The 45733-nt window shown below is 41.4% G+C and carries 29 protein-coding genes and 3 pseudogenes (1 of these 32 running past the window's edge); 16 read left to right on the forward strand and 16 right to left on the reverse strand.

The features are described 5' to 3' along the window. From V7K31_RS03295 to V7K31_RS03325, 7 genes are all read right to left on the reverse strand, one after another. Positions 1–425 carry the 5' end (the start) of a glycosyltransferase family 2 protein gene (locus V7K31_RS03295; protein WP_335092592.1) on the reverse strand. It extends 556 nt beyond the left edge of the window, so only the first 425 of its 981 coding nucleotides appear in the window; it begins with the start codon at positions 423–425; its stop codon lies beyond the left edge, outside the window. A gap of 186 nt (positions 426–611) precedes the next feature. Further along, entirely contained in the window at positions 612–1562 is a 951-nt protein-coding gene (locus tag V7K31_RS03300) for a glycosyltransferase (protein ID WP_335092593.1), read from the reverse strand. A 79-nt stretch (positions 1563–1641) separates the two neighbouring features. Next, entirely contained in the window at positions 1642–2577 is a 936-nt protein-coding gene (locus tag V7K31_RS03305) for a glycosyltransferase (RefSeq protein ID WP_335092594.1), read from the reverse strand. Further along, positions 2574–3485, reverse strand: coding sequence for a glycosyltransferase family 2 protein (locus V7K31_RS03310; protein ID WP_335092596.1), 912 nt, complete (start codon positions 3483–3485; stop codon positions 2574–2576). Before V7K31_RS03310 ends, V7K31_RS03305 begins: the two co-directional genes overlap by 4 nt. A gap of 2 nt (positions 3486–3487) precedes the next feature. Next, the gene (locus V7K31_RS03315) at positions 3488–4042 is read right to left on the reverse strand and encodes an acyltransferase (protein WP_335092597.1); all 555 of its coding nucleotides are present in this window, start codon (positions 4040–4042) and stop codon (positions 3488–3490) included. A 17-nt stretch (positions 4043–4059) separates the two neighbouring features. Then, positions 4060–4917, reverse strand: coding sequence for a glycosyltransferase family 2 protein (locus tag V7K31_RS03320; protein WP_335092599.1), 858 nt, complete (start codon positions 4915–4917; stop codon positions 4060–4062). A gap of 34 nt (positions 4918–4951) precedes the next feature. Then, positions 4952–6070: an exostosin domain-containing protein gene (locus V7K31_RS03325; RefSeq protein WP_335092601.1), complete on the reverse strand. Its 1119-nt coding sequence runs from the start codon at positions 6068–6070 to the stop codon at positions 4952–4954. Between the two features lie 788 nt (positions 6071–6858). Here V7K31_RS03325 and V7K31_RS03330 point away from each other — a divergent pair. The 4 genes and pseudogenes from V7K31_RS03330 to V7K31_RS03345 form a co-directional block, all read left to right on the forward strand. Then, positions 6859–7749: pseudogene (locus V7K31_RS03330) on the forward strand (IS4 family transposase); the annotation flags it as partial. Positions 7750–8403: 654 nt separating this feature from the next. Beyond that, positions 8404–10236, forward strand: a complete 1833-nt coding sequence (locus tag V7K31_RS03335; protein WP_335092603.1) for a vWA domain-containing protein — start codon at positions 8404–8406, stop codon at positions 10234–10236. Positions 10237–10256: 20 nt separating this feature from the next. Next, the gene (locus tag V7K31_RS03340; protein ID WP_335092604.1) at positions 10257–13004 is read left to right on the forward strand and encodes a tubulin-like doman-containing protein; all 2748 of its coding nucleotides are present in this window, start codon (positions 10257–10259) and stop codon (positions 13002–13004) included. Between the two features lie 30 nt (positions 13005–13034). Next, entirely contained in the window at positions 13035–16091 is a 3057-nt protein-coding gene (locus V7K31_RS03345; protein WP_335092605.1) for a hypothetical protein, read from the forward strand. Positions 16092–16408: 317 nt separating this feature from the next. Here V7K31_RS03345 and V7K31_RS03350 read toward each other — a convergent pair whose 3' ends face one another. The 3 genes from V7K31_RS03350 to V7K31_RS03360 form a co-directional block, all read right to left on the reverse strand. Further along, the gene (locus V7K31_RS03350; protein ID WP_335092606.1) at positions 16409–17887 is read right to left on the reverse strand and encodes a nickel/cobalt transporter; all 1479 of its coding nucleotides are present in this window, start codon (positions 17885–17887) and stop codon (positions 16409–16411) included. Positions 17888–18022: 135 nt separating this feature from the next. Further along, complete coding sequence (locus V7K31_RS03355; RefSeq protein ID WP_335092608.1) at positions 18023–19393, reverse strand: tetratricopeptide repeat protein; 1371 nt, start codon at positions 19391–19393, stop codon at positions 18023–18025. Between the two features lie 5 nt (positions 19394–19398). Then, positions 19399–20598 (reverse strand): DUF4331 domain-containing protein, encoded by a 1200-nt coding sequence (locus V7K31_RS03360; protein WP_335092609.1) that lies wholly within the window; start codon positions 20596–20598, stop codon positions 19399–19401. A 667-nt stretch (positions 20599–21265) separates the two neighbouring features. On the opposite strand from V7K31_RS03360, the gene V7K31_RS03365 reads away from it, so the two are divergent. Together V7K31_RS03365 and V7K31_RS03370 are read left to right on the forward strand one after the other, a co-directional pair. Beyond that, on the forward strand, positions 21266–21460 hold the full coding sequence (locus V7K31_RS03365; protein WP_335092610.1) for a DUF2256 domain-containing protein: 195 nt from the start codon (positions 21266–21268) through the stop codon (positions 21458–21460). Beyond that, on the forward strand, positions 21460–22413 hold the full coding sequence (locus V7K31_RS03370) for an isoaspartyl peptidase/L-asparaginase (RefSeq protein ID WP_335092611.1): 954 nt from the start codon (positions 21460–21462) through the stop codon (positions 22411–22413). The genes V7K31_RS03365 and V7K31_RS03370 overlap by 1 nt, the downstream gene beginning before the upstream one ends. A 110-nt stretch (positions 22414–22523) precedes the next feature. On the opposite strand, the gene V7K31_RS03375 is transcribed toward V7K31_RS03370, so the two are convergent. Then, entirely contained in the window at positions 22524–22901 is a 378-nt protein-coding gene (locus tag V7K31_RS03375; RefSeq protein ID WP_335092612.1) for a DUF4258 domain-containing protein, read from the reverse strand. Positions 22902–22980: 79 nt separating this feature from the next. Between V7K31_RS03375 and V7K31_RS03380 the strand changes: the two genes are divergently transcribed. Next, a complete protein-coding gene (locus V7K31_RS03380) occupies positions 22981–24312 on the forward strand; it encodes an NACHT domain-containing protein (RefSeq protein WP_335092613.1) in 1332 nt (443 codons plus the stop codon). After that, positions 24260–26227, forward strand: a complete 1968-nt coding sequence (locus tag V7K31_RS03385; RefSeq protein WP_335092614.1) for a hypothetical protein — start codon at positions 24260–24262, stop codon at positions 26225–26227. The genes V7K31_RS03380 and V7K31_RS03385 overlap by 53 nt, the downstream gene beginning before the upstream one ends. A 241-nt stretch (positions 26228–26468) precedes the next feature. Here V7K31_RS03385 and glmU read toward each other — a convergent pair whose 3' ends face one another. Continuing rightward, entirely contained in the window at positions 26469–27821 is a 1353-nt protein-coding gene (gene glmU, locus V7K31_RS03390) for a bifunctional UDP-N-acetylglucosamine diphosphorylase/glucosamine-1-phosphate N-acetyltransferase GlmU (protein WP_335092615.1), read from the reverse strand. Positions 27822–27887: 66 nt separating this feature from the next. Beyond that, positions 27888–28883, reverse strand: a pseudogene (locus tag V7K31_RS03395) (HD domain-containing phosphohydrolase); the annotation flags it as partial. 987 nt (positions 28884–29870) lie between these two features. Between V7K31_RS03395 and V7K31_RS03400 the strand changes: the two are divergent. Further along, positions 29871–30692, forward strand: coding sequence for a sulfurtransferase (locus V7K31_RS03400; protein ID WP_335092616.1), 822 nt, complete (start codon positions 29871–29873; stop codon positions 30690–30692). A gap of 160 nt (positions 30693–30852) precedes the next feature. Here the strand turns inward: V7K31_RS03400 and V7K31_RS03405 are convergent, their stop codons facing one another. Next, positions 30853–32154, reverse strand: a complete 1302-nt coding sequence (locus V7K31_RS03405) for a hypothetical protein (RefSeq protein ID WP_335092617.1) — start codon at positions 32152–32154, stop codon at positions 30853–30855. Between the two features lie 564 nt (positions 32155–32718). Between V7K31_RS03405 and V7K31_RS03410 the strand changes: the two genes are divergently transcribed. From V7K31_RS03410 to V7K31_RS03425, 4 genes are all read left to right on the forward strand, one after another. Beyond that, complete coding sequence (locus V7K31_RS03410; RefSeq protein ID WP_335092619.1) at positions 32719–34083, forward strand: FecR domain-containing protein; 1365 nt, start codon at positions 32719–32721, stop codon at positions 34081–34083. Between the two features lie 458 nt (positions 34084–34541). After that, the gene (gene gor / locus V7K31_RS03415) at positions 34542–35918 is read left to right on the forward strand and encodes a glutathione-disulfide reductase (protein WP_335092620.1); all 1377 of its coding nucleotides are present in this window, start codon (positions 34542–34544) and stop codon (positions 35916–35918) included. Between the two features lie 123 nt (positions 35919–36041). Then, positions 36042–36698 carry a YqiA/YcfP family alpha/beta fold hydrolase gene (locus V7K31_RS03420; protein ID WP_335092621.1) on the forward strand — a complete coding sequence of 219 codons (657 nt, stop codon included), beginning with the start codon at positions 36042–36044 and terminating at the stop codon, positions 36696–36698. Positions 36699–36980: 282 nt separating this feature from the next. Beyond that, positions 36981–38126, forward strand: a complete 1146-nt coding sequence (locus tag V7K31_RS03425; RefSeq protein WP_335092622.1) for a histidinol-phosphate transaminase — start codon at positions 36981–36983, stop codon at positions 38124–38126. A gap of 8 nt (positions 38127–38134) precedes the next feature. On the opposite strand, the gene V7K31_RS03430 is transcribed toward V7K31_RS03425, so the two are convergent. Then, positions 38135–38689, reverse strand: coding sequence for a hypothetical protein (locus V7K31_RS03430; RefSeq protein WP_335092623.1), 555 nt, complete (start codon positions 38687–38689; stop codon positions 38135–38137). A gap of 640 nt (positions 38690–39329) precedes the next feature. Then, positions 39330–39962, reverse strand: a complete 633-nt coding sequence (locus V7K31_RS03435) for a GNAT family N-acetyltransferase (protein ID WP_335092624.1) — start codon at positions 39960–39962, stop codon at positions 39330–39332. Between the two features lie 1038 nt (positions 39963–41000). Here V7K31_RS03435 and V7K31_RS03440 point away from each other — a divergent pair. The 3 genes and pseudogenes from V7K31_RS03440 to V7K31_RS03450 form a co-directional block, all read left to right on the forward strand. Continuing rightward, a complete protein-coding gene (locus V7K31_RS03440) occupies positions 41001–41147 on the forward strand; it encodes a hypothetical protein (protein WP_335092625.1) in 147 nt (48 codons plus the stop codon). After that, entirely contained in the window at positions 41144–44755 is a 3612-nt protein-coding gene (locus tag V7K31_RS03445) for a response regulator (protein WP_335092626.1), read from the forward strand. Before V7K31_RS03440 ends, V7K31_RS03445 begins: the two co-directional genes overlap by 4 nt. A gap of 191 nt (positions 44756–44946) precedes the next feature. Beyond that, positions 44947–45733 (forward strand): annotated as a pseudogene (locus tag V7K31_RS03450) (hypothetical protein); the annotation flags it as partial.

Below are 45733 nucleotides of genomic sequence, written 5' to 3' on the forward strand. Positions count from 1 at the left end.
TTACCTTCATCATAATAAATTTTGGGTTGGGAGAGAATGTTATCTTGCTCATCAACTAAAAAAACCCAAGTATCCACTAACCCGAGTTCAGGATTATCCATAAAAGCAGATATTTGTTTTTCGAGTTTAGTTGGTTCCCATAAATCGTCGGCATCTAGAAAGGCGATGTACTCGCCCTGACTCAATCGAATTCCAGTATTGCGTGCGGCTGACTGTCCTTGATTAGTCTGAGAAATCAGCTTAATGTTTGGATGTGTGCTTTCAGCAGCCCAAGTTGCAATATTGTCTGAACTTCCGTCATCAATGATGATAACTTCAAAATCTTGAAAAGTTTGATTGAGAACACTCTCTAATGCCTGGGGCAGAAAACTCATCGCATTGTAAGCCGGAATGATAACTGAAACTTTGGGTGTAGGTTCTATCATCGATAATTAGGGCAATCTCAAGTTGCTAAATCATATTTTATTAAGAAAGACTTTCCATTTGAAATTGAAATATGGAACTTTTGTAATGGGTATATTCTTTTTTGGCAGCTTGATTTTTCAGGTTTAATTTATTAAGGTAGATGCAGTTTAGCTATGCCTGAAAACTAGCAGTTTAATTTTTACGTGTTAATAAACTGGTAAAGCCACAGTTGAATCATCTGGATCGACCTGCATTTTTTGAATTTGCTTTGCAGCAAGCTGTTGAGCTTGTTTGGTCGCTTTCAAAAATCGGCGATCGCGTGGACTCATCAGCAAAGACGAGAGAAAATAGCGGACTTTCGTCCGCCAAGAAAGTTGATTTTGCGGTCTGTTTCTTAAGAAATCCATGATCGCTCTAGAGTAAACGATTCCTTTGACCAACTTGAGCAAATAGCCCTCGCTCAGACGCTCGATCGGCATAATATGGACGAGTTTTAAGCGTGAAAATCGACCTAATCCTAGCTCCACATCTAAGGCAGCCAAAGCAATATCAAAATCTTCGCAGGACAACAACAACTCACCACATCGCCCTAAGCTCAAACGACGCGGATCTGACTGCACTAAATCAATGTACTTTTGAGCTACTTGTCTGCGAATACACATACCCGCACCTACTGGCATGGTTTCGGCTAAATCTAGGTTTGACCAAACATCTTTCTCGCACTGTGCGATCGCTAACAAAGGCCACATCGGACGAGTCCATTCTTGTGGTATTCCACCTTGAAATTCAGCAGTTGATTGGCCGCCCCAAGTACCTAAATGCGGATGATTCTCGGAAATTTTGAGTGCATGGTACAAATAATCTGGGTTTAAAACATTGTCATCATCCACAAAGATGGAAGTAGCTCCTTGACTTTCCTTTAAACCCCGGAAGCGAGCAAATACGACTCCTAGTTGGGGTTCAAGAATGTGTCTAGCATGAGGATGCCAACTCAGGTCGATGGAATCTGCCAACGGCTGCTGGCTGGCGTTATCAACCAACAGTAGCTCCCATTGTGTTCGAGGCAGTGTCTGGGATTTCAGTGCTTCTAGAACTCGGTCGAGATAAGCAGGCTGGGGATTATGACTGCAAATCACGACACTGATAGCAATATTCATACAATACTTATTCCCTGATTTCTATAACAGGCAATTTTTCAGAATCTCGGATATCCGCTGGCAATATCAACATAATGAATTAGCGAAGTAAACGCGGAGGTTGTCGTCCTTGATAAGCAAGCTTTGCTGTCCAAGTGCCGACAAAGTGATGCCACAACACAGCTAGCTTTAGCAAATCTTGCGGTAATTCCCATCTGGGCGATCGCTTAATCGGAGCGACAATCACGCGAGCGATCGTTGTCCAAGGATAAACGGCTAAACCAATTAAAAACTTGATGAAGTACTTTAGTGGTTGTGGGACTGGAGCCATTTGGGGATGATTTGCAGTTAGAAAAAACCAGCCATAGGCATCTCGTTCTAAAACGTAAGTAAAATCTTTCAGTTGTGTGCGGTAGGAGTGCTGCACGACTGCCTGACCTTCTTCGCAAATCTTTAGCGTATAGTGCCCTGATTGCACTACCCGCCAACTCATCTCAACATCTGGCCCAGAAAAATTTTCTTGATCAAAGAGTCCGAGTTCATCGAAAACCGCTTTGCGATACATAACATTAGCAGTCACAACATAGGGCTGAATCCGAGCCGTTCCTCGGCTATGGTTGGGACTTTTGAAAACGCATCCTTCAAAGTAATTGACGTAGTTGGTAATCGTACGTGGTACTAAAGTACCCCCGACAGCACCAACCTGGGGGTTATCAAATGCTTGCCAAAGTTCTAGTAACCAATTAGGACTGACAATGCAATCGGCATCGGTAAGGGCGATAAACTCTCCTTTAGCTTGGCGAATTGCTGTGTTGCGGGCTGCATAGGGACCAGGTACTGGCTCTTGCAGCACTGTAATTGGATAAGTGTGTAGAATACTCAAACTTCGATCGGTTGAATTGTTATCAACAGCCAAAATCTCTAAGCGATCAGGCGGCCAGTTGAGCGCTATCAGCGAATCCAGCAAGTTGGTAAGTTCCTGTTCCTCGTTATAAATCGGGACAACAACAGAAATTAGAGGCAGATCAGTATTCATAGCGCTTTGGCAGAAATCTCAGAAGTGCGGGGACGATGTAACCATTTGCGCGTCAGACGTTCAGCAATAAATTGCGGAATTGCTCGGTAGCCTTGTTTGAGCGATTCCCAAGCCAGTTGCTTTTTACCTGAGCGGAAGTAAGCCCAAGCCACATCTACTTGGCGACGAGCGATCGCTAAATCGATTGCCGCCTTAGCGCTGGGATTGTCACTTTGAACGCCTTGTTTCATGACCAAGAGTTCATCGAGGGCAATCTGGAGATAATCGACGGTGAGACTACTCGGACGCTTGCGGTAAATGGTGAGAGCATCAGCAATAAAACTGACTTCCCATCCATCTTGAGCAATTTCTAACCAGAGTTGATAATCTTCACCTGTGCGAAACCGAGCATCAAAACCCCGTCTACCTTTGAGACAATCGGCACGAATTACAACTGTGCTGCTGGTTCCTGTCCAGTTACGGATGAGAAAATCTTGCCATTGCAGAGTAGATTTAGTAGGTGGTGCAAACCAAGGCATCAAGCGATCGCCTTTTGGACGATCATAGAAAACTTCAAACCAGTTGAAACTCAAGCCAATTTTGCCAGAAGTCTGCATTCGCTCAAAATGAGCTTCAAGTTTGCGAGGATGCCATAAATCATCTGCATCTAAAAAGGCAATCAACTCTCCTTTTGCTAGTTGTAAGCCTGTATTGCGAGCCGCAGCCGGTCCCGCATTGGTTTGATAGACATAACGCAGCGACTGATGATGGGAGAACTTGTGCACTCGATCAACCGTATCGTCGGTTGAACCATCATCAACAACAATTACTTCAAAATCACGATAGCTTTGAGCAAAAACTGAAGCCAAAGACTGCTCAATATAAGCGCTGGCATTGTAAACCGGGATGATAATACTGAAATTAGGCATGACTACAAAGACAAAGGCTGATAGGCTGGCTTTTGTAAAGGGCGAATCAAACGAGCAGGCACTCCACCTACCAAGGTGTAGGGCGCGACATCGCAAGTTACCACTGCACCTGCTGCAACTACGGCTCCGCGTCCAATTGTGACACCTTTAAGCACGATCGCTCTTGTCGCAATCCACACATCGTCCTCAATCCGAATTGGTTCCGCCGGGGAAGGAGAATGCCTGTCTTCTAATCCGTGGAAGTCGTTGTCTAGAATCGACACTCCATTGCCAATTTGGACGCGATCGCCAATTATGACCTCAACTTTGGCTGAAATCGTGGTGCCGGTGTTGATAAAAACGTGATTGCCAATTTGCAACACACCATTAGCACCAACCTCCAGTTGACTACGACTCAAATGTGACCAGATACTGAAGTCATCACCAATGATCATCTGTCCAGCATTTTGGATTAGGGGAATGCCCCAAGATTTTGGCGCAGTACCAACCGAACTACAATCTCGTAATGCCCATCGAGTTATAAGCGTATTTTTTTGCTGACGAAGCCAAGTAAACATAGAATCTTGTTGTTGCCTCAACCTGCTAGAAAATCAAAGCGAAAAAAGTCGCGGGCGCCAAATCTTTCTTTGAAAATGGCAATTCGCTCATCAAGGCGAATCTGGAAGATACGATCGTTGTTGTAGTAGTTCAACTCCTTACTAGGAGCGATGTAGCGCTCCCACTTCATATCCGTATCAAGTGATAAATAGTGGATGAAATTATCAGGGTTAACATCCCTAGCAGCTCGCCGTGTCTTCAACCGCAATTGTATCTGCTCCGGATCGCGATATTGATAGTGGCAATTAGGAATTTTATAAGAACACTTTTTAAGTTTTTTCTGTCCTTTCGGAGCCATATAGCCGTGGGGATTTCCTGGATCGCTCTGTTCAGACCACGTTAAATCTGCGTCGATCCGAAACAAGCGTTGCTCAATATTGGTAAAGCGGTAGTATCGGCGTCGCTGGGTAATTGGTGTTTCCCGCGACTCTAATCCTTTTTGATATCTTTGCCAATCTACGTCAGTAAAGTGGAAGTTGTATTGAATCGTATTAATTTGCTGGGCACCTTCTTGTTCGGCAATGCGAATTGCTTGACGTGGGTCTTTTGCCAGAAACTCATCAGCATCAAGAATATATAACCAGTCGCCGATTGTAAAGCGATCGCGCACTGCATTAAAAACTTGAGCGCGTAGACCATCAGAAAAGGGGACACTTTCTTGTCGGAATGGAACAACTACGTTATTAGCAGCTTTTTGAACTTGCTGCCAGGTATCATCTATGCTTCCCGTATCAAAAACGTAGATTTTATGGCAGAAGTTGCTAGCAAACTGTAAAGTCTCAGCGATCACGTCGCCTTCGTTTTTAGCTAAACATATAGCATGGATGCGTTTCATAATAAATGTTCTGTAACAACCGTTCAATTATGTTCTAAAAGTAACGATGGAAATTAGCGAAAAAGCCTTCGGGGGAAAGCCACTCTAACCAGAGTTTCCGACATTCAATTTGAAGGTCTTGAAATTGTTGTGGTGTTAGTCGAGCATGAAACTCGCGGATGCGATCGCCTAGATAAGGCAAATCTGCTTCTTCAACCCAGACGCAATAGCGCTTCCAATCAATCCATTGCTCAAATGGCAGTTCGCAGTCAGTATTGATGAAGACTGGAATTCGACCACAACTAAGAGTCTCGTAAAAGCGATAGGAAAAATTGCCGCCTCCTCTAGTACAAAGAATATAATCACTGTTAAGCATGTTATCGACGAATTGCTCACGTTGAGGCAGAGTCAGTGTTTCAGTGTGATGCAGCACATCGTGAATCTTAAAGTTGCATTGCAACTCTCGACTCTTAGAAAGAATGAACAATGCTTGCGATCTAATCCGCGAACCATATAGCCAGGGTAAGTCGTGTTTTATAAGTTCAATTCCAAATTTCGATGCCATATCAGCTGCTTTAGGAGTTGCGCCAAGTCGCAAACGCAGCTGATTTGTGATCTGATTACTCGGCTGCACAAGCGAGCCATAACCGCAATAGCCAACAATCGGCTGACTAGACTTGCTCCGCAATGGTATTTTTCCCTGACAGTAGTTTTCTACAAAATCTTCACTCCAAGCGGGAATTACGAACTCGTTATGTTGACGAGTTGAACGATTGATAGATGTGCGAAAGACTAAAGCATTGTCGAGTTCAACAGATGTGGTAGCATCGTCCAAGTAAAAAACAACGAGCGGAATACCTCGGCTCATTGTTTCTTGAGACATTTGTTGAACAATCTTTAGAGATTCAGGATGAGTGGTAAATTTTGACCAATCAAAAGGCAACAGTGCTATTTGAGCGTTTTCTAGCTGAGTCAGCTTGAATAAATGAGAAGCAACATCAATGTAGGTGTTGTAGCGACGACTCATGGGATTCAATGAGACTTCATCGCTTTTGCCCCAAAAGGGATACAACATAGCAATATGTTGTATCCCCTCAGGCAAATAACATCGATCCGAGTAAATGTGCAATTGCTTTGCTACTACTTCTTCTCGTTTTTCATATGTATTTATCATGTCCAAATTTGTTTAAAGTTTTTCAATTGCCTACTGCTGGAAACAGCAAAATACTTGTTTAGATAAGTTGAAATAACCAATGATTTTTGTTACACGAATCCTGTCATTCGGCCTCCTTTTTTCAGCAAAAACGCAAAAATTGAAGGTTACGTTGGAGAAACTGAGATCAAAAAGACCATCAAAGCTCACTCCGAAGCATCAAGATATGCTTAATTTATAATAAATTTTTCAACCAATGAGGCTTTGTGAATCCAATTTCAACAAAGCTTGGTTTTCTCTCTCACCCTGTTAGTTCCTAATATCTCTGCTAAACTAACTTTTTTCTTTTACTATTTGTGCAATCAAATTGAAATGATCTGCCATTTTTCAAATATTCAGCCGTCTACGTTTAATCTGATTATTTCTGCGACACATCAACAGATATAACCTTTGATTAGGGTTTTTTCTTACTCACGAGTGCGAAACAACCTTAAACGAGCATCTATATTGTACGCAGCTTCAGTAATTAGAATCTAAGTATTCCTCGGTAGATATAATCTATACTGTTTATCTAGCTTTACATAATTTGGTGTTTTACCCTGATTTAACTTATGAGCCTTGCTTTCATATAAATGTAACATCTCTGGTTAGCCGATACATATACTTTGCAGTATCTTTACTTAAGTTGTTAAAGGTATTTATATTTCATCGGGTTAGCGGCACTTCATGCGTGAGAGGTTAAGGTAATTGCACTAGGGTAATCCAAGAAATAAATGCTCCAAAATGCTGGGATACTGGAGAAATAATCAGTGTATGAAAGATTTACAGCCATCTGGATAGCCGATGGTTCAACTCTAGAAGCGCTAAGAAGGAAACTAAAAGCACTCAAAGACACAGATAAAACTGTGGCAGGAAAAATCATGATGGTGGTGGCAGCATCTACCCATAACCCTGTCACAGTCTGGTACACGCTAAACAGCAAAGCTAATGATAAAACTTGGTGTGACCAACTACTCGAACGTTTGCCAGTGGGTGGATTACTGATTTTTAATTTGGGATTTTTTAAATTTCCTTGGTTTGATGGATTCACTGCAACCAATAAGTTTTTTGTCACACGACTGCGAGAAAAAACTGCCTACACTGTGGTTCGTTGTTTGAGTAGTAGTCAATTCTATCGAGATGAAATAATCGCTATGGGCGAATACCGTTCTAATCCCTGTAAGCATCCAGTCCGCTTAGTTTCTGTGTTATGGGGTGCAACTTGGTATTACTATCTCACCAATGTCGTTGACCCCCAAATGTTATCTGCACAACAAGTGTGTGAATTATATCGAAAGCGTTGGCGAGTTGAAGACGCATTTCTACTGACAAAACGTCTTTTGGGGCTGGCCTATATCTGGGTGGGCGATAGTAATGGTGTCCAAATCCAAATTTTGGCAACTTGAATTTTTATGCAGTTTTAAATCAGTTGTGTACCCAGGTAGCCGTGGCTTTGAATCAGCCTTGGAACGTATTTCTACAGAAATGGTTTTTCACGGTTTATACCATTTTTCTCGTGCTGTCCTACGTGACGAAGCCAATGATGTTGTTACCTACCTCGCCCGTGCGTTATAAGCTACTGGGATTGATTAAACAAAGGCGTAAGCGTCAATCTCAAGGGTGACGCTTATACCCAGAAAATATGGGCTTTATCCTCTTAAGTTGAAACCAATGAACATTGTTGTGCCCTTACAATAATCTGTACAGAGGCGCTTGTTGCAATCTGCTGTATTTACTGACTCATAAAGAGCTAAGTAAATAGGCAAGAATAAATTAAATTATGTTACGTAATGTAAAGTTATGAAATAGGCTATTAGTAAGGGCTGAAACCCTTGCTAATAGCCTTTAATTATTCACATCTACTTACTTAAACCTTGAGTTTTTAATGACTTTAATATATCTAAAAAAACGTGACATTTTTGAAAAAAGTAGTTAGGATATAACTTGATAAAACACTGATCAACAGCATTCATTTTTTTATCAGCAAAATATTTCGGATTTCGGATGAATAATTAAACCAAAATTATTCTTTTAAAATTGCATATTTTATTTAATAATTTACATAGGTAATTAAATTTTTAGATTCGGTTTTGGGATGGAAATAGCAGCTTAAACCTACATTTATTAGGTAATAAGATGGAATCCTTGCATCAAATCATAACTGTCAGATTGTCGATTCTTAGTTTACTGCAAAGAAAAGTAGATGGATGGTACAAAAATCTATGGTCAGGCATTAAGTGGATTAAATCTAAACTCTTAAGTTACCGTTTTGAGAAAGACCAATATAAAATTTATATGCCTAGAGGAATCTATCAATGAGTTTTAGATACTTCAAGCATTTGTTGAGATTTAATTCAATCCAAAGCATTATTGTTTTGGCTCTAATATCAATTCATAACTTGTCTGCTGCATCTGCTCAGACTACTCCTAAAGGCGGAATTGACTGGATTTTAGTAGTAGATACTTCTGCTTCAATGCGTGGTGTAGGTGGAACGAAAAATATTTTTGAACCAGTAAAGAATTCTGTTACTGAATTTGTTAACACGGCCAGATTAGGCGATACAGTTACTATTTATAGTTTTGATCAAGATGTCACCGTAAATGCTAATGATGTCAGTATTACCAGTAATGCAGATAGGGGTAAACTCAAGGAAATAATTAGCTCACTTCAAGCTCAGGGTATGCGTACTTATACAGGTAAGGCTGTGCAAAAGGCTTTGCAACATTCTGCTCTGTTAAACAAACGTGCTGATGCTCTTGGTCGTACTGTCACGATAGTATTTTTGACAGACGGAGTAGAAGATGTGCGTGGTATTCCTAATCCTATTTCTATTCCTAGCAATACTCAACTTTTACCTGATCAACAATGCAAGCCCTATATATTTTTTGTGTCTTTAGGATTAAAAGAACACGAAAAGCAGCTGAATGACTTTGCTAGCAATCCAGCCCTTTGTGGGAAGGGACAGGTATTGCGAGATCCTGGAGGAGTTGAACTCAACAAGCTAGCTGAAAATATCCGACCAGTCTTGATTACACCTAAGCTTGATGTCAGTTTACCCACTGCCAATTTGCAGCCAGTATTACCTGGAACAACTACTGAACCGCTCAATATTAATGGCATCAGTAATGTCAATGGTAAGGTAAGTTTGCAATTGGAAGACCCTCAGCAAAGTGGTATTCGCTTAATTCCACCCGATCGCACCATCGACTTAGCTGCTAATCAAGCAACAGTCATTCCCGTGCGTTTGCAGATACCAGCAGAAGCAAAGGGGGGCGCTAGTAGCTTGCGTTTGGTGTTGACGATCGCAGATCAAGCGATAGCACCGATTACAATTGACCTACCTATAACCATTAAGTCAAAACTACAAATAGAACCGACAAAGATAGATTTTGGCTCAACAGAAGTAGGTAAAAACACTGGAATTCAAACTTTGGTAGTTAACACCAATATATCTGGAACAGCTAGCTTACAACTGCAAGGCAATTCCAAAGACGTTTTTATAGCAGAACCTTCAGCAGCTATATCTTTACAACCAGGAGAAACTAAAATTCCCGTGCAGTTGCAGGTTAATGATAGCAATTTTGAAAGCGATCGCACTTTTACCTTAGTCCTAACCCCAGATAATCCGATTGTTAGTCCTGTCAGTGCGGGAGTTCATCTACATATTTTGATGCCACTGGGACGAAAAATAATCATTTGGTTGCTCTTAGGGTTGTTGGTGTTGTTAATTGCCCTAATAGTAGTTTGTCTGATTCAACGTAAAACCCCCTTGGAATTAGTTGAATATTTCCGCAACCGTAAGTACTTAGAAGGAGCGCTGGTAGTGCTGGAACCACGGCCACAATCATCGGAACAGGAAGAGATTAGTCTCACTCACCAGCACAAGACCAAAGTATGCTTGAGCGAATTGATACCAGTAATAGGTGCGACAAATTCTGATGCCGAGTTAGTCACAGTTTGGCGAGCAGGCAAAAAGAATATAGATTTGCACTGTTTGAAAGGTGTAATTTTTGTGAACACTAAAAATATAAATACAGATGAACTCTACGACGAGGACATCATCGAGGTTGGCAACGTTAGGCTGCAATTTAACTGGATTGAACACCAAAGACCCTCTGAGTTAAGCAGTGGGCAGACAAACTCTTGAATAATATCACAGGAAAATGAATGTTAAGTCCCACGGTTGTGCGTCCCACGGTTGTTTTTCGTCCTACCGTTGTTATCGGGTTAGGAGGAACGGGTTATGAAGTTGTACTCAAACTCAAAAAGCGATTTATAGATGTTTACGGCTCAGTACCAGAAGTTATTCGTTTTATTTCGATTGATACTACCGAAAACATCCAAGAACGAGAAAAATCACCTGATGGCACCAAGGTGATCTTAGAACCTAATGAACTTTATGCCATCTCTGTAGCAAATCCCCTACCGCTAACACGTAACGATCACATCGCCGAATGGTGGCCTAGGGACATTTCAGCAGCCAGCCTGATCAGTGGTGCCGGACAGATTCGGGCACGGGGACGGCTGGCTTTATTTGCTAAAGTAGCCGATATTAACGCTTTAATTGCTCAAGCAATCAATGCTGTCCGCGAAATTCGCACTAGCAAACAAGCTTTTTCAGATAACTTTCAAGTTTCCAGTCGGGATGGTGTGGAAGTTTTTATTGTTGGCAGTTTGGCTGGTGGGACGGGCAGTGGCACATTCTTAGATGTGGCATTTTTAACACGAGAACATCTGAATAATTTTTCTAATATTACGGGGGTATTTGTTTTACCGAGAGTGTTTGCCAATATTCCCCAAACTCACTTGGTAAAGTCTAATGCTTATGGCGCTCTCAAGGAAATCGAACACTTTTGGGGATTGTCACCGTCTAATAGCATTGAGATTGATTATGGTATCAGAAAAGTCAAAGCCGATCGCCCTCCCTTTGATGCGGTATTTTTAATTGATGGAGTTAATAAAAATGGCACTGTAGTCGGTCGTCCAGACGATTTGCAAAATTTAGTTGCAGATGGTTTGTATATCCAGATTGGTTCTCAAATCGGTCTAGATGCTGCTAACGTTGCTGATAACATTCGGGCTTATTTGGCAACTGGTGAAAAAATTCGAGGACGCAATATAAATTACTGTAGTTTTGGCTTTGCTACTCTGACTTTACCAGTACAACAATATGAGCGAATGAAGTTAGAGGACGCTCAAAACTTGTTAAAGAATGAGTTAATGGCATCTACTCCAATAATCGATTTAGAAAACGAAATCACCCGATTTTTAGAAGATTGCAACTTAGCAGAAGCAACTACTGTCCTCAATGCATTAACTGAAAGCGATCGCGGCGGACAAATGAAACCCGAATTCCGAATTGGCGAAATGCATTATGACGGTACAGCTTTACCGACAATCAAAAAACTCTACACACAGCAGTTAGATCAATTTGAACAACGGACGGCTCAAGAATTGGGATTGAGTTTTTATCGCTTACAGCAGACTACAACTGCTGCGATCGCAACTTTCTGGGAGCGGAGTCTTAACCGTCCCAATGGACTAGCTTATGTGTTGCAATTCTTAACCAGACTTTCCCAAAAACTGGATGAATTGCAACAGAGTGTGCAACGCAAATCGCAAGAGGCACAATCGAACTTCAATGCTTTGAAATTAGAAGCCCATGAACAAAAGCTTAAAGAAGCTTCAGAAACTTTCTTTAAAAATAAAAATACTATTCAAGCAGCTTGCCAGAAATACAAAGAACGGGCTGACCAAAAGTGGAAGATTTATTTACATTGGAAGCGGTGTGATAAAGCGGCTGAACTCTATGGTGTGCTGCGGGTTAAGGTAGAAGAAATCCAGGAAAAGTGCCAGCATCTACACAGCAACTTAGATAAAGTTTATCGAGATTTAGAACAGAGTTATCACGAGGTCAGCCGTCAAGGAAATAACGATAATCCTTTTATTCACACTATTCAGCGCATTAATCTGCAATCGAAACGCCCCAAAGTTACTGGCGAAGATTTTATCCGTTGGTATCGAGAACAGTCTGAAAGTTTAACAAATTGGTCTGAGAAAAAAGCTGAAGATGTCAAGAACGAAATTCTGAAATTTGTCGATGAAGCTTACTATCCTCTCACTAGTATGACTGTTGAGCAAGTTTTAGCAGATAGTAATCCAGAAGATGCCGGACAAGATTTGCAACAACTTGGTAAACTTGCAGTTCCTCTCTGGCAGTATGAACTATCGGAAATTCCCATTCAACAGCAGCATTTAATCACAGAATTTTATTACTACGGAGTAGAGAGTAACAATACAATTTTTAGCAATCCGCCTCTTTCTAGTCGCTTGCCTAAAGGAAATAATAATCCTTCTTTCGTACCGACAGGCGAACCCCATAAAGTGATGCTGTTTCGAGTGGAAGTAGGTGTCCCCTTATTTGCTTTCAACGGAATGAGGGATATGGAGTCAGCTTATCTAGATCCGAACAAAGTTTTCAAGCACTTACATCGCAATTGGACAAACTTACCCAATTTAATCCCACAGGAAGATGATGGTGGGGCATTGCGTTGGTTTGCTTTAGCGTTGGCACCCGATCCATATAAATTAATTATCAATCAGAGACGGCAATATTCTGTTTATACAGACCAAGCGAAAAAATTAGAAGATCAAGTTTTGCCATTGGGAGGCGATCGCAAGTCAGCATTTCAAGCTTTCAAACGTAACTTGCGCCTAATTAAAGAAATTACTGAAAAAATTGAGCGTATTACCCATGAAGACCAAGAAAAAGCGAAATTTACTTTGAAGAACTATACCAATCACCTCAATCAGGTTTTAAAGGGAGGTAAGGTTGATGCCCAGATTAAAGAACAGGTGGAAATGGAAATCCAGGAAATTGAAGCTTACCTGGAAGATTTAGATGTGATTATTTAGCCCTATACTCTACGCTCTAAGAGTGTTTTTATGCCAAAACCAACTATTTTACTTGCACTCGATCCTCACAGTGCCGCTTTTTGTGCAGCCATTAAACGGCAACTGCAAGAATTTCCAGCCGACCAAAGGTGTTTAATTCAAACTTATACTTTAACTTGGGATGGTCAAACTTTTGGCTTTAGTGCTGAGTTAGATCAGTTTGCTGACACGAGTTTTGATCTCGCTCAAACTCATAGTAAACAAGCTTATGTCTCCAAAATTCGGACTCAGTTCACCGAAGCGACTGGCGAACTGCAAACTGCACTGATCGAATTATTGAAAACGGCTGATCAATCAAAAGAAGCGATCGCTGCTAAACGCCGAGGAGTGAAAATCAGCAGCAGCCATCGAATATATCTCATGCTGTCAGTTAGTAATCAATTTACTAGGGCAGTCGTTTTTGAAATAGTACGCTTGATTCGTTGGCTATTTTCTAAATTCTTTATAGATATTCCTTACACCTTAGAAGCTTTATTGCTACTACCAGGGTTATTTAGCAAAGCCACAAATGCTGATTATGGTGCTGCTTACGCGCTTCTGAAAGACTTAGATTACAAAATGACCACTGGAGTTGCGATTACAGGTACTCAAAAAGCACCACCTTTTGATAACTGCTGGCTGATGGATGAGCAAATTGGCGGACTGAGGGATAATTTACCTAGTTATGCTGATGCTTTGGCAGGTTTTCTCACCGTGGAACCGGAAACCAACGGCTTATTGATTGGCACACAAAAAGTCCGGGGAAAAATACCCGCCTATAGTGCATTTGGCTATGGAGAGCTATTTTTTTCAGGAGAAACAACTATTAATCGTTTGAGTGCTGCCTTAGCTGCCGATATTGTGATGGAGCAGTTTTTACCGAAGCCAGAATTCACTCCAGAGGCAATTCGTAAATGCCTGTTAGATGCCAAAGGGTTTGTACTCAGCGAAGATTTCAGCAATGCTTTTCTCGGATTAGAACGAGACAATGGCAAACCAGTTTGGCAAGATTTTAATCCGCGCATTGAGATGCATACAGGCCAGGCTCAGGAATATGGGATGGAATTGCAGCGTGCTTATCGGCAATTTGAAAATAAAGAGCTACTTTCCTATAAGCGATCGCTGGAAACTTGTTGTAAACAATTACAGGTAACACTAACTGCCTTTTTAGACAGTACCATTAATCGCTATGCTGATGCTACACCTAGAGGTTTGCATGAAGTAGCTAGGCTATTAAACATATTGACCTTTTTGTATTTGGAACTGCAAACGGATGCCATTGGCGATCAATCTCAGAATCTGGTTACACAACTGCGTGTGGCGGAAGCATTTCTTGATTCCAGATTGCAGGTAACAATTAACCAAGAAATCACCCAAAAGCTGCTCAACCAAATTTTGTCTTTAAAATCGCGGCAGCAACAATTACAAGATATTTTAGCTGAAAGAAATTCTGAAGAACAACTGCAAGAGCTTCAAACAACTCAGAAACAGCTAGATACGGCAATTGCTGACTATCGCCAAGGGTTAAATGCAGAAATTGAACAAACTCGACAAATTCGTTTTATAGCGATCGCAGGCGCTCGTGAACAAGCCGCAGCTGCGATCGTTGTAGCTCAAAATCACCTAACTGCCATTGAAACTCAACTTGAAACAGCCACAGATCAACTAAATGAACTGTTAACAGAAGAAAACCAATTTCGATCTCAATATCTGGTCATTTATCCTATTTTTGTCGCTACTGCTTTATTCGGCTTGCTGATTCTGATCGGAATTTTCAATCAATCAACACTATTGCTATTATTGCAAAAGTTTTGGGCTAACTTAGTTAGTTACCTGCTTTGGAGCGCGGTAACAATTCTAGCTTATTTAGGTATCCTTTGGCTCAAGTATAGTACTAACATTCGCGGTCGAATTCAAAAGGTTCAGAAACAAATTAAACGACTAGAAAGCACTGTTAAAGCAACCATCGTAGAATTACGTCGCAGCTATAATGAACAATTAAAATTGGAGTATGATTTATACGCCCAAAATCTCCGCGTTGAGGCATTGAATTATCTGATTAAAACGGTTAAACAAAGGGCTGAGACTTTACGACAAACTCTTAGCAACTTGTCTGAGATATACAATGATTTGGTTGTTCAACGCGATCAAGCTACGACAAAGTTCTCAGAAGTTAGACTCACGGTTCTCACCGATGCCGATATTGATGCTTATTACCAAAGTTTCCTAACCACACTAACAACTGAGACATTCACCAAAGAACGAATTAGCCGGTCTCAGTCGTGGAAAATTTCTGCTGAAGAATTTCAGAAGCAACTTATCCCCTTTGCTCGCCAGCAGTTTGAGCAATTGAGCAATTTGTCTATTGGGGAAGTATTAAAACAACCAGATTTAATTACCGCAAATACTGCAAATTTGCGCTTGAATCAACTTTATAATAGCGCTAACTTGTTGCTGCGAATTCAGGATATTGACACTAATTTAAACCCAACTTGTCAACCGGAAATTACTCTCTGGGTGGGAGCAAAAGATAAAGAACAAATTTTTGCGCTTTACAGTCGATTTAGTCGCACTTTAACCGCCTTAGTAGCTGAAGATGAACAGAGGTTGTGTGTTTTGACCCGTTCGTTGGGCTTTCCGGCTTATTTTCTCAGTCAAATTGAGTTTTATCAAGACTGCTATGAACGGACTCAGAGTGAACAAATCGACGAAGATGAAAACATTCCCGATTTAATCCCAGAGGAAATTGGCTCTGGTAGGGAATTAAAGCTAGCTTATCAAAGTTTGCTTTTAGCGATCGCTCTTGGGTTACTATCCCAGCATTCTCAAGGTGATTATCAATTCAACGGTCGGTCAATTGGTAAAGACCGAGAACAAATTGCCTTAGCTTTAGCAACTGAGTTCACCTTTGAGGAACTCTATGGAGACTTAAAAGAACGTATCGAAACATTTGAACGTGATTTAATTTACCATAAATTACAGGAGTTAGGAACATCTGCTTCAGATTTAAATCATTATGAAGGTAAGCTTTTAGATCATCTACTCTCAGAGTATAATCCTCTGAATTAGGCGTTAAGGAATAAGAATTAAGTAACATACAATTTATGTCCCTGGCTTACCTCACCCTCAATCCCTCTCCTTATAAAGGAGAGGGAAGCTAGAGACAGAATGAAGTTTTGCGTGAGGATTTCAAAGACTCAAATTGAGCCAAAAAAGTTTTTCAGCCTGTGATAAGCTAATTTCAAAGTAGCCGATTATGCACAAAGCAGTTATTAAAGAGATGAAGATAAATCGTTTCATATTTTCCTCGGAATAAGATTTTCTGACATCTAGTTGTTCAGGGTTGTTTTTACAAAACTGAGTGGTTTTGTCTTCTGCACTTTCATCTAGTTCCAGGGATGAGCGAGTAAAGCCTGTGAAGTAATGCCTAAGCCAATTAGGGTAATACAGAAGGCGCTTGCCACTGGTAACATTTTTATCCTGGGTATCTGGAATGGTAAATGCTCAAATCGATCCTTGGCGTAGACTAGCATTAATCCGATTCCAGTTAGTACTGCTGCTAGACCTAAGCTAAAGGCAGATACCAACGCTAATCCAAAGCCAATTCGTCCCAGCGCGATCGCACTCAGCAACACTACTAAGGCTGAAGGACAAGGTAACAAGCCGCCCGATATTCCCAGCGCTAGTAAGCTAGACCAGTTCATGGAACTTAGATCACCGTCAGGCGGTAGATGTGAATGCTCATGGTTGTGGTGATGATGCGAGTCATGGCTGTGTTGATGACTATGTACATGGTCATGTGAATGAGAAACCTGAGTCCCTTGCAATCGACTGATAAACAAATTCAGACCAATTACAGTTACCAGTACCCCAGAGAGTACGCTTAACCAAGGGTACAATTGCTCTGTCAAAATAAACTGGGATGTGCCAAGAGTGACTAGCCCTAGAGCAAATATGCCAGCAGTATGGGTAATCGTTATAACCAGCCCCAAAAATAAAGCTTGTTGGGCATTACTACGGGAACCCACCAAATAAGCACCGACTATCGTTTTCCCATGACCAGGGGAAAGAGCGTGTAAACCACCCCATAAAAAGGCGATCGCTAGAGCTATTAGGATAGTCCAGAAATTATGATTTTCCTGGGTAATTAGGTTAGTAAAGACATCGTTGCTTCTTCCTGTCAAAGCATTATCTAAGCGACTGGATGATTTAACAGACGGTAGAGGCGGTTGTTGATTCAATGTCACAGACGGATTGAGTTTAAAGTCAATCCGACGCTGGTTGAGAGGACTGCTGAGTAACTCAGTAGGGTAATCTCTCAAGCGGTTGCTAATACTCAAAGAGGTGAAATCACCTTGAATAGGAACGCCATTTGCAGCCACAGTAATTTCACGCCAGCCTAAACGTTGGGGATAAAACTGATCTTCAAATATTAACTCATTCGCGCCTACTAACTCCGTTGGTGCTTGAAAGTTACAACTCAGCCGCAGTGTAGATAATCCTCCTACACCTGGAGGAAATTCGACTGTTGATTTGATCAAAGACAGTGCTAAAGGATGTTTATTGATCAACAGTTCCAGGTGTGAGTTGACTTCCTGGCATTTTTGGTTAGGGTATTGAACCGTCTCTATAGGTTCAGCTTTGCGATCGCGATTAGTATCTAAGTGATTAATCTCCTGAAAAGCCGGAATCTCTGCCATATCTAGAACATAATCGATCCCCACGCCATCCGGTGCTACCTGCACTCCTGCGTAGTGATTGATGGTGAAATTGCCTAAAGGATGGGCATCTGCCCTCGGCATCCAAAATAAACATATTGCGATGATTGCAGTACTCCAAGCCAAGCAATGTAACAGCTTTTTCATAAAGAACTCCCTATAGCGTTAGGAGTGGGAAAAGGGACAGAGGATACTAAGTTAGCTAAGACTTGAGCAAACTTTCCGCAAAATATAAAATTAAATGACTTGCCCCTGACTTAATTGCTCTTTTCAATCTAAAATCTAAAATCCAAAATCCAAAATTGTCTGACGAGCTTGATCAGCATACTTGTGATGAAATTGAGGATTGAGGCTAACAGCTTGAGTTAGTCGCTTTATTGCTTCTTCACGATTACCTAAGTGAAGTGCAATCATGCCAGCATGAAATTGCAGCAAGGCATCCTCTGTTCCAAAGCGAGTTGCCCTTTGTGCTGCCCGTTGTGCTTCTTGCCATTGCCCATTAGCCGCAGCTGCCCAAGCCAAAGTATCCTCTGCATATACATCGTCTCGCACTGCTACTTCACTACGGGCAATCTGTAGAGCCTCTGTTAAATGAATTCCGTGTTCGGTGTAGTAGACTGCTAAAGCGCGATCGTAGATTCCTTTAACCTTGCTCAGGTAAGCTACTACCCCGATCAAATCTTCGGTTTCAGCTGCGCCTTCCTCGTCTCCCAAAGCTAGTTGAGCATCAGCCTTATACGAGAGCGTTTCTACCTGTGGCATCAGTTCTATACCCTGGTTTGCGATATTCAGAACATCCTGCCAGCGATGCTGTGCCGCATAGAGGCGGGCTAATCCTGTAAACGCAGCTATATGCCGGGGGAAAAGGTCAAGGCTCTCCCGATATCGCTGCTCAGATAGGGCAAAGTCCCCGGCTGCAAAAGCCAGATCCCCAGTCCGCACATGAAACCAAGCACGAGTTTCGGCGCTCATCGTGTAGAAAGAGTCCATCTCCTGCATAGTTTCATTTAGTAGTTGTCGCGCTGAGGCGAGATTGCCAGTTAACTCTAAGTAACGGGCGACAACTGCCTTATGACCAGAGTTCGATTCTTCCTGTGCAAGGTTCTGCAATAGTTGATGAGTTGCTTCATAATCACCCAATTCCATCTGAATCGATGCCCTCAGTGAGACAATATTGGGATTATCAACAGATGAATTATTTAACACATCTAAAGCTGCTCGAAACTGATGTTGAGATAGTAAAGCTGATGCTAGGAGCATGGAAGAAACCTGATTATGGCGCGGCTGTAGTGCCAGGGATCTACGTGCCGCTTGTTCTGCTCGTAACACATCTTCCACATCTGCCATTTCTCGAAAGCGCCTCAAATATTGATCAGCCAACAGACGTAAAAATATTGATGAATTGGGAGATTGGGCAACTTTCTCCTCATAGACGCTGATAATATGCGATCGCTCTAAATAATCGGGGAAGACTAAATCTGACTGCTGAACTGGTAATATCTGCCTGGAATTAACAGTCAGCAGTTGCACGGTAGAGGAATATATACCTGACTTACCATTGGTGTAGCCTAAACTTAGCGCTTCTGTATTAGAGGGTCTTAGTAAAACCAGTAGGCTAGTTAGCGCTAACACCCATAGTATTCGTAGATGCATAAACCTTACAAAGGATTACCTAAATAAGGGAAGTCAGAAAGAAAGTTTGCATCATTAGGCCCAACATTATCGGTAGTCAGCGCCGGAATTTGACCTGTAGTAATCCCTGTAACTGCACTACCAAAGACAACAGATGCAGTCACATCAATTACGTCATCTTTTGGTCTTCTACCACCAAAGTTGTTGCCTAACTGAGTACCAAAATAACTCCCGCTAGGTTTGGAAAGGTCAGCTTGGATAACATCAGGAATCGCCACTGAGATCACTGCATTGGCTATGCCTTGAGGTCTACCGATCGCGTTGACAAAGGCTTGAATGAATTGGGATTGATTGCTAGCGTCTTGGGTTGGTGTCTGAAGATTACTATTATTATGAGCTTTAAAGTCCATAAAAAGTTCATTCAGGGCTGGAACTGCTAACCGCTCAATCTGAGCCAAATTCCGATTTCTGAGTCTAGGAGTATTAACACTAGTTGTCATCCAAACACCAATCTTGCCACTACCAAGCATTTTCCTGGGTAGCTCGACAATAATTGAGTGGACATTGAATGGGGCTAGGGTGTCTTGTGCTTGTCCAGGTGGTCTAAAGGAAAGAACTTGGAAGGGAGGACTGGGATTAGGCTGAACGCTATAGTTCCGATCCGGGATGATTTTGAAGAACTGTTCTAGATCGAAAAAGAACGGGTCTTTGCGTGTGCCAACAAAGAACTTCATGCCGTTAGATGCGGAGAATGTTTGGTTGAGTGGCCCTGTCGAACTTACTGGAAGCAAAGCTGAGTCAGTTCCTCGGATGATTGGACGACTTGGGCCGCGGACTGTAACAGTTTGTTGTAAGCGTGTGCGATTTATATTGAATTGGAGTACGACATCTTCAATACTGTCGCCAGTGTTATCAATCTTGAACTGATAAAGAACATTTGGATCGAATGGTCTTTGTTCACCAGAAACGATCAGGGGGTCGAAATCCATTATCAGGACAGCATTGTTGGAGTTTGTCGGACTCTCAAATACATACAAATCTGTGAGATCCGCAGCAGTGAGCTTAGTCGCAAGAAAAGTTGTGTCCTGGTGGTCTGAAGCCAAAGCTTTAGGGGTTGCATAAATTAGGACTACGAGCAAAATAGCGACAAATGCCACTAGAGTACGAAAAAAACGACTAGCTCTAGTCCAATATAGCGATCGCTTGAGCGGAAAAAATGCCGTCATATTTTGCACTAGTTTATTTATAAGTACCCAACCTTCAGTTGGTATAAAAGAGGTGAAACTCCGAGCATTTATTCTCATAGTTGCCCTTTTTGAGGTATTTTGTCTCTACTATTGTATGTGCGTACGTGGAAATAGCAAGTTTATTTATATTTCAAAAAAGACTGCGGTTATTACTGAACTGCCTCACAGTTTATTGGCTCCTACAAATCACTTACCAGACCAAAACTTGCTCACTTTTCTAGTTTAAGATTTTAAAACTTATATAATACATAGATGCTACATATAATTTGGGTATTTCAGCCATGTTGCTCCACCAATCGCTATTTAGTAGTCCGCATAGTATTTTTCTATTACTTATAAGTATGTAGTTGGAAGGGAAACGTATTACTACTGAGAATTAAGCTACGCCTAGCATCTAGTTGAGTTGCGATCGCAATGATTTTGGCAAGTTTACATAGTTAGGTTTATTCGTACCTACCTACTTGCAATCTCACTTCTGAACAATCTGCCCCTAGTTTTATATTCCCAGACAACTAGCTAATAAATAAGTCTAAAGATAGATTGACATTACATTTATTCGCCCAAAGTATCCTCCCTTAGTGGCAAACTGGTTATAATTGTCTTCCATCTCTCTCACAAATGAAATTCTTATCTACACAGTATTTCTATGGGACGTATGCGTTCTAAATCTGACTTACCGACAAAAATCTGTCCGGTATGTCAACGTCCTTTTACATGGCGTAAAAAGTGGCAAGATTGCTGGGACGATGTGAAATACTGCTCAGAACGTTGTCGTCGTCGCCGTTCTGAAGCTCAAAATGAAACTAACCGCGACACAGACGCAAATAGCGCAAGGGATTAATGGAGTCACAGGTGCAACCTAAATTAATTATTCATGGCGGGGCTGGTAGTTCTCTCCACGGTAAAGGAGGATTGGAAGCAGTGCGCCGATCGCTCTATATAGTAGTAGAAGAGGTCTATTCTCTCCTCTTGTCAGGAGCAACTGCTTCTGAGGCGGTGGTGCTGGGTTGCCAAATACTCGAAGATAACCCCCGCTTTAATGCTGGTACTGGTTCAGTACTGCAATCTGATGGGCAAATCCGCATGAGTGCTTCTTTGATGGATGGCGCATCAGGGCGGTTTAGTGGTGTGATTAATATCTCGCGGGTGAAAAATCCCATTGAGTTAGCGCAATTTTTACAAAACTCGCCAGATCGAGTGCTATCGGATTTAGGATCGGCTGAGTTGGCGCGGGAAATGCAAATTCCCAGCTATAACGCTTTAACTGATTTGCGCTTACAAGAGTGGATACAAGAGCGCCAAGATAATTTTAAAAGTACAATGGCTGGCGTGGTAGCAGAACCCGAACTGGTAGAAACTAGCAATGCTGGGCGCGGTACCATCGGCGTGGTAGCTTTAGATTCTTACGGTAGCCTAGCTGCTGGCACTTCTACTGGTGGAAAGGGATTTGAGCGGATTGGAAGGGTGAGTGATTCGGCAATGCCAGCAGGTAATTATGCTACTAGTAATGCTGGTGTTAGCTGTACTGGGATTGGGGAAGATATCATTGATGAGTGTTTAGCTCCACGGATTGTAGTGCGTGTTACTGATGGGATGTCCCTGAAGGAGGCGATGCAACGCTCCTTTGGGGAAGCGCACCAGAACAAACGGGATTTGGGAGCGATCGCTTTAGATGTGAGTGGAGCGATCGCTTGGGGGAAAACTAGCGAGATTTTACTAGCCGCCTACCACGACGGCGAAAAAATTGGCGATACTTTGGAGTGGAATGATAGTCAATTGATTGGCTATTGTTGATAGGACTTACGCATCAAGTACGAAATGTAGGGGCAATTCATGAATTGCCCCTACGGTAAATCAAGGCTTTCACTGGCTTTTTACATAAGTCCTGACGTTGATTCATTATCCTAAATATTCAAAAATTGATGTGCTGATCTGCGAACTTTTCGTTTTGTTTTGTTGTGCCAGTAAACAGTAATAATTTCTGGGGTAGGAAGTCCTATTTTACATATAACTCGTAAGCCCCGAAGTTCATCTATAAATGGGGCATAAACAGTATTACGCAAATTTTTATCGAGTAGGGTAAACCTAATATCTCGACAATGAAAGTCTTTTTCACCATATAAGAGAGCGATGTTCATCATCGTTTCATTAATTGCCCGTTGTTGTTGACGTCTCTCTGTATGGTTATGGTCTTTAGGATTGATTTTGACTTTGAGTGTGCCAAGTTTATTTTTATTTTCATCAGTCTGGAATATCTGATTTAGTTTTTTGTGAGTATTCATAATGCTTTGTCTTTAGGTTGATGATTCGAGAATATCTAGATTGCAACTAATAATCCAGAGCAGAACAGTTCAGATTGAAGTGAACTATTCTGAACTGTTCATTTTATTTTTAATTGACTATGATGCTGTTAGTTGTCCTAAATATCACCTGTTACCCATGACTACAGCATATACATCGGGTAGTATTCGAGTCACGCCTGAAGGATTACAGAAAGTCATCAACAGAATGGCTGAACTAGAAAAGGACAGAGATCCATACATAAAAGGTTGGACACAAGAAGACCTAGTAAAGAAGTCTGGCTCAAGTCTCAGTACAGTCAAACGGTTCCTGAAAGGAGAATCAATTAGTAGACATCATGTGATTTGGATTACTGGTGCTTTGAATTTAGACCCATTAGAAGTTATTTCACCCAAAGAATGGAATCAGGATACTGGCAATTTAGGAATTGACTGGTGGGAAGTTTGCCACACGATGCTAGACAACCAGCAAGAACAGCAACGCATCAGACGCAAAGCCTCAGAAATGGGATTTGAAGTAAATGTTCATGTACCACTGGGTTTAGTGGAACGCAAACAGCAACAACGACGCGATGAGAATGTTGAGAGAGGACAGGTTTACCAGCTAGAAAAAGAAGTCATTACCAAAACCTACGAACATAATGATTTTCTGCAAGAGGTAATAACTCAAAGTTCTGCTCGAAAAAACAAGCACGTTGCTATAGTTGGGGAACCGGGAGCAGGGAAGACTACTTTACTAAGTGCGATCGCTTCACACATTAAAGACAATACACAACACCTACCCATCTTTATATCTCTCGGTAGCTTGCAAGGGATGACCTTAGAGGATTATTTACTCAAAAAATGGCTTCCAGATGCAATGAGATTGGTTAATCCTCAATTTATTCCTAGTCCAGAAATAGAAAATCAGTTAATCACACGCTTTTATCAAAGTGGTGTTTGGTTACTATTGGATGGTGTAGATGAAATGGGGGAATCTTCACCTGTACAAGCATTAAATAAAATTTCTAGAGAATTGACAGACTGGTTAGGACAGGCACGGGTAGTTTTGACTTGTCGGTTAAATGTTTGGGATGCCAGTCTAAATAATAATATATTGCCTAGTTTTGATACCTATAAAACCCAGGAATTTCAACCAGAACAAGTTAATGAATTTATTGATAAATGGTTTAAATGCGCTGAGAGTATACAGCGAGGTGAACAACTAAAAGTAAAATTAACACAAACTGGAAAAGAGCGGATTCCTGAATTAGTTACCAATCCTTTGAGATTATCTTTATTATGTCAAATTTTTTATCAAAATGAAGAAGGAGAATTACCAGAAACTAAAGTTGAATTTTATGAAATATTCACTCGTTATTGTTTCTCATGTAGTCGATGCTCTTTTAAATGAACTACAAATATTGCAATATGCTAAAGAATATATGGATAAAAACATATTTTCAGAATTATCTTCTGACATTTTTTGGACTTTAAATAAAGTTGATCATAACAATGATTTTGTAATTAATCAGATCATACACTGGATCAAAGAAGCTGAATATTGGTCTAATGATGATTATGACAATCCTAAAACATTGCCCTATGATGAAATTATGACAAGCAACCCAGATATAATTAATGTACTATCAAAAATGCTTATCAAAAGTTATAATGCTATTGTTGATAAACGTAAAAAACAACAGCTTAAAAACCAAATCAAGAAAAATGAAGTTAATAAACATAATACTCATTATCTTAAGATAAATTTTGATAGTCCTTTTACACCTACACCTGATGAAGCAAATACCCTGCGGGAAATATCAAATGCACATTTGGCAGAAGAAAAAACGTTAAATCAGTTGGTGGAATTAGATGAAAATACGCTCAAGCTAGCAGGAAGATTTGACATATTAACAAAAACTTTGACAAGACTTGCTCCTAATAATCAGAATATAATCAATTTGTTAATCAATATATTCAAACAAGAATGGGATGATGTTAATTTTGATCATTATTTTTGTTTGAAATTAGTCACAATTATAGATAAAATTGAAGCTAATAAACAAGAATTAATGGATTTTCTGAATAAAAAATTGCTTGATAATAATTTTGTTGATGATTATCGTTCCTGCTGTATCGCAGAATATTTACTAAAAATTGAATCAGAGAATCATATTGCTATCAATATCTTAAATGAATCGCTACCAAAGATAAAGGATGATAAGATTAGCTTGCGAATAGCCTCAGTATTAGTTGAAACTAACACTGATAATCGTAAAGTTATGAATACTCTTGTACGGTTACTTTACGATAGGAAAATAAACGAGCCTCAACAAAATATTCGCCTAGGCGCTGAATCAATTTCCAACTTCCTTCGTAAAGTTACTTATGAAAAAGTAATAAGCTGCTTGGCTAAAATGGCGTATCAATCTAATGATGCACGTATTGTTTTAGATGATATTTTTCAAAAGAGTCAATATGTTATTTTACGTGAAAATGTAGCTTGGCGTATTTTAGAACTTGAACCTAATAATCAAGAAGCACTTGTTTTTTTACTTGGCAGGTATAAAAACCAAGATAATTCAGCGCAATATTTTACAGAAGAGGCATTCATTGATTTTCTGAGAGAATACCCAGAAAGCATTAATAATTTTATTAATCTATTACGTAACTGCCAAGATGTTAATACAAGTAAACTTATAATTCGACTATTACGAGAAGTAAGCAATGAAAACTATCAATTAGAAATAGTTAAAATATTGAAGGAGATATTAAACACTACTAAGAATGAAGGCATTATCTATGAAGCTATATCTGATTGTATCGCTTATTTGGCCGTTAAAGAACTAGGAACAATTGCTAATCAAAATTTAAATCCTATTAATACCTTAATTAATATCATCAGTCATACTAATGATAATGAGATAAAGATTGTAGGTATTAAGAGTTTGAGCAAAATCGGTGTTGGAAATTTAGATGTTGTAAACATTTTAATTAATCTGATGAATAATCCTAGCGAAAGCAAGAATTATTCGTTAATTCGTAAGAGTTTACTAAAAGTTATGCAAGGCAGGCTATTTGCAGTAGCAGTAGCAGGACTAAAAGACAACTTTATCGGCGAAGATGAAGATAATGATGATTTGTCATATATTCTTTGGCACTGCGCCGAAAATATGAGTTATCCTGAATTTTATCGCGCTTGGCATGGTGAATCATCCCCACTGCAAAACTTAGAAACCCAATTTACTCATATTCATTCTATCCTTACTCAACTCCAACCAACAGCAGCGCCTCATGGATTTTGCCTTGTTCTAGAAGTTGCCTAATTTCTAGCAGTTCTTCCATAATGAATTTTGTTTGTCTTGCTCTGATGTCAAGGCTATTTCGTTCTAGACATAAACCGCCCGGAACTGAAGTTCCTATCTTATAACTTGGCTAGCAATATCTAATTCTGGACAAAGCGACATATAGCCCTTTTGCTCACGCTCAATAATCGCGGTAAGTTGTTTTCTTTCCTCATGTTTTACCTCTAGTTAAATCAGCTAATCTGATAATTTAATTATCGCTTTATTGACTCTTCCTCCGCCAACCTAATTTCACTACCTGACGACTACGCGCGATCGCTAGAGAATCATTAGGAACATCTTCTGTGATCGTCGAACCAGCTGCGATGTAGACATCATCTCCCAAGCTGAGTGGAGCCACTAAAACGCTATTGGAACCTGTTTTTGTCCGATCGCCTATTTTTGTACGATGTTTCTTTACGCCGTCATAATTGGCAGTAATTGTACCGGCACCAATATTCACCTGATTGCCGACAACGGCATCACCTATATATGACAAATGTGCTGCATTGGTGCGATCGCCTAATTGCGTATTTTTCAATTCCACAAAATTCCCCACACGGCAACCAGCACCCACCTGTACCTGACCGCGCAAATGGGAATATGGCCCAATGCGGCTTCCCGCTTGGACAGTACTATTTATTACTACCGAATATTGCACCGTGACATTTTCACTCAACTGGCTATTTTCAATTAAACTCCCCGGACCAATATGACTTCCGGTTTGAATCACAGTATTTCCCCGCAAGTGAGTTTGGGGTTCAATAATTACATCCGACTGTAATTCTACTGTTTCATCAATGGTGATGCTTGTAGGATCGATCAGGGTGACACCTGCCAGCATCCATTTTTCCTTGACTCGTTTTTGCAAAATTTCAGATGCTGTTGCCAGTTGCAGGCGATCGTTGATGCCGAGAATTTCTTGGTAATCTTCTACATCCACTGCCATCACTTGTCCCACCTGAGTCACGGCATCAGTGAGATAGTATTCTTTTTGGGCATTGTTTGTCTGTAGATGGGGTAGCACCTTTGCCAAATCTTGCCAGCAGAAGCAGTAAACTCCAGCGTTAATCCGCTGATTTTGTCTTTGGGCAACAGTACAATCCTTATGTTCGACCATTTGCTGCACAATATTTTCATCGTTACAAAAAACTCGCCCGTAGCCTGTGGGGTCAGATAGGTGCGAGGTGAGGATAGTGGCGGCGTTTTGATTTTGGGCGTGAGTTTGTAACATCTGCTTAAGGGTTTCGCTGCGTATTAACGGTAAGTCGCCGTTAAGTACCACTAAATCACCAGTGTAATCTTCCAAGTAGGGAAGTAATTGCTGGATAGCATGACCTGTTCCCAATTGCACAGTCTGTTCGACAAACTCCAAACTGGGAATTGAATGCATAGCGGCTTTCACTTCCTCAGACTGATATCCCACAATCACGATTCGCCGTGAGGGCGAAAGTGGTTCTACACTGTCGAGAACTCTCTCTACTAGCGATCGCCCACCCAAAGAATGTAAAACCTTGGGTAAGCGTGATTTCATCCGTGTGCCGCGTCCCGCCGCTAGAATTGCTACAACTACCATAAGCTGAAATTATAATCATACCAATTAGCGTTCATTACAGCAGCTACAAATCGTTTTCCCTACTCCCTAGTCTCTCTCTTTTTCCTGACAGGAGTGAATAAACTCTACAAACTGCTGCATTAGTTTGGGATTACGCCAACCGAAATCAGTTTCTTTTTGCATTGTTGAAAGTGCTTCTGCTGAAGTAAAAGCTCTTTTGTAAGGTCGTTCGCTGATTAGGGCATCGTAAATATCAATTAACTGAAATACTTGCGCCAGGTAGGGAATATCATCCCCCTTGAGTCCATCAGGGTAGCCTGAGCCATCCCAGCGTTCGTGGTGATGGCGAATAATTGGAATTACACCCCGCATACTGCGTAGTGGCTGGCAGATTTTTTCTCCAATCAAAACGTGCAGCCGCATGATCTGCCACTCTTCGGGGGTGAGTTTGCCTTTTTTCAGCAGCACTGCATCGGGAATACCCACCTTGCCGATATCGTGGAGATAACCACCCCAGATCAAATCTCGAATTTGGTGGCGTGAGAGATTGAGATATTCACCAAAAACTTGTCCCCATCTTACCAGGCGTTCACAATGGTCGCCTGTGTTGGAATCGCGACTTTCAATAGACATGGCAATGGAAAATAGTACTTGTTCGGCATGGTCTAAATCTTCGTTCAGACGCTTCTGCCGCACCAAGGACTTTACACGCGCCGCCAGTTCCACCCGATCAAAGGGTTTGATGATAAAATCATCTCCGCCAACTTCAATTCCGCGAATGCGCGATCGCCGATCATTTAACGCCGTAATAAAAATCACTGGGATTAGCCTAGTCTGCTCATCCTGTTTGAGCAATTGGCACACTTCAAATCCATCCATTCCTGGCATCATCACATCCAGCAAAATCAAATCTGGTTGTTTTTGAGTTACCAATTCCATAACAATAGAACCACTGTCCGCCTGAATCACTTCGTATCCTTCTATCCCCAAGAGGGAAACAGCAGTCATGCGACTGGCAGCATGATCGTCAACTACTAAAACCTTCGGCGGATCTAAATCACATGCATTCACTTTAGAACCTTTGGCTTATAGTGTTCTAGATACCAATGAATCATTACCCCAATTAACATTAGCTTTTATTTAAGAAGACACTGTTTGCCTATATTCAAGCATAAGCTCTTTTTGAGATCAGCCTAAAGAATAACGTCCGTCTTTTGCGATCCTACGGCATGATTTGAACTTTGCATAAGTTAACAGTGTCAGATTTCAAAAAAATTTAATATTCCACTGTATCTAAGCCGGAGTTTCCATAGCGATTATGCATGATGTTAAGCTCCCTATCGAGTTTTTCGCAGCATATATTTTTATGTTACGAACAAGGTGTATCTTGTTGTCAAACTTTTTGCTTCTAATTCCAGTATGATGAATTGGTACAAATGTTCAATCAGGTTTTTTACGGATATTTTTTAACCTAGCGCCCCCCAGAAAGCCTTATCATCGCTTGCTTTCTACCGATATATTGGGTTTTGAGTTTCAAATCTTTATAGTACTAATTATGTATAAGTGTTTTTATTTACGTATAAGAATATTTAATTATTGTTAAAGTATTGTGTAAAATTTAATACTACCATAAAACTAAACTATTTGACTCGTAAAAACTTGTTGCCTGATTATCTAGAAAAGAAATCAGAATTTTTGGCAAAAAAAATGTCTAACTTTTCTGGAATTAAGGACTGAAGATGAGACTTGATAGTTGCTCCAGCTACGCCCGTCGTAGACATCGCAATCTAACTACAAACATAAGGTAGCCGTAGGTACATTTAGCAGTGCTGGGTTTCGTTCCTCAACCTAACTTACGAGCGATCGCATTTCTAAATTACGTATACTCAAGGTTGCCATAGTTACTTAGTATTCGTTCCTTAATCCAACCTACGAGCGATCGCTAGGCTTCGATACAAAAGATGATAAAGTCATCATTGGTAACGTCATCCTACTCGACAAAGACCTGATTAGCGCGATCGCAACTGATAACCCAGTTGCGTAAGTCCTCTAAATAATGCCTAATTCCCAATGCCCAATACCCAATTTGTTGTTTCGCCAACTTGGCTGTTTGAACATCTAGAAGATCCACAAGTCGTTATTGTGGATTGTCGCTTTTCTCTAGCCGATCCACAACTAGGACAACAACAATACCAAACAAGCCATATTAAAGGATCGTATTACCTAGATTTAAATCAGGATCTTTCCAGTCCAGTGAGTAAGCATGGCGGGAGACATCCTTTACCTAAGCCTAATGATATCGCTAACAAATTTGCAGCCATTGGGGTAAATTACCAAAAAACTTTAGTTGTAGCTTATGATGATTCGCGCTTTGCCTTTGCATCTCGTTTGTGGTGGCTGTTGCGCTATCTCGGACATCAGCAAGTAGCAGTACTAGATGGAGGCTTTGCTGGATGGCAAAAAGCTGATTATCCGATTACCGATGTCGTTCCTCAACCCCGGATGGGTACGTTTGTAGCTCAAGTACAAACAGAAAAGGTGGTAGATATTACGGCGGTGAAAAGCCGGAAAGATAGCGACGAGGTAGTATTGGTAGATTCGAGAGAAAGCGATCGCTACCGAGGTGAACGAGAGCCAATTGATAAAATTGCTGGTCATATTCCCGGTGCAGTCAACTATCCGTGGCAAGAAGTTACAGACTCATCCGGCTATCTACTTTCTGAAGATGAACAACGCCGTCGGTGGGAGAAACTAGAAACAGCCGAAGAAATCTTGGTATATTGTGGTTCTGGCGTTACTGCTTGTGTGAATTTACTTTCTTTAGAATTAGCTGGTATTAGCAAGGCTAAACTTTATGCTGGCAGCTGGAGTGATTGGATTTCTTATTTATAGTCATTTGTCATTTGTTATTTGTTATATCATGTCCGCTTGATTACTTATTAAACCCGAAGAACCCCACCCCGCCGGCGGGGTGGGGTTCTTTTATTATGTGTAATTTGGCGGACATGATATTATTGGTTTTTTAGAAAGGACAAATGACAAAGAACAAATTTCAAAACTGACCTAATTGTAAATTGTAATTAATACTGAAGAACCAGCCATCAAAATCAATATTTTCGTCGGTTGAACTACCTAAACTCACTCCAGCCTGCACATTCATATTAGTGGTATCGGATATTTGATAATTTAAGTGCCCGAATAGCCGATGAAATTGGTCTTCTCGATCGCGCTGTGTAAAATCAGAGAAGTTCGCCTGGTAGTCAATACCAACTTGGAGAGGCTTTTGCAAGTAGTAGTTTAGAGACACCCAAAAGGAATTGATTATCCGATTACGACTTAGGGGGTCAGCAAAATTTAAACTCAATTCGTAGAAGCTATCTAGGGTTAATTTTGGAGTTAAGATATCTCGCCGTCCCAAAGACAGTTCGAGGGAATTCTCGTTTAAAAAGCGATCGCCTGCTTTAAAGCTATCCAGGCGATCGCTGTTGTTGGCATAAAATAACTGTTGATTGCTCCAACTGATTTCTCCGTACATTCGCTGGGATAGCTGCTGGTAAAGACTGAGATTAAATCTTACCTGGTTATAATCATATTGTGACTGACTTAAATAACGAATCAGATTGCCATCAATTGAGCCGTTTAAATAAGTCTTAGATCCCAAAGGGAAATATGCAGAGGCTAACGTCAGTCCAGAAATAATTAAACCATCTTCTATTGGACTATCATTTGAGGAAAAAATGTTACTTGTCTGGAAGTAGCCTACACGTCCCTGTAGAGAGCCTATGGGTTGAAACTTAACTACCGCTTGTTCTGTTGGTGGGGGTGGCTGCTGTTCTAAGGGTAGTAACCGCACACGCAACCCCAATTCGCGATCGCTATCAGACTCAGGTGGTAGTTTTGGCGATCGCACCAGATGTATTAGCCTCTCTAACCTTTGAGAATAATTTATCTCAGGTGCATTTAATAGTTGCTCTTTTGAGTCTGGAGGAGATGTTGGCAAATTACTTGGCTGCGATTCTAGCTCTGGTGAGTCATTTTGCTTTTGAGTATCTTCAGATTTTTGGGTTGTGTCAGGGGCTGGAATTGTTTCTCGTGTTTGCTGTGCCAGATTTAACGGAATCTGGGAGCCTAAAGGATGCGACTCACTGGACTGCTTGCACAAAGAGTTAATTACCTCTGGCTCCAACTTCTGACATAACTGCTGATAATTTAACTGTGTGCTTGCTAAATTTTTAGGACTCCAAATATCTGTATTTGCCGATTCTGCCGCATCTACTCTAATGCAACACCAACTTCCACCACTGGACGCTAACAAAATACAAAAAAATAAATTCTTCCAGTTCTTGAGTCGCATCTGATTAGATCGCGTTGATCGCGTTTGACAAATGTAGACCTACAAGCTTTATCGGAAGTTCCGACTCAGAATATACAATTGAGTGCATCTATTTTAGCTTTGTAAGTATATACTGAGACTACAAACTTAAATTGCTGGTTTTCGGATTTTTTCCCAGATTTTTTTGCAAAACTGAGATGCCCCGATCGGATTTTTGCTGAACTTTAGTGAAATATAGCCAGTGATTCATTTCACAACATACCCCTAAGAACTTCTTGTCCTGCATAACTCATGACCCTGTGACTGATCTGATTAAAAAGGATTATCTGTAAAATATTCCTCATTTAATTGTTTATATCAAGTACTAACTTTGAAATCTGCCACAAACTTGATTGCATACAATGTCACTTTCAGAATAAAAAGTTAAATAAACTAAACACATAGTTTATGTGTTGTGTATTTTATGTATTAAATGTCAACTAAAAATTAAACGATTTTACCTAAAAAAAACTTACTTTAACAATTAGCAATAGCTTAAATCTCCAAATTTTTTGGTATTAGTTGAAGTTCACAAATTCTCAAACTATGTTTCATAAATCCTTTCCACTATTAGTGATTGGTTTATGGGGAGTTATAGTACTACCTTTGCCAAATCGGGTAAATGCCATAACTCCTCTGACGCGAGCAGAGATTCAAAACCTCCGCAACTTGGTACAACTGATACCCAGAGATAGACAGAAGAAGCGTCCTGCACGCAAATCAGATACAATGATTCCTGGGGATGGATTGTCAACTGGTCGAGCTTCCCTCGCAGACTTGCGTTTTAACGACGGCTCTTTGGCACGAGTTGGGGAACAGGCTATATTTCAATTTTTACCAAAGACTCGCAGCTTTAGACTATCAAACGGAACCGCATTGCTGCTTATCCCTCCTGGAAGGGGGCAAACACTTATACAAACGCCAAGTGCAGCAGCAGCAATTCGTGGTTCAGCATTATTTGTCCGCTACAACCAACAAACAGATACCACGATTGTGGGTGCGCTGACAAATAGCGGCATTGAAGTTTCTAATAAGGAAGCTTCTCAAACTCAGGTGCTGCAAGCAGGACAGATGATGGTTATAGTCAAAGGCAAATTTCAGGGCTTATACGATTTTGATCTCAAAAATTTTTATCAAACGAGCGATCTAGTTCGGGGATTTGATTTGAATAGGCAAAATCTTACGCCTAAGTCTGACCCAGCGATCGCTAGCGTTCAAGCTGAAACTGCTGCGGCTTTGAGGGCACAGTCGCCAATAACAGGTGAGGGAGTAGTTGAAAACCCATCTTTTGCAAACCTAACTACTAGTCCTTCAACTTCGTCCACCAACAACATTATTACAAACGATTCCCCAGTACACTCTATTGAAGATAATTCCCTATTAAATTCCTTTGAAGACGTAGGACAAGTTCTATCAAATACTGAGCAGCGTCCTGGGAAAAATAACGGTAGTAGGACAGTAATTCCTCCAGTCATTCCTCCAGTAAATCTTCCAGTCATTCCTCCAGTAAATCTTCCAGTCATTCCTCCAGTAAATCTTCCAGTCATTCCTCCAGTAAATCTTCCAGTCATTCCTCCAGTAAATCTTCCAGTCATTCCTCCAGTAGATCTTCCAGTCATTCCTCCAGTAAATCTTCCAGTAATTCCTCCAGTAAATCTTCCAGTAATTCCTCCAGTAAATCTTCCAGTCATTCCTCCAGTAAATCTTCCAGTCATTCCTCCAGTAAATCTTCCAGTCATTCCTCCAGTGGAGCCTCCAGTAATTCCTCCAATCACTCCTCCAGTCATTCCTCCAATCGAGCCTCCAGTAATTCCTCCAATCACTCCTCCAGTAATTCCTCCAATCGAGCCTCCAGTAATTCCTCCAGTAACTCCTCCAATAATTCCTCCAGTCCAGCGTCCAACCACCTGAAACTCTCCCAGAACCGAAGTAGTAGATCGCCCACTGAAACGCGAACAGCAACCCCTCTCAGACTATTTGCAAATATCAATCACATCAAACTGCTGAGGTAACTTATATTAGAAAGTCTCATCAGTTGATTTCTCATTGTTGTGAGGACAGGGGAACTACCTGACCTTGCTGGGACTTTCAGACTTGTAGCAATATTTTATAAACTTAGTTTTTCCAACCTAGCAGGTGCATAGATTTATACTCAGTGCTAGGGGCAGAATTATAACAAGTGTTAACTACTGGCTTTACAGCCACCAAAGCAAAAAGTGATATTCCCTACGACGAGATAGCATCTGCTAACGCTAGATTAATTCAAGGACAGGACTTACACAGGATTTACCGGATATCCTTATATAGTTCAATCGCATTCTGTGTAAGTTCCCAGGAACTAACTTGTTACTAAAGAGATACATAAATTTATGACTTTTGATTACGACCTGTTTGTAATTGGTGCGGGTTCTGGAGGTTTGGCGGCTGCCAAACGAGCGGCTAGCTATGGGGCAAAAGTGGCGATCGCTGAATATGATTTAGTTGGTGGCACTTGTGTAATTCGCGGTTGTGTTCCCAAAAAACTCATGGTCTATGGTTCTCACTTTCCTGCACTGTTCAGTGACGCCGCAGGCTATGGCTGGAAAGTGGGTAATGTGGAGTTGGACTGGGAACATTTCATTACATCTATAGATAAGGAAGTTCGGCGACTGTCGCAACTACACATCAGCTTTTTAGAAAAAGCGGGTGTGGAACTAATTCCTAGTCGCGCCAGATTGGTAGACCCTCACACTGTAGAAGTTGATGGACGTAAAGTTACAGCAGACAAAATTTTAATTGCTGTTGGTGGGTTTCCCGTCAAGCCAGATTTGCCAGGGATGAAACATGGCATTACCTCCAATGAAATCTTTCATCTAAAAGAACAACCAAAACACATCGTCATTCTTGGCGCTGGTTATATTGGCACGGAATTTGCCTGTATTATGCGCGGTTTGGGTTCTGAGGTGACGCAAATTACTAGAGGTGAACAGATTTTGAAGGGGTTTGATGATCACATTCGCACAGAAATTGAAGAGGGCATGACAAACCACGGAATTCGGTTGATTAAGAATAATGTGGTAAAAACAATTGAACGCGTGCCAGAAGGGTTTAAACTGACTTTATCAGGCGAAGACCAAGAACCACTAATTGCTGATGTATTTTTAGTGGCGACCGGTCGAACTCCCAATGTAGATGGGCTGGGTTTAGAGAACGCTGGGATTGATGTTGTTGCTACTTCTATGGAAGGGCCGGGATACAATACCACAAATGCGATCGCAGTCAATGAATATAGTCAAACTAGTCAACCGAATATTTTTGCTGTTGGCGATGTCACCGACCGAATTAATTTAACTCCTGTAGCCATTGGTGAAGGTCGTGCCTTTGCCGATAGTGAATTCGGAAATAACCGCCGCGAATTCAGTCACCAAACTGTACCCACAGCAATATTTTCTAACCCAGAAGCCGCTACAGTCGGCTGGACAGAAGCCGAAGCACGGGAGAAAATTGGTGATGCTGTAAAAATTTTTCACACTCGCTTCCGCGCCATGTACCATAGTTTGACAGGTAAGCAAGAGAAGACAATGATGAAGTTGGTGGTTGATAGCAACACTGATAAAGTGCTAGGCGCTCACATGGTAGGTGAAAATGCAGCTGAAATCATCCAAGGTGTGGCGATCGCTGTGAAGATGGGCGCAACCAAAAAAGACTTTGATGCCACTGTGGGTATCCATCCCTCAGCAGCAGAGGAATTTGTCACAATGCGTTAATAAAAGTTAGGAGTTAGGAGTTATGAGTTGAAAAAAGAAACTCATAACTTAAAACTTAAAATTCCTAACTCCTGTACAGACGCGATTAATCGCGTCTCTCCTCACTCCTAACTATCTACAGCCTTGCACTACATATATCTTCACGGCTTTGCTTCCAGCCCTAATTCTGCCAAAGCGCGGGATATAAGCGATCGCTTTGCCCAAATTCAAACGAAGCTGAAAATTCCCGACTTGAATGCTGGCGATTTTTCCCAGTTGACAATCACTCGTCAGCTAACTCAAGTTGCCGCAGAATTCAACAATGATTCTACGCCAGTAACACTCATTGGCTCAAGCTTGGGCGGTTTGACTGCTGCCCACTTGGGACAGCAAAATTTACAAGTGCAACGCTTAGTTTTGTTAGCCCCAGCTTTTGGGTTTTTATCCCATTGGTTGCCCAAGCTAGGTGATGAAGAACTACAGCGTTGGCAGCAAGAAAAATATATTATGGTCTACCACTATCGGGAGGAGCGATCGCTTCCTTTAAGTTACGATTTCGTTACAGATGCTGCTCAATACCAAGAAAAGCTTTTGCAACGTCCTATCCCCACCCTGATTATGCATGGAAAAAAGGATGAAGTCATCCCCATCGAAGCCAGTCGTGACTTTGCGCGTTGGCGAAGCCCACCGAAGGTATCGCGTCCTTGGGTGGAATTAGTCGAACTCGAAAGTGACCACGCCTTGGGTAATGTTATGGAAGAAACTTGGCAGGCAATTCGCCTCTTTTGCCAATTACCTTGAGGCTGTAAAATATTAAACTTAGAGCTAACCTAATATTTTTCAGTAAGTACTACTTAACTCGTAGATCCAAAGAGGCTATATTCACCCATTATCAAGCAGGACTTACGTAAAAACTCTCTCAAACTCTTATTCCTTCGTGTACTTCGCGTCCTTCGCGGTTCGTTTTTCCGTTACTGGTGCGTAAGTCCTGTCAAGGATAGTTAGGGGAAAATAAGTCTTTTTTGAACAGTATTGATTTAAAATCCAAAATCTAAAATCTAAAATCTAAAATCTAAAATTGATATGCTTCCCTTCATTCGGTCAGATTTAGCCCAATTCACCGCGTACAAACCTCACCCCAGTAGCGATACAGCCGCATCTGTCCCCATACAGTTTGATCGGCTGGATACAAATGAAAGCCCCTACGATTTACCACCTGAGTTAAAAGAGAAGCTGGCCTGGACGTATCAGCAAGTAATTGAAACAAATCGTTATCCCGATGGCGGACATGAAACACTTAAGGATGCGATCGCAGAGTATGTCAATGAGTCAGCCGCCCTCTCGCTATCGAATACTGCTGCGAATATTTCTGTTGGCAATGGTTCAGATGAACTAATCCGCTCTTTATTAATCGCCACCTGTCTAGGAGGAGAAGGCTCAATTTTAGTTGCCAATCCCACTTTCTCTATGTACGGAATTTTGGCACAAACTTTGGGTATTCCTGTAGTGGCGGTGGGTAGAAATGAAACAAATTTTGAAATTGACTTAAGCGCTGCACAATCTGCGATCGAAAAAACTCAAAATCCCCCCATTCGCGTAGTTTTCGTAGTGCATCCCAATTCGCCGACAGCCAATAGCTTAACTGCGGCAGAGTTGGCATGGTTAAGAAGTTTACCACAGCATATTTTGGTAGTAATTGATGAAGCTTACTTTGAATTCAGCCAAACTACCCTAGTAGGTGAATTAGCAGAACGTCCCAACTGGGTAATATTACGTACTTTTTCTAAAGCCTTCCGATTGGCAGCTCTCCGTGTTGGCTATTGCGTCGCTCATCCCGAAGCGATCGCCATTTTAGAAAAAGTTCGTTTACCTTATAATCTCCCCAGCTTTTCCATAGCAGCAGCATTGGTTGCTTTACAAAACCGTACACTCTTGCTGGAGTCAATTCCCCAAACCCTGAGTGAACGAGCCAAACTCATCGAAATTTTATCCCAGCAACCAGAACTACAAATTACCGCAAGCGCTGCTAACTTTATTTACCTACGTCTGAAACAAAATGGCTTTAATTCACAAGATGCTGCATTAAAAACTTTCCACCAGAAACTTAGAACACTCGGCACCCTTGTACGATACATTAGTGGAGGATTGCGAATTACTGTCGGGACAATAGAGGAAAACGCCCGCACCGTTAATCGAGTCCAAGCTGCTTTGGCAAATTTGGAATTTTAGCAATTCACTCAGTAATGAAATTGGCTGTCCACCTCACTGCCCAAACGGCGGACTATTCCCACTGTTTGTGGCAGCACACCTACTAAAAAAGCAAAAGCAACATCCGGCAGAAGAGCCACTATTTCTGGTGGAAAGTATTGTTCAAATTGATCGAGAATCTTTTGGACTCGCTGCCCAGGCACTGGGTTTTCTGTAATTTGTTTGATCAATCGAATCCACTGTCGTCTAATCAAGTAAGCCTTCTGACGTTCTTCATTACATTCGGGAGTTAATAAAGACAGATTACCTATAGGCAATGCCCTTTGGCAATCACAATCATAATCCCCACCCACAGCAGCCCCAGGCCCAGCAAACTCTGCATGGTAGCGTTTAAAAAGTATTAATCCATTTCGTCTACGACTATTGACGATGAAAACTTTTCCACTGTGTAAACGTGTAAGGATATCCGAGCCTTGCGATTGCTCAGTTCCATCTGCCATGACAACAGAGTCTAGGAAACTAGTTTCAGGGTAATAAGTTGATACCATAGAGGTTTGATAGCGTCGATGCTGTTCGCTATCCATGTTTTTTAAACTTTCAACGAATTTGGTAGTAGTATGCACTTCAAAACTTAACTAGTTGTTATGTCAAATCAGGTTTTTGAATTCTTTTATTATCAAGAATCTTTTGGTCAATTTAACTAAGATAGTAATAAACAGGCATTGTTTAGTAATTGAGTGATCATATTTTATGAGATATAACTAGATTTGTCTCCAAATTCTGAGAGTGTTTTCTTAAAGTTTTTATAAAGATGAATATCTTAATTACAAAGTTATTATGAGGGATTGCTGATTTCCTAAAGTAATTGTAAAGCTATTTCCATTAGAATTTATTTATTTCTCTATATAAAAATACTCTAAACTAAAATAGTTATTATTTAAAGAAAAATAAAAAAAGACATAATTTAACGTTTAATCATTTCAATTAAGTTTTCCCAAGTTATACTTTTATGAATATTGATGAATAGGAATAGTTGTAAAAACTCTAAATAAAATATCATCAAAATAATTATCCAAAGCTATATACATCTAGCTATTTAGCTATATTTAGCTAATATTAACTAAGTTATTAATTAGATTAGTTTGTACTTACATTGTCGATATTGGTGATAGATTTTCTCCAAACTAATTACAACATCAAAATTTCCAATTGCCAAAATAAAATTCACATAGTGGAATCAGCACTCAGGTGCTTGTGCAAGAACATCTGGCTTGAGCGTCCTAGTAAAAATGTATTCCAATTTGATTCGACTTTATGCACCCGATATCCCGCCTTGAAATAAAGTTGCCTTGCCTGATGATTATTTTCTAAAACGTGGAGATATAAGTCTTGAAATCCCCACTCACGAGAGACTTTTTCACAGCTAGTCAGTAACCCTGAAGCCACACCATGTCTACGGTATTTTGGGTGAACCGCTAAATTAGATAAGTAAGGAAAACCTATCCCAACCTGGCTCCACGAATCACTGTAACGTACACCCAGTTCCACACTTCCCACTAAATTATTAGCCGCGCCAGTAGTAGTTTCAAAGGCGACTAAACAAATATGACGCGGCAAAGGTGATGCCATGCGATGCCTTAAGTCTTCGTAAATACCCAAACGTAGCAATGGAAAAGCCCATCCCCACATACCTTTTTGGGAGTGAAAGCTTTCAGCAATAATTTGGGCAACACCGATTAAATCAGCAGGTGTAGCTGTACGAATTTGAAATTGGCAGCAAGCTGGATCGATTGGCTGTTGCTGGTATGGATGAAAAAACCGATATTTCAAGGCTAGTTTAGTATTGATTTTATTCAACGAAAATTTTCTCAAATATCCTCAAACACCATTTAAACTGAATAAAAACTTCATATCTACCCAGGAGATTGAACTGATCTAAGATTGCTAATGTGCTTTTGCCTGTGCAGCATACAAAGTTTTACACTTTAGTTTGGGGCTTTATAGCGGGAGCAACGCGAAAAAGTGAGATCGAAGTGTAATTCTCAATTACACCTCTTTATTCTCAATAAATCCTGATTTTTTAGTTGCGATGCCTACGGCGGGCTGCGCCTACGCATCCGGAAACAAGCTATATACGTCCCAGGTTTTAGCACCTGACAAAATCGCGTTGCTCCCCTTTATAGCCTGCATTTTGAAAAAGTCTTAGAAGTTACAGCTTCATAAATCTATAATCTTTCCCTTGCTTTAGGTAGGGAGGATATCAGTGTGTTCACCACAAAAACGTAAAGTCGTACCCTACAGGTTTAGGTGAATGGGTAGATAAATAGCATAACCTGTCCGTAGGCATAACCGACAAAATTGTTAAGTAAGTACACCACCGGCAAGCTCTAGTTGCAAACCACCTTTGGTTGCAGTACTGAACTTGTTTATGCAATTGCCACTACACTAACAGGACTTTGGTACTAGGTTATGGGAACAGGCTGTACAGCTACTGGGGAAGAATCTGCAAGATTCCTAATCCCTAACTTCTTAACCACTACGACTTGTCTTAATGATAGTTCTGATTGCTAAATTAGAAAGAGGTATTTGTCTAATAGTATACTTTGGCTTTAAATCTTATTGTTTTAATATTGCTGACTCTACCATGACTACCAAAAATAAAATTTACTTGCAAGTGTTAGTAAAACGGCTGCGGAGGGAAAACTTAGTATGCAGCTTCATGTGGATTTTTCAGCTAGCTATGAGCGCTGTATGTGATATCAGACATTGCTCACAGGAGGTGAAAGAAGATTTGGCAAGCAGGCATCGACTCTATAACCCTAAAACTGACTATGAAACCAATTACACTGCACCAAAGCAAACGGTAATGGGCATAAGCCATTGAGACGAATTACTGTGAGTAAACACTTCTACACTCAGCAGTCATGTAGCCAAACAGCCTTATTGGTCAAAATGCTCTGCTCTTACCTGACTCAGAAAAATCCTTACCTGATCAGATTATTCTTTATCCGACTGCCGTTGCAGCAGGAAGGCGGTGCATGAAATCCCCAGCAAACAGTAAGCCTAAAATTTTGGTTGTCGATGATGAACCAGACAACCTTGACTTGCTTTACCGCACTTTCTATCGGGACTATAAGGTGCTAAGGGCAAACTCTGGGCCTGCGGCACTTGATCTGCTGGCTCAAGAGGGAGAGGTCGCAGTGATCATCTCCGATCAGCGGATGCCGATGATGAGCGGTACAGAATTTTTGAGCCTGACAGCAACTCAATATCCAGATATTATTCGGATTATTTTAACTGGCTACACCGATGTCGAAGACCTGGTGGAAGCAATCAACGCTGGTAAGGTATTCAAATATGTCACCAAACCGTGGGAAGCCGAGGAACTCAAAGCATTGGTACGCCAAGCCTTGGATACCCACAATGTCCTCAAAGCCCGCACCCGCGAACTTACCCGCACACTCCGACAAGAATCGCTGCTGAATACCGTTACAAATACGATTCGCAGTGCTTTAGACTATCGCCAAATTTTGCAGGCAATTGTAGATACAGTCGGACAGATGTTGGAGGTGGATGTCTGTCTGTTACGTCCCTTCCAAGATGAGCAGTTGGCGGACAAGGGATTCATTTATCAGAAAGCTCTTTCTGAAGAAGCTCTTGATCTCTTGAGCAGAGGGGAAGTTGCAGTAAGTCTTTCTCCTCTTTCCCGAAAGGGGGATCTGAGTCCGATCATCCCCGAACCTCTGCCTGTTTTAGCTCAGACCGTGTGGGAAACCCGCGAAGTCCAGGTGATTCACGATGTGATCGATGATGAGCGTATTCACGGGAATACTCCCGAACTGCAACAACGTGAAGCAGCTTTTGCTGCCGCTAACATTTGTTCTAGTTTAGTTGTGCCATTAATTTGCCAACAAGAACTGATGGCAGTGCTGGCACTGCATCAGTGTTCTGTGCCTCGCTTCTGGGGGGATGATGAGGTGCAGTTAGTGTTGATGGTAGCGGATCAGGCCGCTTTAGCTTTGTCTCAAGCTTATGCTTATGAACAAGTCCGTGGACTTGCCAAGCGAGAAGCCCTAATTAATACGATTACTAGCGCGATTCGCTCGAGCTTAGATCCCCAAGATATCTTTGCGGCGATCACGCAGCAATTGGGACAAGCCTTACAAGTCGATGGCTGTGTCCTGTCTTTGTGGACAGAGGAAGATGAGTTTGCCGAGTGTGTGGGCTTGTATGACAGTTTTCAACAACCGGAAAATTTGCGTAGGCACAGCCCAACCCAGGGATCGCCAGTTCCAGAAAAAAATTTAAGTAGCAATAAGAACCTATTAACTCAGAGAATACCCTACTCTCAAGCATCTATACAGGAGAATCCCATCCTCCAACAAATGCTACAGACACTTGAACCAGTGGTAATTGGTAATGTCAGCCATTCTCTCTCAGGAGTACAAAGTTTTAATTTGCCTTTAAAAATGCCAGGGCGATCGCTAATGTTTGTGCCATTATTGGCTGATGGTAAATGTATCGGTAGTATTACCCTGCATGAAGGTAACAAAGTTCGCCGATGGCTGTCATCTGATGTTGATTTGGCGAAAGCAGTAGCAGCTCAAGCCGCGATCGCTGTGCAGCAGTCGCACTTATATCAAAAAACTCGCCAACAAGCTGAACGCTTACTGGAATTAGATAAACAAAAAACCGAATTTTTCCAAAATATCTCTCATGAGTTTCGCACACCGATCACCTTGATTCAAGGTCCTTTGGAGTCGGCGGTGGCGGCTGGTGAGGGATTATCTTACTCCCAAAGTGCGATCGCCCTGCGTAACTCCCGCCGTCTGCTGCGATTGGTAAACCAACTGCTGGATTTACAACGTCTGGATGCGGGGAGAATGCAGCCTAGTTTTCACCCTTGCGATTTAGTCGAATTTGTCAGCCAAATTGTTGAGTCTTTTCGCCCCTACTGTGAGAAAAAAGGACTGCATCTCATTACCCAGTTAGATGAATGTCCTACCGTGTACTTGGATATGGAAAAATTTGACAAGGTGATTTACAACCTCCTGTCAAATGCCATGAAGTTTACTCCCGAAGGTGGCACGATCGCCCTCACACTAAAATCTGAGGGCGATCGTTGCATATTGCAAGTACAAGATACTGGAATTGGCATTGTTAAAGAACAAATTCCCTATCTATTTGAGCGCTTCCGCCAAGCTGAAGGTTCCGCAAATCGCTCCTATGAAGGCAGTGGTTTGGGTTTAGCTTTAGTTAAAGAATTGGTAGAATTACATGGCGGTCAAGTCACTGTGGAATCAGTTTACGGCGAAGGCACTACCTTTTGTTTATGGCTTGTGACTGGAAATGCTCATTTACCCACACAGCAAGTACTAGAAACGTCTATCGAAGTGAACACGAGCCGTGCTAGCGTAGAATTGGCTGATTTAGAACTGCTAGAATCAACAATAGATAATATTGAAGATATTACAAGAAACTTCTCCCCCAGTATTGATACTCAAGACTCAACACTTAAGACTCAGCAACGCCAAACCGCTCAACAGGGAGAATCCCTGCACACGGCTGGCTCCTCAATCTTAGTTGTAGATGACAACCCGGATCTGCGAAACTATGTATCTGAGATTTTCCGCCGCAACGGCTATCATGTGCAGACAGCTCGTAACGGTTATGAAGGGTATGCGATCGCTAAGGAAATTATACCCAACTTGATTGTGACTGACTTAATGATGCCCTTGGTGAGCGGACTTGAGATGATTCAGATGATCCGCAAAGAGGACAAGTTGAGAGGAACACCAATCATTCTGCTGACAGCGAAAGTAGATGAGGAAACCCGCATTGAAAGTACAGAACATGGGGCGGATGCTTATTTAGCAAAACCATTCAATGACCGGGAACTTTTGGCGGAAGTTCGGAATCTTTTAGGATTAAAGGAAAATGAACGACGAATCGTGGAGTTAAATACTTATCTAACAGAATCGGTGCTAAAGCGCTTTTTGCCGACTGCATTGGTGCAAAAAGCCGCAACCGGAGATTTAATGTTAGATTTGCGCCCAGAACCACGCTTAATTACAGTTTTGTTTAGTGATATCGTGGGTTTTACACAGCTAGCAAATACTCTCAGATCCCGGCGGGTAGCAGAGTTGCTAAATGAATATTTAGCAGCCATGACCAAGGTTGTATTTGCCAATGGCGGCACTGTAGATAAATTTATGGGAGATGCTATCTTAGCTTTATACGGAGCGCCAGAAGAACTAACCCCTAATGAACAGGTGCGTCGTGCCATCAATACAGCTAGAGCAATGCACCACTCACTGGCTGAGTTGAACCAGCGCTGGCAAGATCAAGGTGTATTCGATGGCAACAAACTTACTGGCGTACAGTTCCGGTGCGGTATCCACCAAGGTACTGCTGTTGTAGGGATGTTTGGTAGCGCTGAACGTGCCGATTATACTGCCATTGGCCCAAGTGTGAATATTGCTGCAAGGTTGCAAGTTGCCGCTCTTCCCGGTACTATCCTGGTTTCTGCTGCCGTGGCAGATTATTTGCAGGAAGAAGAAATTACTAAAGGTAGTCCGCTAGAACTTAAAGGAGTAGATGAAACAGTTTTGACTTTCGTTGTTACACCAGAGATAATCGTTAATCGCTAAAATTTAGACTGGTATTGTGAACTACCCTTATACAATCCTCATCACCCGCGATCGCTGAACTAGTCTGCGCCAAAGGGTCGAAGTGTTCATAATCCCCACCGAACTTGCTCTTTTGTGGGTGGGGACTTGCGCTACACGGTTAAAGCATTAGCAATGAGTAAGAGTGCCTAATCATATCCAGTTTCTATAATATGACACCATCGGTTGCAGACAAAACTCCAATTCCAGCCAAGGTCTGGAGACGACACACCGACCCACCCGGTCTGTGGATTTCTGTCGTTATGGGTTCAGTCTCTCTGCACTTGCTGGCGTTCTGGCTGATGCGCTCATCTAATGCATTTAGTCTATGGTTTCCCCAGCAAAGTCAATCTGTTGTTCCCATTGAATTGATAGACATTACTCCCAAAACAAAATCAAAATTAACAGTCAAAACAGTTTCGCCAAAGCCACTATCCTCAACTCAAAAGTCTGTACCAGCACCTTCACGACAAAGAGGACGAACTACGCCTAGAAATCAAGATTTTGGCGCAATCAATTCTGCGGATAATCTCCAGCATAAGAGCCGAACTTACGCATTTCAACCTAAAAGCAAACCCTTTAAGCAACAGAGAGTTGCTACGCTGACACCTACAGCCACGCCGAAACCCACAGTCACACCAAAACCCACAGCCACACCAAAACCCACAGCCACACCAAAACCCACAGCCACACCAAAACCCACACCTACAGTTTCAGTCGGTAATTTACCTTGGAACCGCCGTCAAGAAATCAAACTGGGAAAAGGAACGCCACTACCAACAGGTATTCCATCAAATCCACCAGTTTCGGAAGCTGAAAATAGAAAAACTCCACCAACTCCCACTAAACAAACTTCACCAACTCAAACTAGGGAAACTCCACCAACTCCCACTAAACAAACTTTACCAACTCGAACTAGGGAAACTCCACCAACTCCCACTAAACAAACTTTACCAACTC

Origin of the sequence: Nostoc sp. (assembly GCF_036917675.1) — a bacterium.
GTDB lineage: Bacteria > Cyanobacteriota > Cyanobacteriia > Cyanobacteriales > Nostocaceae > Nostoc.

Coding starts and splice junctions, on each gene's coding strand:
- V7K31_RS03375 (WP_335092612.1), bottom strand. CDS start 22,901: ATGAATACTCACAAAAAACTAAATCAGATATTCCAGACTGATGAAAAT.
- V7K31_RS03300 (WP_335092593.1), bottom strand. CDS start 1,562: ATGAATATTGCTATCAGTGTCGTGATTTGCAGTCATAATCCCCAGCCT.
- glmU (WP_335092615.1), bottom strand. CDS start 27,821: ATGGTAGTTGTAGCAATTCTAGCGGCGGGACGCGGCACACGGATGAAA.
- V7K31_RS03445 (WP_335092626.1), top strand. CDS start 41,144: ATGAAATCCCCAGCAAACAGTAAGCCTAAAATTTTGGTTGTCGATGAT.
- V7K31_RS03320 (WP_335092599.1), bottom strand. CDS start 4,917: ATGAAACGCATCCATGCTATATGTTTAGCTAAAAACGAAGGCGACGTG.
- V7K31_RS03360 (WP_335092609.1), bottom strand. CDS start 20,598: ATGACGGCATTTTTTCCGCTCAAGCGATCGCTATATTGGACTAGAGCT.
- V7K31_RS03340 (WP_335092604.1), top strand. CDS start 10,257: ATGTTAAGTCCCACGGTTGTGCGTCCCACGGTTGTTTTTCGTCCTACC.
- V7K31_RS03425 (WP_335092622.1), top strand. CDS start 36,981: ATGCTTCCCTTCATTCGGTCAGATTTAGCCCAATTCACCGCGTACAAA.
- V7K31_RS03365 (WP_335092610.1), top strand. CDS start 21,266: ATGGGACGTATGCGTTCTAAATCTGACTTACCGACAAAAATCTGTCCG.
- V7K31_RS03310 (WP_335092596.1), bottom strand. CDS start 3,485: ATGCCTAATTTCAGTATTATCATCCCGGTTTACAATGCCAGCGCTTAT.
- V7K31_RS03315 (WP_335092597.1), bottom strand. CDS start 4,042: ATGTTTACTTGGCTTCGTCAGCAAAAAAATACGCTTATAACTCGATGG.
- V7K31_RS03405 (WP_335092617.1), bottom strand. CDS start 32,154: ATGCGACTCAAGAACTGGAAGAATTTATTTTTTTGTATTTTGTTAGCG.
- V7K31_RS03400 (WP_335092616.1), top strand. CDS start 29,871: ATGCCCAATACCCAATTTGTTGTTTCGCCAACTTGGCTGTTTGAACAT.
- V7K31_RS03325 (WP_335092601.1), bottom strand. CDS start 6,070: ATGATAAATACATATGAAAAACGAGAAGAAGTAGTAGCAAAGCAATTG.
- V7K31_RS03385 (WP_335092614.1), top strand. CDS start 24,260: ATGAAATATTCACTCGTTATTGTTTCTCATGTAGTCGATGCTCTTTTA.
- gor (WP_335092620.1), top strand. CDS start 34,542: ATGACTTTTGATTACGACCTGTTTGTAATTGGTGCGGGTTCTGGAGGT.
- V7K31_RS03335 (WP_335092603.1), top strand. CDS start 8,404: ATGAGTTTTAGATACTTCAAGCATTTGTTGAGATTTAATTCAATCCAA.
- V7K31_RS03410 (WP_335092619.1), top strand. CDS start 32,719: ATGTTTCATAAATCCTTTCCACTATTAGTGATTGGTTTATGGGGAGTT.
- V7K31_RS03305 (WP_335092594.1), bottom strand. CDS start 2,577: ATGAATACTGATCTGCCTCTAATTTCTGTTGTTGTCCCGATTTATAAC.
- V7K31_RS03345 (WP_335092605.1), top strand. CDS start 13,035: ATGCCAAAACCAACTATTTTACTTGCACTCGATCCTCACAGTGCCGCT.
- V7K31_RS03430 (WP_335092623.1), bottom strand. CDS start 38,689: ATGGATAGCGAACAGCATCGACGCTATCAAACCTCTATGGTATCAACT.
- V7K31_RS03350 (WP_335092606.1), bottom strand. CDS start 17,887: ATGAAAAAGCTGTTACATTGCTTGGCTTGGAGTACTGCAATCATCGCA.
- V7K31_RS03370 (WP_335092611.1), top strand. CDS start 21,460: ATGGAGTCACAGGTGCAACCTAAATTAATTATTCATGGCGGGGCTGGT.
- V7K31_RS03355 (WP_335092608.1), bottom strand. CDS start 19,393: ATGCATCTACGAATACTATGGGTGTTAGCGCTAACTAGCCTACTGGTT.